The organism is Croceibacterium soli, assembly GCF_009828065.1.
In the GTDB taxonomy this organism is placed as follows: Bacteria; Pseudomonadota; Alphaproteobacteria; order Sphingomonadales; family Sphingomonadaceae; genus Croceibacterium_B; species Croceibacterium_B soli.
The window spans coordinates 112,350-169,045 of record NZ_WTYK01000007.1 but is presented as its reverse complement, the minus strand read 5'-3'; the positions used below and the strand labels follow the sequence as shown (position 1 = coordinate 169,045).

Here is a 56,696-nt window from a genome sequence, read left to right as displayed (position 1 = left end):
GCGATCCCCTTCATCCACCCGATACGGCGAACCGTCGAGCCGCGCCGCTTTGCCGCCGGCTTCGTTGAGCCATAGCGCGCCGGCGGCGTGGTCCCAGGCGAGCGTGCGTTCGAACAGCGACAGGTCGTTCACGCCCAGCGCAAGGCGCGGATACTGCTCGGCGGCGCACCAGGGCACGTCGACCAGGCGGTAGTGATCGCCGATTCCCGCCAGCACGCCATCGCGCTTGGCCATGTCCATGAACAGCAGCGAGACGGCCGCGACCGGCTTCTCCTCGCCGGTCGTGCGCGCGGTGACGCGCTCGCCGTTGACGAAGGCTCCCTTGCCGGCGTGCGCGACGCAGAAGCGTTCCGTCAGCACGTCGTAGATCCACCCGCTGTGCGCAACGCCGCCTTGCGCCATGGCGATGAGGATGCCGAACGGCGGCTGACCCCTGGCGAAATTGCGCGTCCCGTCGAGCGGATCGACGATCCAGCAGTCACCGGTCAGGCGGCCGAACACGGTGGCATCGGCGAAAGCCGCTTCTTCGCCGACAATCGGAACGTCGGCGATCTTCGCGAGACCTTCGGCGAGCATCGCTTCGGATTCATGGTCGGCTATCGTGACCACGTCGTCGGCGGCCTTGGCCTCGACTTCGTGCGTCGCCAGCTTCTGGTAGCGGGGCAGGATGACTGTCCGCGAAACCTCCCGCACGAGGTCGAGGATCGCCTGATGGAGAGCGTCCGGCGTCACGAGCGGTAGTCCGCGTTGATGGCGATGTAGCCGTGGGTCAGGTCGCAGGTCCATACGGTCGCGTGTCCGTCGCCGAGACCGAGATCGACTTCGATGTCGATCTCGCGGCCTTTGAGGTGCGCGGCGACCGGCGCCTCGTCGTAGTCGGCGAGCGGCTGCCCGTCGCGGGCGGCCCAGGTGCCGCCGAAACCGATCGAGAGCTTGTCGCGGTCGGCCGGTTCGCCCGCTTTGCCGACGGCCATGACCACGCGGCCCCAGTTGGCGTCCTCCCCGGCGATGGCTGTCTTGACCAGGGGCGAATTGGCGATGGCGAGCCCGACCCGGCGAGCGCTCTCGTCGCTGACCGCTCCGGTGACCCGCACTTCGATGAACTTCTGCGCGCCTTCGCCGTCGCGCACGACGAGGTGAGCGAGTTGGCGGCAGACGTCCTGTAGCGCGGCGGCGAAAGCGTCGGCGCCCGGGTCGTCGATCGAGGCGAGCGAAGCGTTGCCCGCCTGCCCGGTGGCGAAGGCGAGCACGGTGTCGCTGGTGGAGGTGTCGCTGTCGACCGTGATGCAGTTGAAGGTATCGTCCGACGCGCTGGACAGCAGGCGCTGCAGGAACGCGGCATCGACGGCCGCATCGGTGACGATGTAGCCGAGCATCGTCGCCATGTCGGGCGCGATCATGCCGCTGCCCTTTACGATCCCCGCCAGGGTGATCGTCCTGCCACCGATCACGGCAGTCGCCAGCGCGCCCTTCGCGAACGTATCGGTCGTGGCGATCGTCTCCGCCGCCTGCTCCCAGGTGCAGGGCTCGGCCTCGAGCGCGGCGGCGATGCCGGCCTGGGCCTTGTCCTTCGGCAGCGGCACGCCGATCACGCCGGTCGAGGAGACGAACACGTCGCTCGGCTCGCAGCCGAGGTGCTGGGCGACCTGGGCCATGATCTGCTCGACCGCCTCGCGCCCGCGGTATCCGGTGAAGGCGTTGGAGTTGCCGGCGTTGACCACCAGCGCCCGCGCGCGGCCAAGCCGGACCTGCTCGCGCCCGAGTTCCACTTCCGAGGAACAGCAGACGTTGCGCGTGAACACCCCGGCCACGCTCGTCCCCTCGGCGAACTCGACGTAAGTCAGGTCGCAGCGGTCCCATTCCTTGTACCGGGCGCGCGAGATGCGCGGAACGGCGCCGGCGATCGGCGGAATTGCTGGGAAGGGCAGGGCGAGCGGGGAGCGTTCGAGGTCCATGCGCCGCGCATAAGCAATCCGGCGGGGGGCGACAATCAGCGGCGGGCTGAGCCGGGACGAATTCTTCCCCTCCTTGGCAGCTGAACCGCTCCTCGTCACCCGAACCCTCCTGGTCACCCGGACCCTCCTCGTCACCCGACTCCCTCCTCGTCACCCTGAACTTGTTTCAGGGTCCATTCTGCCCCTCGGGCGGAGTCTTTGGGTGTTCGGGGCGAAGCCGTCCGCCCCCCCACGGCCCTGCTCGGGCGGCGAGATGGATGCTGAGACAAGTTCAGCATGACGAGGGTGGAGAGCGGAGGAGGAGCGGGACGGTGAGTGAACGGCGAGCGAATGGCCGCCGCGCATGGACAAATCGCGCCGGCGCGCTATCTAGCGGGCACATGCTGCGACAACTGCTCACGCTCCTTGCGCTTATCAGCGGACTCGCCGCCACCGGCGCCCCGGCGCAGACGCATGTGGCGGACGTGCAGAACGTGCGGCTCGTCGCCGCGGCGGAACTGGCTGCCAAGTGCACGACCACTGTCGGCACCCTGGCGCTGAGGCCGGCTCCCGAGATGGACGGCCGGGCGAAGTCGCCCTGTCCCAAGCCGCGTCCGCCGATCGTGCTGCCGCCGGTCATGCTGGGTGTCGACCGCGCGCACGAATAGCGCCGGCGCTTCCATTTCTTCGCACTTACCCGCGCCGCGCCATGCCGTGTGGCCGCACACCCATTGAAAAGTCAGGATAACGCCCATGTTCGGCGCGCTCGCAAAGGCCATTTTCGGCTCCGCTAACGATCGTTACGTAAAGTCCCTCGACCGCATCGTCGCCACCATCAACGCCCTCGAACCGCAGATCGAAGCGCTCAGCGACGAGGAGCTGCAAGCCCAGACGCAGAAGTTCCGCGAGCAGCTCGAAGGCGGCAAGACGCTCGACGACATCCTGCCCGAAGCCTTCGCCACCGTGCGCGAAGCGTCGAAGCGCGTGCTCGGCATGCGCCATTTCGACGTGCAGATGGTCGGCGGCATCGTGCTCCACCGCGGCGAGATCGCCGAGATGAAGACCGGCGAGGGCAAGACCCTCGTCGCCACGCTCGCGACCTACCTCAACGCCATCGAGGGCAAGGGCGTGCACGTCGTCACCGTGAACGACTACCTCGCCCGCCGCGACGCCGACTGGATGGGCCAGTTGCACACGTTCCTCGGCCTCACCGTCGGCGTGATCGTGCCGAACCTCCCGGAACGCGCCCGGCGCGAGGCATATGCCTGCGACATCACTTACGGCACGAACAACGAGTTCGGCTTCGACTACCTGCGTGACAACATGAAGCACGAGCGCAGCCAGCAAGTGCAGCGGCCGTTCAACTTCGCCATCGTGGACGAGGTCGACTCGATCCTGATCGACGAAGCCCGCACCCCGCTGATCATCTCCGGCCCGACCGAGGACAAGAGCGACCTCTACGTCTCGCTCGACGCGCTCGTGAAGGCGCTCGAGCCCGAGTATTACGAGGCCGACGAGAAAACCAAGAACATCACCCTGACCGAGGACGGCAACGTCGAGATCGAGCGCCGCCTGGCCGAGAGCGGCCTGCTCGAAACCGACAACCTCTACGACGTCGAGAACACGCTGGTGGTCCACCACCTGGACCAGGCCCTCAAGGCCAACATCATGTTCAAGCGCGACATCGACTACATCGTGAAGGACGGCAAAGTCGTCATCATCGACGAGTTCACCGGCCGCATGATGGAAGGGCGCCGCTGGTCCAACGGCCTGCACCAGGCGGTCGAGGCCAAGGAAGGCGTGAAGATCGAGCCCGAGAACCAGACGATGGCCTCGATCACCTTCCAGAACTACTTCCGCATGTATCCCAAGCTCTCCGGCATGACCGGCACGGCCGCCACCGAGGCGTCGGAATTCTGGGACATCTACAAGCTCAACGTCGTCGAAATCCCGACCAACGTTCCGGTCCAGCGGATCGACGAGGAGGACGAGTTCTACAAGAACACGGTCGACAAGTTCCAGGCCATCGCCAAGTCGATCAGGGAGAAGAACCAGATCGGCCAGCCGGTCCTGGTCGGCACGGTCTCGATCGAGAAATCCGAACTGCTTTCGCAGTTCCTCGACAGGGAAGGCGTCAAGCACGCGGTGCTCAACGCCCGCTTCCACGAACAGGAAGCGCACATCGTCGCCCAGGCGGGCCGCCTCGGGGCGGTAACCATCGCCACTAACATGGCCGGCCGCGGCACCGACATCCAACTCGGCGGCAATGCCGAGTTCCGCATCGACGACGAGCTCAAGGACCTCGAGGAAGGCCCCGAGCGCGACAAGGAGATCGCGCGGATCAAGGCCGAAGTCGCCGCCGAGCGCCAGAAGGTGCTCGAAGCCGGCGGCCTGTTCGTGCTGGGCACGGAACGGCACGAAAGCCGCCGCATCGACAACCAGCTCCGCGGCCGCTCGGGCCGCCAGGGCGACCCTGGCCTGAGCCGGTTCTACCTCTGCCTGGAGGACGACCTGCTGCGCATCTTCGGCCCGGATACGCTGTTCTCCAAGATGATGAACTCGAACCTGGAGGATGGCGAGGCGATCGGATCGAAGTGGCTGTCCAAGGCCATCGAGACGGCGCAGAAGAAGGTCGAGGCGCGCAACTACGAAGTCCGCAAGCAGGTCGTCGAATACGACAACGTGATGAACGACCAGCGCAAGGTCGTGTACGAACAGCGGGCCGAGATCATGGACAGCGAGCGGGTCGACGACGTGGTCGTGGCCATGCGCCACGACGCGATCAACGCGATGGTCGGCGCCGCCTGTCCTCCGGGTTCCTACCCCGAGCAGTGGGACATCGAAGGCCTGCGGGCGAAGGTGAAGGACATCCTCGGCCTCGAGCCGCCGTTCGAGGCGTGGCTGCAGGAAGACTCAGTCGAACCGGACATGATCGAGCAGCGCCTGCTGGAGCAGACCGACCAGATCATGGCCGAGAAGTTCGGCGAGGCCGACGAGAGCATCTGGCGGCAAGTGGAGAAGCAGGTCCTGCTCGACCGGCTCGATCACCACTGGAAGGAACACCTCGCCACGCTCGACGCGCTGCGCCAGGTCGTGTTCCTGCGCGCCTATGCCCAGAAGCAGCCGATCAACGAATACAAGCAGGAAGCCTTCGGGCTGTTCGAGAACATGCTCGAGACGATCCGCGAGGACGTGACCAAGATCCTGCTGACCAGCCAGCTCCGCATCGCGCCCCCGCCGATGATGGACCTGCCGGACCTGCCGGACTTCCTGACCGGTCACATCGATCCGTTCACCGGCCTCGACAACTCGGACGACAACGACGGCTCGGCCCGCAACCCGGCGCTGTTCGGCTCGCTCGCCGGCTCGGCGCTCGCCGCTGCCGGTCCGGGCGGGGCCGAGAGCGAGAACCCCTTCGCCGGCCAGGAAATCAGCCGCAACGCGCCGTGCCCCTGCGGTTCGGGCAACAAGTACAAGCACTGCCACGGGGTGGCGGCTTAACGGTACGCTCGCACATCGCCGCCGCGCCTGATCGCAGGAGCGGCGGCCGATGTGACTTGCGATGATCCTAACGCCCGTTACAGTTGCAGCGTGAGAGGGGACGCTGCGATGGAGATAACGAGGCTCGACCTGCCCAGATGCCAGGTGGGTGAAGGACCGGTTTGGGACGAGGCCGAGCAGGCGCTCTACTACATCGACATCCTCGCCCGGAAGGTGTTCCGCTGGCATCCGGAGAGCGGCGCCCTGCGAAGCTGGGACGTGCCGGATATCGTCGGGTCGATGGCGCTGCGCGAGAACGGCGGCGCGATCGTTGCTCTCGGCAGCGGCATTCATGCGCTCGACTTCGAGAGCGGAGCGGTCGAGCCGCTCGCCCTGCTCGATCCTGCCGATCCGGAAGTGCAGCTGGCCGACGGCAAAGTCGACCGGGCTGGGCGCTTCGTCTTCGGCACCAGCCACCGGGCCATGAAGGAGCCGCGCGGCGGGCTCTGGTCGCTCGGCGCCGATGGCAAGCTCGCGCAGATCGACGGCGATGTCTTCCTGGGCAACGGGCCCTGCTGGTCGCCCGACGACAGGACCTTCTACCACGCCGACAGTCTGCGACACACGATCTACGCCTACGATTACGACATCGCGACAGGTGCAGCCTCGAACCGGCGGGCGTTCTTCGACAGCTCATCCTGGGGACCGATCCCCGACGGGGCGACCGTGGACGCGGAAGGCAATCTCTGGACCGCGATCTGCGAGGGCGGGGTGGTGCTGTGCCTCAGCCCGCGAGGCGAGGTGCTGCGGGAGATCGCATTCCCGACCCGCATCCCGGCCAGCGTGATGTTCTTCGGTGCAGGCCTCGACCGGCTGTTCGTGCCGACGATCGATCCTACCTTCCTCGGCCGCGAGGCCGCGCCTGACGACGGTTGCTGCTTCGTGATCGATGGGCTGGGCGTGAAGGGCCTGCCGGAGCCGCGTTATGCAGGGTGATCCGCTGATGTACCGGCGGATGCTGCCGCTGATGTTCGCAGTGTTCATCAACATCGCCGGCTTCAGCCTGATCCTTCCGCTGCTGCCGTTCTACGGCCCGCTGTTCGGCGCCGGGGCGTTCGAGGTCGGGCTGCTGTTCGCGGCCTACAGCCTGGGCAACGTGTTCGGGGAGATCTTCTGGGGCCGCCAGTCGGACCGGCTGGGCCGGCGCAACGTGCTGGTCGTGACCACGGCCTGCGCCGCTTTGACATACGTCGCTTTCGCCTTCGCACCCGTGCTGTGGCTGGCGATCGCGATCCGCATCGTCAGCGGCTTCTTCGGCGGTACTCTCAGCGTCGCGCAAGGCTTCCTCGCCGACGCATCGCCGCCGGAAAAGCGGGCCAAGGCCATGGGGCTGTTCGGGGCGAGCTTCTCGCTGGGCTTCGTGTTCGGCCCCGTGCTCGGCGGCTTGCTGGCCGGAGCGGGCACGAGCCTGGCCGACTTTCGCCCGCCGATCCTCGCCGCGGCCGCGCTTTGCGCCGTCACCGCGCTGTGGTCGCTGCTGGTGCTGCGGGATGTGAAGCCCCCGGCCGGCAGGTCGGCGCCACTGCCGCGTTACGGCGAAGCGGTAAGCTATGTCGGCACGCATCCTCTGCTGCTGCGCCTGTTCGTCGTGTCCTTCGCCGGCATCGCCGCTTTCGCTTCGATGGAGGCGGTCTACGGCCTGTGGAGCGAAGCCAACTTCGGGTGGAACGCGCGCGATCTCGGCTTCGCCTTCATCGCCATAGGGGTCGGCGGGCTGGTGGTGCAGTTGTTCTTCCTGCACCCGCTCGTCTCGCGCTTCGGGGAGGGGAGGGTGATCACCGGCGGCTTGCTGGTCCTCGCTGCCTCGATGCTGCTGCAGCCGATCTTGCGAGAGCCCTACGTCGCGGTGGCGTTAATGGGACTGCTGATGGTGGGCCACAGCCTCGCTTTCCCGACTGCCGGTGCGCTCATGTCGCGCACGGCGCCGGTTGAGCGCCAAGGCAGCGTGATGGGCCTGATGATGGCCTCGAACGCCTTGTCGCGGATCGTGGCGCCGCCGGCGTTCGGGCTCATCTACGAAGCGGGGCACGACCTGCCGTGGTACACCGGAGCAGCGATGATCGCCCTGTTCGTGCCTCTGGCGCTGCAGCTCATTGCGCTGACCCGCAAGCCGCGGGAGCCTGCGTTGACTTGATCCGCCGCTTTGTCGGGAAACGAAACTGCGTTACTATCCCGGTAAAAGGGAGAGAATGATGCGCAAGTCCGTCCTCACTGCCAGCTTCGTCGCGCTAGCGGTTGCCACCTGCAATCCCGTGAACGCCCAGACCGCGGCGACGGAAACGATCGCCGCGGCCGTCGCCGATGGCCAGCGCCCCGCTCAGGACAAGGCCCGCGACGGCGAGCGCAAGCCGGCGGAGATCGTCGCCTTCGCGGGGGTCGAGCCCGGCGACGTGATCGCCGAGATCGCGCCGGGCGGCGGATACTATACGCGCATCCTGGCGAAGGCCGTGGGCCCGACCGGCAAAGTCTATGCCCTGGTGCCGCCGTTCTTCGCCAATCGGCCGGGCGGGCTGGACGGTATCAATGCGCTCGCCGCGCAATATCCCAACGTGAAGGTCGTCGTGGCCGATTACGCGGCGCTCGACCTGCCGGAGCCCGCCGACCTGGTCTGGACCACGGAAAACTACCACGACATCGCCAACGGCGACATCGCCGCGATCAACCGCGAGGTCTTCGAGGCGCTCAAGCCCGGCGGCATCTATTTCGTCGAGGACCACTCCGCCCCGGGTACGGGCATGGCCGCGACGTCGACCCTGCACCGGATCGATCCCGCGGCGGTGAAGCAGCAAGTCGCCGCGGCCGGCTTCACGCTGGAAGCGGAATCGGACCTGCTCCACAACCCCGCGGACCCGCACGACGTGTCCCCGCGCGAGGTGGAGCCCACGAGCGACAAGTTCGCCTTGCGCTTCCGCAAGCCGGGCTGAAAACGAAAGTCGCTGCTTGTTCGCGCCTATCGGGCTTGCAAAACGAAATCGGCCCACATATAGGCGCAACCCTGCCCGCAAGGGCTGCTCCCCGATAGCTCAGCGGTAGAGCATTCGACTGTTAATCGAATGGCCGTAGGTTCGAATCCTACTCGGGGAGCCACTTACTACAGCGGACCGCCCGCTCCGCGGTCACCCTCAGCCATCTGCTTGTTTTTCACGGCGTTCACGGTTCATCGCACCCCAGGCGCCATTCGTCTGCTGTCGAGGAACGGTTCGCCTGGGCGGCGGCTTAGGGTGCTGCGTTCCACGCACAGTATGGAGAATTGTATGAAGCCGATCAGAACTGCCCTTGCCAGCCTGGCTGCCGCCGGACTCGTGATCGCTCAGCCGGCTCTCGCGGCCGCGGACGTTCGCGCAGGATCGGCTGTCGAGGAAAGCGAAGGCCTCGCAGGGGGCATCGCCAGCGCCGCATGGCCGGCGGTCATCGCCATTCTCCTGGTCGGCATCGTGGCCCTCGTTTCGGCCGAGAGCGACGACGACGATTTCGAACCCGTCAGCCCGTAACGGCCCTCTGGCCTAGGCGGCGAATTGTTCGCTGACGATTCGCTCGTCCAGGCTGTGACCCGGATCGAACAGCAGTGTCAGCTCGCGGTCGTGATCGATCTCGAGCTGCACTTGCGCAATATCCCGCACTTCCTTCTGATCGGCCACCGCCGCCACCGGGCGCTTGGCCGGTTCCAGCACGCGGAAGCTGACCTTGCTCCGGTCCGGCAGGATTGCCCCACGCCAGCGGCGCGGGCGGAAGGGGCTGATCGGCGTCAGCGCCAGCATCGACGAATCGAGCGGCAGGATCGGCCCGTTGGCCGAAAGGTTGTAGGCGGTTGAGCCGGCCGGCGTGGCCAGCAGCACCCCGTCGCAGGCCAGTTCGTCGATCCGCACTTTGCCGTTTACCGACACTTCGATCTTCGCCGTCTGGCGCGTCTCGCGCAGCAGCGAGATCTCGTTGATCGCGTTGTGCACATGCTCCGCGCCATCCTGAGTGGTGGCGGTCATCCGCAGCGGCGCGACCGCGATCCGCCGCGCTTTGGCGATCCGGTCCGCCAGCTTGCCACGTTCGCGATAGCGGTTCATCAGGAAGCCGACCGTACCGAGGTTGAGGCCGTAGGCGGGGATCACGCGCTCGTCGTCGAGCATCTGGTGCAGCGTGTGCAGCATGAAGCCGTCGCCGCCGAGCACCACGACCGCTTCCGCCTCTTCCAGCGGCACCCAGGCGGCGGCATCGGCCAGTTGCCGGGCGGCGTCCTGCGCGCGCGCCGCTTCCGACGCGACGAGGGCGAGCCGTTCGAAACTGTTCTTCTCGCCCATTACGCAGCCCCTCCTCGGACCGGGGTAATACCTATGGACCGCCGTCCCGATTTGCAACGCGGCCGCGCAAAGCGCAGACGAAGTCCACGCAATCCGCCACTTCGCAAGGATGACAGCTCTGGCACCCGTACCCGACCGCCGCCGCATGACCGCCGACCGCCGCAAGGGCGGGGGCCGGCGCGAGGGTGAGCTGCGCGCCGCCCTGGGCGGGGACCAGGTCGAGATCCTGTTCCAGCCGCAGTTCGCCTGCGACGACGGGCGGCTGCTCGGCGCCGAAGCCCTGTCGCGGTGGAATCATCCGCGGCTCGGGCGGATCGGCGTGGAATCGCTGTTCGACATCGCCGAACGCTCGGGCGAGGCGGCCCGGCTGACCCGCCACATCGCCGGCCGTGCGCTGGCGACCGCCGCCGCCTGGCCGGAGCGGCTGCATCTCTCGCTCAACGTCACCGCGACGGACGTCACTGCCGAGGACTTCGCGGAGAATATCGCCGCCGCCGTGGCCGAGGCCGGCTTCGCGCCCGGGCGGCTGACGCTGGAGATCACCGAACGCGCGCTCGTCGCTGAAGTTGATCGCAGCGCAGCGCAGCTCGAAAGGCTGGCAGGGCAGGGCGTCCGCATCGCGCTGGACGATTTCGGCGCGGGGTTCTGTAACTTCCGCTACCTCAAGCGCCTGCCGCTCCACTCGCTGAAGCTCGACAAGAGCATGATCGAAGGCATCGCGGAGAACGAGCGCGACCTCGCCGTGCTGCGCGCGATCGTCGCCATGGCCAGGGCCCTGGACCTCGCCGTGGTGGCGGAGGGCGTCGAAACGGAAGCCCAACGCGCCGCAGCAGCCCGCGAAGGCTGCGCCGCCTGGCAGGGCTTCCTCGGCGCCGAACCGATGACCGCGGAAGCTTTCGCGGAACTCGCCGCCCGCTCCTAGGCGGCGACCTTCTCCCGCTTCTTGGCCTTGTTGACCACGCCGCTGAGCCCCTTGGTCAGCTGGATGAGCCCGTTCAGCCTGCTCTGCGGGTCGGCCCAGGCGCGGTTGATCACCAGCTTCATGTCGGGCCGCAGCTTGGCCGTGCCCTTCAGCCGCTCGACATAGGCCACCAGGCCCGCCGGGTCGGGGAACTCGTCGTTCCGGAACGTCACCAGCGTACCGCGCGCGCCGACATCGATCTTGGCGATATTGGCGGCGATCGCCTGATGCTTGATCTCGATCAGCTTGATCAGGTTGCCGGTTGCCTCCGGCAGCGGGCCGAAGCGGTCGATCATCTCGGCGGCGAGCGATTCGATCTCGGCCTGGCCGACGGCATCGTTGAGCCGGCGATAGAGCGCCATGCGCACGGCGAGATCGGGGACATAGTCCTCCGGGATCATGATCGGCGCATCGACGGTGATCTGCGGGCTCAGGTTCTCCTGGTCGCGCTCGAGCCCGGCTTCGCCGGCCTTGGCGGCCAGGATCGCGTCCTCCAGCATCGACTGGTAGAGTTCGAAGCCGACCTCGCGGATGTGCCCCGACTGCTCGTCGCCCAGCAGGTTGCCGGCCCCGCGAATGTCGAGGTCGTGGCTGGCGAGCTGGAAGCCCGCGCCGAGGCTGTCGAGATCGCCGAGCACCTTGAGGCGCTTCTCCGCCACTTCCGACAAGGCGGTGTCCTTCGCCGTCGTCAGGTAGGCATAGGCCCGCAGCTTCGCGCGCCCGACGCGGCCGCGGAGCTGGTAGAGCTGGGCCAGCCCGAAGCGGTCGGCCCGGTGGATGATGATCGTGTTGGCGCTCGGGATATCGAGCCCGCTTTCGACGATCGTGGTCGAAAGCAGCACGTCATACTTCCCGTCGTAGAACGCACTCATCCGCTCCTCGACCTCGGTCGGGCTCATCTGCCCGTGGGCGGTGACGACCTTGGCCTCCGGCACGAACTGGCGCAGCCACTTCTCGACCTCTTCCATGTCGGCGATGCGCGGCACGACGATGAAGCTGCGCCCGCCGCGGTGATGCTCGCGCAGCACCGCCTCGCGCATGACCATGTCGTCCCACTCCATCACGTAAGTGCGTACGGCCAGCCGGTCGATCGGCGGCGTCTGGATCGTGGAAAGCTCGCGCATCCCGCTCATCGCCATCTGCAGCGTGCGCGGGATCGGCGTAGCGGTCAGCGTGAGCACGTGGACGTCGGCGCGGAGCTGCTTGAGCATCTCCTTGTGGTTGACGCCGAAGCGCTGCTCCTCGTCCACGATCACCAGCCCCAGGCGGTTGAACTTGGTCGTCTTGGACAGGATCGCGTGCGTGCCGATGACGATGTCGACCTTGCCCTCGGCCAGTCCGTCGCGCGTCTCCTTCGCCTCCTTCGGCGGAACCAGCCGGCTGAGCCGGCCGATCTCGATCGGAAACCCGGCGAAGCGCGCGGTGAAGTTCTGGTGGTGCTGGCGCGCGAGCAGCGTCGTCGGCGCGACCACCGCCACCTGCTGCCCGTTCATCGCTGCGACGAAGGCCGCGCGCAGCGCCACCTCGGTCTTGCCGAAGCCGACGTCGCCGCAGACCAGCCGGTCCATCGGCCGGCCTTCGGAAAGGTCCTTCAGCACGTCCTCGATCGCCCGCTCCTGGTCGTCGGTCTCCTCCCATGGGAAGCGGTCGACGAACTGGAGATAGCTGCTTTCCTCCACCGGCAGCACCGGCGCCTTGCGCAAGGCGCGGGCGGCGGCGGTGCGCAGCAGCTCGCTGGCGATCTCGCGGATCCGCTCCTTCAGGCGGGCGCGGCGCTTCTGCCATGCTTCGCCGCCGAGCCGGTCGAGCGCGACCGCTTCCTCGGACGATCCGTAGCGGCTCAGCACGTCGATGTTCTCGACCGGGATGTAGAGCTTGTCCCCGCCGTGGTACTCCAGCATCACGCAGTCGTGCTGGCTCTTGCCGACGGTGATCGGCTCCAGCCCCAGGTACTTGCCGATGCCGTGGTCCATGTGGACCACCAGGTCGCCGCGGTTGAGCGCCGACAGCTCCGCCAGGAAGGCGTCCGAATCCTTGCGCTTCTTGCGCCGGCGGACGAGCCGGTCGCCGAGCAGGTCCTGTTCGGTGAACAGGTCCAGCTCCTCGCTGCCGAAGCCGGTGTCCAGCGGCAGCACCATCGCCACCGGGCCTTTCGTGGCCAGTCCGAGCGCTTCCTGCCAGCTGTCCGCGAGCTTGAGCTTGACCCCCGCTTCCTCGAGGATCGAGACGATGCGGCTGCGCGATCCCGCCGAGTAGGCGGCGAACAAGGGCTTGCGCCCTTCCTTGGCCACGATCTTGAGGTGCGCCGCCGCCGCTTCGTAGACGTTGTCGCCGCGTGACCGCTCCGGCGCGAAATCGCGGGCGGAGCGGAAGCCGAAGTCCATGACCGTCGCGCTCTCCGGTTGCGCGAAGATATCCGCCCGGTGGACCGGCCAGGTCGCAAGCTTCTCCGCGAACTCGTCCGGCGCAAGGTAAAGCGCATCGGTGTCGAGCGGCCGGTAGCTGCCCACCGCCTGCCCGGTGATCTCGCCGCGCTGGCGGTGGTAGTCCTCGATGTCGTTCAGCCGCTCCTCGGCGGCGGACATCGCGGCGGAATCGATCACGATCAGGTCGTCTGCCGCAAGATGGTCGAACAGGGTCGCCATCTTGTCCTCGAACAGCGGCAGCCAGTGCTCCATGCCCGCCAGGCGCCGGCCTTCGCTGACCGCCTGATAGAGCGGGTCTTGCGTCGCATTGGCGCCGAACCGCTCGCGATAACGGCTGCGGAAGCGCTTGATGCTGTCCTCGTCGAGCAGCGCCTCGCTGGCCGGCAGCAGCAGGTGCCCGTCGATCACTTCGGTCGTGCGCTGGGTGCTCGGGTCGAACAGCCGCAGGCTCTCCAGCTCGTCGCCGAAGAAGTCGAGCCGCAGCCCCTGGTCGAGGCCGGAGGGGAAAATGTCGAAGATCGATCCGCGCACGGCGAACTCGCCATGGTCGATCGCCGTGTCGGTGCGCGAATAGCCCTGGCGCTGGAGCAGGGCGGAGAGGCTCTCATGGCCAATCTCGACGCCGGGCTTGAGCTCGCGAACCGACTCGCGGATGCGGAACGGCGTGAGGACGCGCTGCAGCAGCGCGTTGACCGTGGTGACCAACAGCTGCGAACCGATCTTGCCCGCCTGGATCTGGTGCAGCGCCGAAAGCCGCCGCGCGCTGACTGCGAGCGCCGGGCTGGCGCGGTCATAAGGCAGGCAGTCCCATGCCGGGAACTCGATGACCTGCAGCTCCGGCGCGAACCAGCGCGCGGCATCGGTGACCGCGCGCATCGTCTGCTCATCCGGGGCCACGAACACCGCGCGGCCTTTGGCGGCGCGTGCCAAATCGCCCAGCACCAGCGGCTGCGCCCCGCGCGCGAGCGAGGCGAGGGTGAGCGGCGTGCGGGCGGCGAGGATGCGGGAGATATCAGGCATTTGGGAGGTCAAGCTTCCAGTCGGTCAGGCGTTCCGGGCACACGAAAATACCCGCTTGCGCTTGCCGGAAGGCAGCGCTCGCGAGCCATTTACGAAGGCCGTGGCTTAGACCCGGCCCCGCCGCGCGCAAGCTATATGGTGACGTAATCCAGCTTTTTGAGCGCCTCGATCAGCGGTCCGGCATATTTCTCCGGCGCCTCCGCCGTGCCCAGCGCCCAGGCCATGATGTCGACGTCGTCTTCGTCGATCAGCTCCTCGAACAAGGCCAGCTCGGCCTCCGACCAGGATTGATGCCGGGCATCGAAGAACCCGCCGATCATATAATCCGCCTCGCGCGTGCCGCGGTGCCAGGCACGGTATTTCGCACGGGCAAGGCGTTGCTGGAGATCGGGGAGTGTCATGGGACCGGGCACATACCTAGCAAACTGGCGTCCGTCATCCCCGTTGATTTTTGCACGCGGAGACGCGGAGACGCGGAGACGCGGAGTTTTGGCACGCAAAGGCGCAAAGGTGTGGAGGCGCGAAGAGGGGGGTGCGCCCGGAGGGCGCTGTACTTCAAAGATCGTCGATGGCGGCTTCGCCGCGGGGGTCTTTGCGCCTTTGCAGTCTTCGCGCCTTTGCGTGAGAATCTTCTTCTTCTCCGCGTCTCCGCGTGAACAACACTGTGCCTCCACCACCCCCAACCCCCTCCTCTAAAGAGGAGGGGGCTTTGCCGCGCCTCGCCCCTCCTCTTCAGAGGAGGGGCAGCGAGACTTGGTGAGCCGCAGGCGAACCTAGTCGCAGCGGGGTGGTGCTGCGGCAGGGGAAACAGGTCCTGCCCTCAAGCAGGCATCGGCGAAAGCGCCCGCATCTCGGCCGGCGGCAGGCCGCCGTTCTCGAGCTGCTGCATGAGCTCTTCCTTCCGGGCCAGCATCTCGTCGCGCAGGGCCTTGAGGTCGACGTCGGTATCGCGGGCCTGGGCGAAGAAGCCGTCCTTGGACTTCTCCTCCTCCTTCACGTGGTGATCGACTTCCTCGCACAGCACGGTGACCTTGGCCTCGAAGAACTCGCCTTCGCCGCCGCTCGCCAGGATGTCGTTGACCAGCACTTTGGCGCCGTCATGCTCGACATAGGCTTCGTGGTAGAGGTCGTCGTCCACTTTGCCTTCGAATGCCGGGTAGAAGATCTCTTCCTCGATCATCGTGTGGATCTTCAGTTCGTTGCAGATCTGCTGCGCGAGCTGCCACTTCTTGTCCTGGCTGCTCGCCTTCTGGAATTTGCTGAACAGGTCCTCCACTTCGCGGTGGTCATGCTTCAGCAGCATAATAGCGTCGGTGAACTCTTCTTTCTTGGCCATGTAAATCGCTCCTGGTGTGTCCCTGTCCGTCCGTTGAATCCGCAAAGCGCCATGAGCCCGGATGGTTCCTCGGCTTTCGTCGTCCCGGACCTGATCCGGGACCGCTGGCCTCCAGGTCCGACCGAGCGGCCAGCGATCCCGGGTCAAGCCTGGGATGACGGTCGGCCGGCGATCGCCGCTTCCGCCGGGATGGCGATAATGCTTTAGAGCTTTGATGCGCCCCGAGACGCTCAACCCGCTGTTCACCGACACCGAAAGCCTGGAGGGCGTCGGCCCGAAGCTGCGCAAGCCGCTGGAAAAGCTCGGCCTGACCCGGGTGCGCGATCTCGCCTATCATCTGCCGGATCGTTTCGTGCAGCGCCGCGCGGTGACCGATCTCGACGACGTGAGCGAAGGCGAGCAGATCGTCGTCGCGCTCACGCCGATCGAGCACAAGGCCAGCCGCAACGGCCGCGGCCCTTACCGGGTGCTGGCGCAGGACGCGAAGGGCAACGTCCTGGCGGTGACCTATTTCGGCCGCGCCTCCTACACCGCGAAGAAGCTGCTGCCGGTCGGCGAACAGCGCTGGGTCGCCGGCCGGCTCGACCGCTACGGCGACATGCTGCAGATCGTCCATCCCGATCACGTGGCGGAAGACAGCGCGGGGCTGATGGGCCACCTGGTGGAGCCGGTCTATGCTCTGGCCGAAGGGCTGACCCAGCCGAAAGTCGCGAGGCTCGTGGCGCAGGCAATGGAGCGGGCGCCGGAACTGCCGGAATGGATCGAACCCGGCGTGCTGGAAAAGCACAAGTGGCCTGTCTGGCGCGATGCGCTGGTGCTGGCGCACAAGGGCGAGCACCCCGCCGCGCGCGACCGGCTCGCCTATGACGAGCTGCTGGCCAACAGCCTGGCGCTGCTCCTGGTCAAGCAGGCCAACCGCGCCCGCCGAGGCCAGCCACTGAAGGGTGATGGCAGCTTGCGCGGCAAGCTGGCCTTGCCGTTCCCGCTCACCGGTGCGCAGCAGCGCTCGATCGCCGAGATCGAGGGCGATCTAGCGCAGACTTCGCCGATGCTGCGGCTGCTGCAGGGCGACGTCGGCTCGGGCAAGACGGTGGTGGCGCTCGAATCGATGCTGCTGGCGGTCGAGGGCGGGGCCCAGGCGGCGCTGCTCGCCCCGACCGAGATCCTTGCCCGCCAGCACTTCGAGACGCTGCGGCGAATGGCCGCGCCGACCGGCGTGCAGATCGCGCTGCTCACCGGGCGCGACAAGGGCCGGGCGCGCGAAAGCATCCTCATGGGCCTGCTCGACGGCAGTATCGACATTATCATCGGCACCCATGCGATCTTCCAGGAAGCCGTCGCCTACCGGAACCTCGGCCTGGTGGTGATCGACGAGCAGCACCGCTTCGGCGTCTCCCAGCGGCTGATGCTGACGCAGAAGGGCAAAGTCACGCCGCACTGCCTGTCGATGACCGCCACCCCGATCCCGCGCACGCTGACGCTGGCGCAATACGGCGAGATGGATGTCAGCCGGCTGGACGAGATGCCGCCCGGCCGGCAGCCGATCGACACGCGGGTGATCTCGGCCGAGCGGATTGCGGAAATCGCCGATGGTCTCGCGCGGCACCTCGAAAGCGGCCAGCAGGCCTACTGGGTCTGCCCAATGGTGCGCGACAGCGAGACCGAGGACATCGCCGCCGCCGAGGCGCGATACGCGGCGCTGCAGGCGCGCTTCGGGGACGATGCCGTGCTGGTCCACGGCCAGCTCCGCCCTGAGCTCAAGGACGCCGCGATGGAGCGGTTCGCTTCCGGGGAAGCGAAGCTGCTCGTTGCCACCACGGTCATCGAGGTCGGCGTCGACGTGCCCAACGCCACGCTGATGGTGATCGAGCAGGCGGAGCGTTTCGGCTTGGCCCAGCTTCACCAGCTCCGTGGCCGCGTGGGGCGGGGCAGCGCCAAGTCGGTCTGCCTGCTCCTGCGCGGATCGGAGCTGAGCGAGACCGGCAAGCAGCGCCTCGCCCTGATGCGCGAGACGCAGGACGGTTTCCGCCTGGCGGAGGAGGACCTCAAGCTTCGCGGCGGCGGCGAGCTGCTCGGCACCCGGCAATCGGGCGACACGCCGTTCCGCGTCGCCGATCTCGAACAGATCCAGCGCCTGCTCCCGCTCGCGCACGACGACGCCCGCCTGCTGATCGACCGCGACGGCGGCCTGACCGGCCCGCGCGGGGAAGCGGCGCGGCTGCTGCTCTACTTGTTCGAACGCGACTGGGGCGTGCAACTGCTGCGCGGCGGGTGAGCGCGTGGCGGGCCTTTTTCATTGCAGCGCAAGGTGGCGCTGCTAAACGCTCACCCACCATGAGCCACGCAAGGCCTGCCGCTTGATCCTCTCCCCGTTCGAATGGACCATCGCCAAGCGCTACATGCTGCCTGGGCGCGGCGAGGCGTTCATTGCGCTGGTCGCCGGGATCAGCCTCGCAGCGGTCATGCTCGGCGTCGCCGCTCTCCTGATCGTCATGAGCGTGATGAACGGCTTCCGCGCCGAACTGCTGGACAAGATCGTCGGGCTCAACGGCCACGCGATCATCCAGGCTTACGGCGGCCGCCTCGACAACTGGGAAGAAGTGCTCGAGGAAGTCCGCGAGACGCCCGGCGTCGTTCGCGCCAGCCCGCTGATCGAGCAGCCCCTGTTTGCCACCCTCGGCGGCCGCGCCGACTTCGTGCTGGTGCGCGGCAACACGCCCGAGGATATCGCCCGCATCCAATCCAACGTGGTGCAAGGCGACATCTCCAGCCTCAGGCCGGGCGAGAACAACGTCGCCATCGGCTCGCGCCTCGCCATGAACCTCGGCGCGCGGCTCGGCGACACCATCACGATCGTCAATCCTCAGGGCCGCGCGACCCCGTTCGGCACGGTGCCGCGCCAGGTCGGCTACACGATCACCGCGATCTTCGAGATCGGCATCTACGATTACGACAAGGCGTTCGTCGTCATGCCGATCCCCAACGCGCAGACCCTGCTGCTCACCGGCGACACGATCGGGATGATCGAAGTCACTACGGAGGACCCGGACACCGTCCGCGAGACCCTCGCTCCGCTCGAACAGAAGCTCGGCGGGCAGGCTGTCGTGTCGGACTGGAAGACCATCAACGCCAGCCTGTTCGAAGCGCTGGAGATCGAGCGGGTGGCGATGTTCTTCGTCCTCTCGATCATCGTGCTCGTGGCGGTCTTCAATATCCTTTCTTCACTAATAATGTTGGTCCGCTCCAAGACCCGCGACATCGCTATCTTACGTACAATGGGCGCAACACGCCGAAGTTTGCTAAAGATATTCGTCACCGTCGGCTTCACCATCGGCGCCATCGGCACCGGAGCGGGGCTGGTGCTCGGCGCGCTGGTGCTGTTCTTCCGCCAGTCGATCGTGCGGACGATCGAGTTCTTCACCGGCCAGAGCCTATGGGACCCGGAGATCCGCTTCCTGACGGAGCTGCCCTCGAAGACCGATCCCGGCGAAGTGATCGCGATTACCGGCCTGGCGCTGGTGCTCAGCTTCCTGGCCACGCTCTATCCTGCCCGCAAGGCCGCGAGCACCGATCCGGTACAGGTCCTGCGCTATGAGTGAAGCCGTCGTCCGCCTGATCGACCTGACCCGCAGCTTCGAGCAGGGCGGGGTGCGCATCGACGTGCTGCGCGGCGTGAACCTCACCGTCGCGCCGGGAGAGATCGTCGCGCTGCTCGGCCCGTCCGGCTCGGGCAAGTCGACGATGCTCCAGGCCGTCGGCCTGCTCGAAGGGGGCTTCGGCGGCACGATCGAGATCTGCGGCGTGGACGCCAGCAAAGTCCCGAGCGACCGGCGGACGGCCCTGCGCCGCAGCCACCTCGGCTTCGTCTACCAGTTCCACCACCTCCTGCAGGACTTCAATGCCGAGGAGAACGTGATCCTCCCGCAACTCGTCGCCGGCGTGGACCGTGAAGCCGCGAGCGTTCGCGCCCGGGAGCTGCTCGGTGCGCTCGGCCTGGGCCAGCGGACAACGCACCGGCCGAGCCAGCTTTCGGGCGGCGAGCAGCAGCGCGTCGCCGTGGCCCGCGCGCTGGCGAACAAGCCGCAACTCGTCCTCGCCGACGAGCCGACCGGCAATCTCGACGAGATCACCGCCGACCGCGTGCTCGACCAGTTCCTCCAGCTCGTCCGCGGCCAGGGCAGCTCCGCGCTGATCGCCACGCACAACGAGCGCCTGGCCCTGCGGATGGACCGCGTCGTCCGCCTGCACGAAGGCGTTCTGGAGTAGAAACCTTCCGGCCCGCTCGGGTGTTTGGTCTGCGAAGGAGATTTGCATGACAGACCATCCGAGCACCTTTCGCGGCGGCACCACCGATACCGGCGGTGTTCACTGGGACGACCGCGCCGCGATCCACCGGCGCGGCGACGGCCAGGGCCTGCTCGACGGGATGAAGGCACTCAATCGCGGCACTCTGGCCGAGATGGTGCAGATGATCGCCGATATGCCGGAGAGCGACCGCGGCGATTACGTGATCCAGAAGGCGGGCGACCACAAGCTCGAGACCGCCGAGATTATGGCCCTGGCGGAGCGCGAAGATTTCCCCGGCCGAGGCACTTGAGAGACGGGATAACCCGCCCTCGGGCTCTTTCGTAATCCGCTGCAATCCCTAATCTGGGGCGATGGCTTTCGCTCCGTTCGTCCCCCTTCGCGTGTTCTCGAGCTATTCGATGCTCGAGGGGGCAATCGATCCGAAGACGATCGCCAAGACCGCGAAGCAGCGCGGCTTTCCGGCGATCGCGATCTGCGACCGCAACGGGCTTTACGGCACGGTGGCCTTCGCCGGCGCCTGCAAGGGCGAAGGCGTGCAGCCGATCGTCGGCGCGCTGCTGGGGGTCGCGCGTGGGGACGGGGAGCCGATCGATTTCCTGCCGCTCTTCGCCCAGGATGAGGACGGCTGGAACAACCTCTGCCACCTGGTCAGCCGCGCGCATCTCGATCGCCCGCTGGATCTCGATCCGCATGTCCGGTTGAGTGACCTCGAGGGCCGCACCCAGGGGCTGATCGCCCTGACCGGCGCTGCCGAAGGCGCGGTCACCCGGCTGTTCGCCGACGGCAAGCCAGGGCGCGCGCGGGAAATGGCCGACCGGCTCTCGGCGCTGTTCCCCGACAGGCTCTACGTCGAACTCGTCCGGCGCGGCGACCCGATCGAGGAGGCGGCCGAGGAAGGCCTGCTCGATCTCGCCTACGACACCGGCCTGCCGCTGGTCGCCAGCAACCCGGCGAACTTCGCCGAGCCGCACATGCATTCGGCGCACGACGCAATGCTGTGCATCGCCCATTCGACCCACATCGACAATGGGGAGCGGCCCCGCTCCAATCCGGAGGCCTTCGTCAAGTCGGCGCCGATGATGGAAGAGCTGTTCGCGGACCTCCCGGAAGCGACTCAAAACACCGTCGTGATCGCCCAGCGCTGCGCCTTCGCGCCGCCGAAGCGCAAGCCGATCCTGCCGAGCCTTGCCGGCGATCTGACAGGCGAAGTGCGTCTGCTGGCGGAAGACGCCCGCAGGGGACTGGCGGCGCGGCTGCAGCCTTACGAGGGGCTCACCGCGGAAGAGCGCAAGGTCTACGAGGACCGGCTCGAGTTCGAGATCGACGTCATCACGGGGATGGGCTTTCCCGGCTACTTCCTGATCGTCGCCGACTTCATCAAGTGGGCCAAGTCCCAGGGGATCCCCGTCGGCCCGGGCCGCGGTTCAGGCGCGGGCTCGCTGGTCGCCTGGGCGCTGACGATCACCGATCTCGACCCGATCCGCCTTGGCCTGCTGTTCGAGCGCTTCCTCAATCCCGAGCGCGTCTCGATGCCGGACTTCGATATCGACTTCTGCGAAACGCGGCGCGGCGAAGTGATCCGTTACGTCCAGGAGCGCTACGGTCAGGACAAAGTCGCGCAGATCATCACCTTCGGCAAGATGAAGGCCCGCGCCGTGCTGCGCGACACCGGCCGCATCCTGCAGATGAGCTACGGCCACGTCGATCGCCTGTGCAAGATGGTGCCCAACCATCCGACCGATCCGTGGACCCTGCCCCGCGCGCTCAACGGCGTAAGCGAGTTCAAGCGCGAGTACGACAACGACAACGAAGTGAAACGCCTGATCGACCTGGCGATGCAGCTCGAAGGCTTCCCGCGCAACAGCTCGACCCACGCCGCCGGCGTCGTGATCGGCGATCGGCCGCTCAGCCAGCTCGTGCCGCTCTACCGCGATCCGCGTTCGGACATGCCGGTCACCCAGTTCGACATGAAGCATGTCGAGGATTCCGGCCTGGTGAAGTTCGACTTCCTCGGGCTCAAGACCCTGTCCGTCCTGCGCAAGGCGGTCGACCTGCTGGCCCGGCGCGACATATCGATCGAGCTGGACCGGCTCGAGTGGGACGATCCGCAAGTCTACAAGCTGCTCCAGCGCGGCGACACGGTCGGCGTGTTCCAGCTCGAATCCGAAGGCATGCGGCGGACGCTCAGCGCGGTAAAGCCGACCAACTTCGGCGACATCATCGCGCTCGTCTCGCTCTATCGGCCGGGTCCGATGGACAACATCCCGCTGTTCGGGAAGCGCAAGAACGGCGAAGCGCCGATCGAATACCCGCACCCGAAGCTCGAAGGCATCCTGGCCGAGACCTACGGCATCTTCGTCTACCAGGAACAGGTCATGCAGGCGGCGCAGATCCTCGCCGGCTATTCGCTCGGCGACGCCGACCTGCTGCGCCGCGCGATGGGCAAGAAAGTACAGGCGGAGATGGACGCCCAGCGCCAGCGCTTCGTCGACGGGTGCAAGGCCGTTTCGGGCATCGACAAGGCCAAGGCCAACGAGCTGTTCGACTTGATCGACAAGTTCGCCGGCTACGGCTTCAACAAGTCGCACGCCGCCGCTTATGCGCTGCTGTCCTACCAGACCGCCTGGCTCAAGACGCACTATCCCGAGGAATTCTACGCCGCATCGATGTGCTTCGACATGCACCAGTCGGAAAAGCTGGCGGTGTTCGTCGACGACCTCCGCCGCAACGGACGGGTGCTGCTGGGGCCGGACATCAACCACAGCGAAGCCGAGTTCGCCGTCGAGCAGACCGACGAAGGCTATGCGGTGCGCTACGCGCTCGCCGGGATTCGCAACGTCGGCGAGAAGGCGATGGAGCAGGTTGTCGAGGAGCGGCAAAAGGGCGGGGCGTTCGAGACGCTGGAGGACGTGTTCCGCCGGATGCCGCCGGGCGCCATGAACCGCCGGCAGCTCGAAAGCCTCGCCGCGGCGGGTGCCTTCGACGGGCTCGAATCCAATCGGGCCAAAGTGCTAGCCAACGCCGACATGCTCCTGGCCGTGGCCGAGGCGGCAACCCGTGAGCGGCAGAGCGGCCAGCACGGCCTGTTCGGCGGGGAAGATCATGACGAGCCTTCGCTGCGCCTCGTCGATGCGCCGGCCTGGACCCGCGCCGAACAGATGGCTGCCGAGCGGGAGAACTTCGGCTTCTACTTCGCCGCCCATCCGGTCGAGCAGTACCGCGCCATCGCCAGCGCAAACGGCGCGCGCTCCTACGCTTCGCTGATGGAATCGGGCGTGGCCGGCGGGCGGCAGCCGGCGGTGATGGCGGCGATGATCGAAAGCGTCAGCAAAGGCCGCACCCGCCGCGGCGGCGAATTCGTGCGCGCCGACTTCTCCGACAACTCCGGCCAGTTCAGCGCCGCCTGCTTCGAGGAATCGCTGGTCGAAAGCTTCCAGCGCTGGGCGGCCGACGGAACGTGCGTGCTGCTCAATGTCGAACTCGATGCGCCGAGCCCTGACGAGCCGCCGCGCATCACCGTGCGCGGCGCGCGCCCGCTTTCGGAAGTGCGCAATAGCGCGCGTATGGTCCTGACGCTCGACGTGGCAACGCCGGAAGCGCTGCAGGAACTGCGCCTGGCGCTCAGCGAAGGCGCGGAAGGGCGCGGCGAAGTCCTTGCCCGCCTGCGCATTGGCGAGGGCAACGACCCGCTGGTCCGCCTCGGCCGCGACTTCGACCTCGACGGCGAACTGGCGGAGCGGCTGGCGCTGATCGACGGCCTGGCCAACGTGTCGCTCACCACCCGCCGCGGCCCGACCCACCTGAAGCTGGTCGCGTGATGCTGGCGGCGCCGTGGGTTCCCCGCAAAGAAGGGTAAGCGAATGTTCGCCTTCCTGAAGTCGATCGTCCTGGGGGCCGCGCTGGCCTTCATCCTCAGCCTGTTCATCGGCTCGGGCGGCGGCACGGGCGGGCCGCTGAACGTGCGCAGCTACACGATCGAGGAGGTCCAGTTCTTCTGGTCCTGGCCGTTGTTCGTCATCGGCACCGGCCTGTCGTTCGGCATTCTCCTGCTGATGGACTAGGATCGCGGAAGCGGCCGGGTTAGCCTAGCGCCAGGCTGAAAAGAAGAACGACCCCGCCTGCGTAGCAGAGCAGCACAAGTATTGAATCGTAGCCCATCCTGAACAATGTCAGATCACGCCGCTCGATGATCCCGATCAGGTAGATGGTCGACAGGACGATGCCGAGCAGGGCTGCAAAGCTGGCGAAGCGGCTCACCTCACCCAGCACCGCGGGCCCGGCGTAGAGGGCGTCCACGAAGAAGATCAGCACCAGATCGAACAGGTTGCCCCCGAAGACGTCACCGATCGCAAGGTCGTTCCGGCCCAGCTTCACTGCCGCAATCGCCGTGCTCAACTCCGGAAGCGAAGTGGCTATGGCGAGCAGCGTCAAGCCGGCGAGTTCGGTGCTCAGGCCTGTGTGGCCCGCAATCGCTTCCGCCGAGCGCGTGAGCAGGAAACCGGCGACGAGGATAACGGCGCCGACCGCCGCGGTCCGCAGGATGAGCGCGGCGCCCACGCCCTTGCGTTCCGCTGCCGCACCTTGAGGGGAGTTGCCTTGCTGCTCCTGCGGGTCGAGCGGGGCGCCATCGTCTTGTGGTAGCCAGCCGGCCTCGCGTTCCTGGTCGCGAACGAACAGGATGCACACCACGTATGCAACGACCATCCCGGTGGACCATGCGCCGACGCCCAGGATGCTGAAGTCGCCGACGATCGTCGCGGCCGCCGCCAGCCCAAGCAAAAGCACGCAGGCCACGATCTGGAGCAGGATGCTCGGGTTCATTATTTTCGTGGTCACCGCATCTCGGCCGATGAGAACATCCACGATCGCCAGCACAACGACCTGAAAGGCGACTCCCCCGAGAAGGTTGCTCACGGCCATGTCCGCGTTGCCGGCCAGCGCCGCGCTCGCCGAGGTACCGATTTCGGGCAGCGAGGTCATCGCTCCGAGCAGGACCATGCCCACGATGGCGCCGCCGATGCCGGTGCGCCGCGAGATCGAATCTGCGTACAGCGAAGCCTTCTTGCCGGCCATCCAAACGGCGGCGGCCGCGAGGGTGTATACCGCCACCCCCACCCACAGTGGCTGGGCCGTCAGATCGAGAAGGTCCATGGCCCCTAAGCGTGCTCACGGATCAAAGTTTCCGCGGCCGCCTTACAGCAGGCGCAGTTGTCCGCCGGTTTCGGGCGGACGGAACTGGCTGCAATCGAGCTCGAACCGCTCCTTGGTCATGCCCGCCCGCCGGCAGGCAAGGCGGAAGCGGGCGCGGAAAAGCTCGGCCCAGACGCCGCTCGGCTTCATCCGGGTGAAGAAGTTCGGATCGTTGTCCTTGCCGCCGCGGATCGAGCGAACGATCGACATGACCTTGTCGCCGCGTTCCGGGAAGTGGACCGAAAGCCATTCGCGGAACAGCGGCGCCACTTCGTACGGCAGGCGCAGGGGGATCCACCCGGCCGAGCGGACACCGAGCGCGGCAGCACGGGCGACGATCGCTTCCATGAACTCGTCGGTGATCGCCGGGATGACCGGGGAGACCGAGCAATGCGCCGGCACCCCGGCTTCCACCAGCTTGCCCAGCGCCGCCAGCCGCTTGGCCGGCGCCGAAGCGCGCGGTTCGAGCTTGCCCGAGAGCTTGGGATCGAGCGACGTCACGGAAATCGCCACCGCCGCCAGCCCGAGGCCGGCCAGTTCCGACAGCAAGTCCAGATCGCGCAGCACCCGGTCGGACTTCGTCGTGATCGTCACCGGATGGCGCGTCTCCAGGCAGACCTCGAGAACCTGCCGCGTGATCCCGTAGCGCCCCTCGATCGGCTGGTAGGGATCGGTGTTGGTGCCCATCGCGATCGGACGGGGCTTGTACTTCGGCCGCGCCAGCGTTGCCCTCAGCAGCTCGGCGGCGTTGGGCTTCGCGAACAGCTTCGTCTCGAAATCGAGCCCAGGCGAGAGGTCGTGGAACGCATGGGTCGGCCGGGCGAAGCAGTAGATGCAGCCGTGCTCGCAACCGCGATAAGCGTTGATCGAACGGTCGAAGCCGATGTCCGGCGACTGGTTGAATGCGAGAATCGTCCTGGGATGTTCTTCGATCACCGTCGTGCGCAGCTTGGGCGGATCGCCATCGAGCGCCGCGACATGGTCGCGCCAGTCTCCGTCCGCTTCGCGCCCGGCCAGCCCGAAGCGCGCCGGCACCAGGCCAGACTGCGCCCCCCGCCCATGCACCGAAGGTTCCTTGCGTTGCTCCATGCCTGGAACATAGCAGGAACATGAGGGACCCTCAATTCAGGCCTACTACCTATATCGTTGGATCTCGCTGGAGATCCGAGCCGCATTCTCGCGCGCCTGCTGCTCCAGGACTTCGTGGTTCGTCAGATAGACGCGGGCGAAGTCGGCGAGGCCCAGCTTCTCGTACTGCAGCGCATGCGTCAGCTCGTGCGCCCAGAGGGTGCGGTTCTGCGCCATCTCCGGACGCGAATAGACGACGACGTCCTGCAGCGTCACGGCGCCGCCCTCGCGCCGGTACCACGCCGCCACCAGCGACCCGAGATCCAGCTCGGGCCCGACCTGCGTCCACCTCACGCGCTCCAGCAGGTCCTTGGAGAAGTAGTACTGCAGGTCCGCCTTGACCTCCGGCGGGATCGGCTGGAGGCCAGAGCGCTTGGCGTTGGCCCGCGAGTGCCGGATCGCCCGCTGCAAGGTGTTCGCCGCCATTTGCGAAGCCCGCTCACCGATCGCCGTGGCTGCGGGCCGGGCGGCATCATCGGCCAGTTCCAGCGTCCGCTCGATCGCGTCGTAGTTCCCGCGCTCGGGGTCTTGCTCGAGCAGACCGAGGGCCATCGCCCCTACGACCCCGGTGATTCCCGCTAGCAGGACGTAAGGCACGGCTCTGCGGGTGCGGGACTTGAAACGATCGGCTGGCATTGTGCCGCCAAACTCCGTGCTGTCCGGCTTCGTTCCCTTCGCCTGGCGGCTACTTCTCGCGCAGGCGCGGCATCAGCTCGACGAAGTTGCAGGGCCGGTTTCGGCTATCGAGCTGCTCGGCCAGGATCCGGTCCCAGCCGTCCTTCACCGCGCCGTTGGAGCCGGGCAGGGCGAAGATGTAAGTCCCGCGCGCCAGCACCGCCAGGGCGCGGCTTTGCACGGTGCTGGTGCCGATCGTCTGGTAGCTGACCCAGCGAAACAGCTCGCCGAAACCGGGGATGTCCTTGTCCTTGATCCGGTCGAGCGCCTCGGGCGTGACGTCTCGTCCGGTCAGCCCGGTGCCGCCGGTCGAGACGATCGCATCGATGCCGTCGTCGTCGATCCAGGTGTGCAGGAGGTGGACGATCGCATCGGCATCGTCCCGCTCGAGCGCTCGCGCTGCCAGGGTGTGCCCGGCGCTCGTGATCCGCTCCGCCAGGATGTCGCCCGAGGTGTCCTCGTCCGGGCCGCGGGTGTCGGACACGGTGAGCAGGGCGATGTTGATCGGCTTGAACTCGCGCTCCAGGTCGATCGCCATGTCAGTTGCTTTCCGCCGATAGGTACACGCGCCCGCTGCTTTCCTGCCCGGTGGGGAAGCCCGGCCAGGCGTTCTGGGCCAGGGCGATGCGGCTCATCGAAGGGGCCTTCGCCTGCCGCTCGTACATCCAGTAGTTGCGCGTCACGATGGCGACGTAGCTGCGCGTTTCCCAATAGGGAATGGATTCCATGTACAGCAGCGGATCGCCCATATCGCGGACTTCGTAGTTCCAGCGCGTCACCGGCGTGAGCCCGGCGTTGTAGGCGGCCATGATCTTCGGGAGATGGCCCTGCGTCGCGCCATGGTCGCGCAGCATCTGCAGGTTGCGCTGGCCGAACGCCAGGTTGGTGCCGGGATCGAAGATGTTCACCTGGCTGGCGTTCATCCCCAGCCGCGGGGCGTGCTCGCGAACGGTGATCGGGGTGATCTGCATCACGCCCTTGGCGTCGGCCGGGCTGACCGCCTCGGCGCGGAAGTTCGATTCCTGCAGCGCGTGGGCATAGGCGAGCGCCGGATCGACCTGCCAGCCGGTCACCGGAACCCATTTCGGCGTGGGATAGGCCGAGGCCGGATCGGGCGCGGCGCCGCTCGGCGCATTGTGGGCCATGTACAGCTGGGTCTGCGGCAGACCGATTTCGCGGGCGAGGCGGGTGAGCGCGGCATAGTTGCCAGGATCGCCGATCCGCGCCTCGTGCAGCAGGACCTGGCTCGACAGCACGTCGCGGCCAATCTCGGCCAGGGCGATGGCGATGCGCACGTTCTCGCTGCCCTGCAGGCGGCGCCAGTCGGCGTCGCTAAGGTCGGCGGTCGCAAGGCGCTCCGGCAGCTTGCGGCCGAGCTGCTCGGCGGCGAGCATGCCGTAGAGCGTCTCGTCGCTGACCGCCGCCGCACGCAGCAACTGCGCGCTCCGCTCCGGCTGGCGGCAACGCAGCGCGGCCCGGCTTGCCCAGTAGTACGAGGCGCCGCGCAGTTCCGCATTGCCTGCGCCGGCGCCCGCGCGTTCGAAATGGAAGCTGGCGCTCGCGCAGTCGTTCAGCCGCCATGCGGCAAGCCCGGCCGCCCACTCGCCCTCGGCGACCCAAGGACCGCGCCCATCGGCGACCGTGCGGGCCATCGCCAGCGCCTGCGGGTCCATGTTCTCGATGTAGTAGCTCCAGGCCACCCGCTGGCGCCATTCGGCGCGCGCCTCGGGGCTGAGCAGGGCGTCCACCCCATCGAGCAGCTGCCGCGCGCCGTGAGGATCGTCGTTGCTGATCCGGTCGAGGATCTGCTGGCGCACTTCCGCGGGCATCGTGCCGTCTTCGACGGAGCGCGGGCGCACCCGTTTGGGCGCGGAGCTCTGCGGGTAGAAGGTTCGTTCCTGCGGCAGCATCGGCATGCTCAGCGCGCCGCGGGTCATCGCCAGGCGGGCCATCTGCGCCGCCATCGGCAGGCGGTGGCCCCTGGCCAGCCATGCTTCGATCTGCGGCAGCTCGACGCGCGGGGAATTGGCCGCGAGGTAGTACTGCGCCCGCGCCACGGTGTGGAGCAGCCCGTCCGGCCGCTGCGCCAGCAGGGTCTCGACCGCCAGCCAGTCGCCGCGATCGATTGCCGCGAAAACCTCGTGGTAATAGGTTCGGTCCGCCTGACCGAGCTGCTGCGGCGGGCCCGCCTGCAGCCGGGCGGTGAAATACTCGCGTGTCGATGCCGCCTCCGCCGGGGCGGTGCTGACCAGTAACATTGCGGCCGCCAGGGCCGATCCGAAAATCCTCACACGCTACCTTCCGTCCATTCGAGCCAGCCCCGCCAGAGCGCCGCCCTGAAGCGCGGCGTCGCCAGCAGGGGCTCCGGGCCATAGCTCGCCAGAGCCGGTACGTCGCAGCCTTCAAGCGCGATCCCGCGCACCGCGGCAGCCCCTTGCGCCGGGTCGTGCCCGAAAAGCGGCAACATCGCCCTGCCAAGTACCAGCAGCCGTTTGGGCCGGGCAAGCCGGACATGATGCGCGACGATCTCGCCGAGTTGGCGTGCGGCGAGCGCCTGCCAGTCCGGATGCTTGGCGTGGCGGGGCAGGGCGGCGGCGAGGTACGCCGCGTCCTCCGCGATACCCATTGCCGACAGCATGTTGCCGATCAGCCTGCCCTGGGGCCCGGCCAGCAGAGCCTCGCTGTCGCTCTCCTCCGGCATCGGCACCAGCACCATCAGCGCCGCCCCTTCGCTGCCGCGCGGCGCGACACGCGGCGCGGTGCCACCGGTCTCAAGCCCCTCTTCGGCAAGCCACCAGGGAGCGAAATCCGTCAATGCCTGCGGCCAGCCGGAACTGTCGCCACCGAGCGGCGGGATCTCGGGCTCGAGCGGTTTGATGGGCCGGGTCGGCGTCGCGAACTGTGCTTCATCAGGAGCCTGGACAATCTCCGGCTTCGCGAGCCAGTCGTGCGGTTCGTCCGCGAACTCGCAATCGACGCCGGCTTCCCGCCACCAGGCGTGCGCCGCGGCGAGTTGTTCGGCGAGAGTGGGCTGGGGCCTTGCGTCGATCATGCTGTCCTGCTGCAGGTCTTGACCTGCTGCCGTGCAGGTATCAAGCCCCGGCCATGCAATCATGCCGCTTGAGGGGTAACCGGTGAGCACACGGGAATCGATGCCGGTCGACGTTGTCATCGTCGGCGCGGGGCCTGCGGGCCTCGCGGCGGCGATCCGGCTCAAGCAGCTCAACGACGCGCTCGAAGTCGTCGTGCTTGAGAAAGGCTCCGAAGTCGGCGCGCATATCCTGTCCGGTGCGGTGATCGATCCGCGGGCGCTGGACGAGCTGCTGCCGGACTGGCGCGAGACATGCCCGCTCGCCGAAGTGCCCGTGACCTCAAACCACCACTGGGTGCTGACGCGCAGCGGCAAGTGGGCGATGCCGCATGTGCTGATGCCGCCGCTGATGTCCAACAAGGGCAACTACACCGGGTCGCTCGGCAACTTGTGCCGCTGGCTGGCCGAGCGGGCCGAGGAGCTCGGCGTCCAGATCTTCCCCGGTTTCCCGGCATCGGAAGTGCTGTTCGACGAAAGCGGCGCAGTCATGGGCGTGGCGACGCAGGACATGGGCATCGCGGCCGACGGATCGCACAAGCCCGATTACCAGCCGGGCATGGAACTGCATGCGAAGTATACGCTGTTCGCCGAAGGCGCGCGTGGCCACCTGACGAAGCGGATGAAGAAGCATTTCGCCCTCGATGCCGAAAGCGAACCGCAAATTTATGGCCTCGGCATCAAAGAGTTGTGGGACATTCCTGCCGACCGGCACGAGCCTGGCAAAGTGGTTCACACCCAGGGCTGGCCCCTGTCTGAGAGCGATACGTGGGGCGGCGGTTTCCTCTACCACCAGGCCAATGGCCAGGTGGCGCTCGGCTTCGTGACCTCGCTCGATTACGCGAACCCTTACGTCTACCCGTTCGAGGAATTCCAGCGCTGGAAGCAGCACCCGGCGATCCGCGCGGTGATCGAGGGCGGTAAGCGCGTCGCTTATGGCGCACGGGTGATCAACGAGGGCGGATGGCAGAGCGTACCCAAGCTCGCCTTTCCGGGCGGGGCGCTGATCGGCTGCTCGGCCGGCTTCGTCAACGTGCCGCGGATCAAAGGCACGCACACGGCGATGAAGAGCGGCATGCTCACCGCCGAGGCGGTGGCTGCTGCGATCGCTGCGGGGCAGGAGAAAACAGAGCTGAACCAATACGATAGCGCGGTTCGTTCAAGCTGGATCGCAGACGAGCTGCAACTGGTGAAGAACGCCCAGCCGCTCGTGGCGAAGTTCGGTGGCGCCATCGGCACCGTCCTCGCCGGGGCCGACATGTGGCTGCGGACGTTGCGCCTGCGCCTGCCGTTCACGATGAAGCACCACACCGATGCCGAGGCGACCCGGCGGGCCGATCTCTACCGTCCGATCGCATATCCCAAGCCCGACGGGAGGATCAGCTTCGACCGGCTCTCCTCGGTGTTCCTCTCCGGCACCAACCACGAGGAGGACCAGCCCTGCCATCTCGTGCTCAAGGATCCTACGCTGCCGCAGCGGGTCAACTGGCCGGTCTACGCCGGGCCGGAGACGCGCTACTGCCCGGCGGGCGTTTACGAATACGTCGGCGTCGAGGAAGGCGAGCCCAGGCTGGTGATCAACGCGCAGAACTGCGTCCACTGCAAGACCTGCGACATCAAGGACCCGCCGCAGAACATCGAATGGGTCACGCCCGAAGGCGGCGGCGGCCCCAACTATCCGAACATGTGATGGGAGGCCTGCGCAAATCCTCCCCGGTACGGGGAGGGGGACCATGCGAAGCATGGTGGAGGGGGCCCGCCGCAGGCGAAGCGCTGGTGGCGGGCCCCCTCCACCACGCCGCTGCGCGTCGCGGACCTCCTCCCCGTGCTGGGGAGGATTGAGTGCGCGAAACGGCCTACGCCAAGATCAACCTCGCGCTGCATGTGCGCTCGCGACGCGAGGATGGGTATCACGAACTTGAGACGCTGTTCGCTTTCGTGGACGCGGGTGACGAACTGACGGCAAGATCGGCAAGCATCGACACGCTGACAGTCACTGGCGAGTTCGCCTCGCAACTTTCTGATCCTTTTGGAAATCTCGTCGCGCAGGCGCTGTCCAGGCTGCCCCGGCCGAACGGCCTCGCGATTACACTCGAGAAGAAACTGCCCGTCGCCGCTGGCCTCGGTGGAGGATCGGCCGATGCCGGCGCGGTCTTCCGCCTGGTGCGCGAGGCGCATGGCTTGCCCGACGACTGGCGGGAGCGCGCCGCTCGGCTAGGCGCCGACGTTCCGGCCTGCGTCGAGAGCGTGGCCTGCATTGGGCGCGGGACCGGCACTGACCTCGAGCCGGTGGAGAACGACCTCGCGGGTACCGCGGTGCTGCTGGTCAACCCGCGGGTTCCTCTCGCCACGGGCCCGGTCTTCGCGGCGTGGGACGGTCAGGATCGCGGGCCGCTGCCGGAGGGGGCCGCTTCGGGCGTCGCCGGCGAGGGGCGCAACGATCTCGAAGCAGCAGCCATCTCCTTGTGCCCGCCCGTCGCCGAAGTTCTCTCTACGCTCGCCGGAACCGGCGCCGATCTCGTCAGAATGAGCGGCTCGGGCGCGACCTGTTTCGCGACGTATCGGCGGCATGGCGTCATGCACGAAGCTGCGGAAAAGCTGGCTTCCGATCATCCGAGATGGTGGCAGATGCAAGGAAAGCTCAGGTGACGGGCAACGTAATCGAAGAGGCATTCGCCATCATCGGCGAACCCCGCGCCGGCGACATCTTGGTCGTGGTCGACCATGCCTCCAACCGCGTGCCGCACGACGTCGACCTCGGCATCGCGCCCGAGCTGCTGAACGAGCATGTCGCGGTCGACATCGGCGTGGCCGAAGTGGCGCGGCTAATGGCGCAGGAGTCCGGTACCGCGGCGTTCCTGGGCAACGTCAGCCGCCTGGTCTGCGACTTCAACCGGGATGAGGATGCGGCCGCACTGGTGCCGCATTCCAGCGACGGCCACACGATCCCGGGCAATATGTTCGACATGGCTGGGCGGGAGGAGCGGCTCGAACGCTTCCACCGGCCCTATCACGACGCACTGGCCAGCTTGCTGGAGCAGGCGCCGCCGCGGCTGATCGTCTCGCTCCACAGCTTCACCCCTTCGCTGGCTAGCCGGCCGGAGGAGGAGCGGCCGTGGCATTGCGGCGTGCTCTACAACGATGACGAGCGCGCCTCCCGCCTCGCCATTCCGCTGCTCGCATCCGATGGCCTCATCGTCGGCGACCAGAAGCCCTATTCGGGCAAGCTGCTCAACGCGACGATGAACCGCCACGCGGAGGATCATGGCCGGCCCTATTTCGGCATCGAGGTCCGCCAGGACCTGATCGCCGCTGCCGCCGGGCAGGCCGAATGGGCCGAAAGGCTCTTGCGCGTCGCCAACAGGGTTGCGCTGGCCTTTGAGTGAGGGCAGGGCGCATTGCGTGGATCGTCCCAATCAGGAAAGAAAATGACAGCCCGTTTCGACAAGTCGCGCCTGCCCAGCCGCCACGTCTCGGTCGGCCCCGAGCGCGCGCCGCACCGCAGCTATTACTACGCGATGGGCCTGACCGAGGAAGAAATCGCGCGGCCTTTCGTCGGGATCGCCTCCGCCGGTAACGACAGTGCCCCCTGCAACACCACGCTCAACGCCCAGGCCGACATCTGCCGCGCCGGTGTGGAGCAGGGCGGCGGCATGCCGCGCCGCTTCAACACCATCACGGTAACCGACGGCATCGCCATGGGCCACCAAGGTATGAAGAGCTCGCTCGTCAGCCGTGAGGTGATCGCGGATTCGGTCGAGCTTTCGGTCCGCGGCCATTGCTACGACGCGCTGGTGACCTTTGCCGGCTGCGACAAGAGCCTGCCCGGCATGATGATGGCGATGCTGAGGCTCAATGTGCCGTCGATCTTCGTCTACGGTGGCTCTATTCTCCCCGGACGTTTCCACGATCGTGACGTCACGGTGGTCGACGTGTTCGAGGCCGTCGGGCGCTATGCCGCCAAGGACGACTCCTGCCCGCTTTCGGAGCTGATCGCGCTCGAGAAAGTGGCCTGCCCGGGCCATGGCGCCTGCGGTGGCCAGTTCACCGCCAACACCATGGCATGCGTCGGCGAGGCAATCGGATTGTCTTTGCCGAACAGCAATATGGCTCCGGCTCCTTACAAGAGCCGCGAAGATATCGCCGTGGCTGCCGGGCGCCAGGTCATGAACCTGCTCGAACTCAACTTGCGCCCGCGCGACATCTGCACCCGCGCCGCGTTCGAGAACGCCGCGCGCGTCGTGGCCGCGACTGGCGGCTCCACCAACGCGGCGCTGCACCTGCCGGCGATGGCCAGCGAATGCGGCATCGAATTCGACCTGTTCGACGTCGCCGAGATATTCAAATCAACGCCTTACATCGCCGATCTCAAGCCGGGCGGCAGGTACGTCGCGAAGGACATGCACGAGGCCGGCGGCGTCTACATGCTGATGAAGACCCTGCTCGACGGCGGCTTCCTCGATCCCGAACCGCTGACCGTCACCGGCAAGTCGCTGGGCGAGAACATCGAGCAGATCACCTGGAACCCCGACCAGAAGGTGATCTACGACGTCAAGACCCCGATCACCCCCACCGGCGGCGTGGTCGGCCTGAAAGGCTCGCTCGCGCCCGAGGGTGCGATCGTCAAGGTCGCAGGCATGAAGCGCCTGCAGTTCAGCGGCCCGGCGCGGGTGTTCGACTGCGAGGAGGACGCCTTCCAGGCGGTCGAGAACCGCCAGATCGAGGAAGGCTGCGTCATCGTGATCCGCTACGAGGGTCCCAAGGGCGGCCCCGGCATGCGCGAGATGCTCTCCACGACCGCCGCGCTCTACGGCCTCGGCATGGGCGAGAAGGTTGCGCTGATCACCGACGGCCGCTTCTCCGGCGGCACCCGCGGCTTCTGCATCGGCCATGTCGGACCCGAGGCAGCGGACGGTGGGCCGATCGCCCTGGTCGAGGACGGCGACATCATCTCGATCGACGCCGAAGCCGGCACGATCGACCTGGAAGTCACTGCCGAAGTGCTCGACGAGCGCCGCGCGCGCTGGCAGCCGCGCCGCAACGACTACCAGTCCGGCGCCCTGTGGCGGTTCGCCCAGAATGTCGGTCCCGCGGCGAAGGGGGCTGTGACCCACCCCGGCGCGGCCGCCGAGACGCATGTCTTCGCGGACATCTAGCGCGGCTGCGTTCCTGCTGGCGCTGGCCGCCTGTTCCGCCGACGCCGACGCCGGCGCGGGGGAACAGGGCGGCACGCTCGTCGATTGCGCCCTCGATGGCGAAACGACATTCACGCGCGCCTGCGCGGTCGAGCGGAGCGAGCACGAGGGAACGCTGTTCCTGGTCGTCCGGCACCCCGACGGCGCGTTCCGCCGCTTCGAGGTCCTGCGCGATGGCCGCGGCCTCGCGGCGGCCGACGGGGCGCAGGCGGCCGTCACGAATATGAGCGACGGCGATCTCGTGGTCGGCGTCGGCGCCGACCGCTACCGCTTCCCGGCAACGATCCGCGGCGATGGCGCAGGCGAGTGAGCAGGTCCTCACGGTCGCGCAGATGCGCGCGGCCGAAGAGGCGCTGATCGCCGCCGGGGAGACGATCGACAGCCTGATGCAACGCGCCGGCGAGCGCGCGGCCGAGTGGATCTGGCGGATCGCCGCAGGGCGTCCGGTGACGGTGCTGTGCGGGCCGGGCAACAACGGCGGCGACGGCTACGTCATCGCCGAGACTCTGCGCCGGCGCGGCCTCCTCGTGACCATCGTCGCGCCTCTGGAGCCCAGAACCGGTGCGGCGCGGCGCGCGCGCGCTGCCTACGGCGGCGAGATTGCGGCGCGCGGAAAAGGCGGCGTGTTCGTGGATTGCCTGTTCGGCAGCGGCCTTGCACGTCCGCTCGGTGCCGAGCTGGCGAGTATGGTCGGCGAACTCGCCCGGACCCATTCCTACCGCATCGCCATCGACCTGCCGAGCGGGGTCGCAAGCGACGACGGCGCCCTCCTGAACGAGGATATCCCTCGCTACGACGTCACCCTCGCACTCGGAGCCTGGAAGTTCGCGCACTGGTCGATGCCCGCCATGGCGATCATGGGGCAGCGCCGTCTCGTGCCGATCGGCCTCGGCGAGGCGGGCGCCGATGCGCGCCTGCTCGCCCGTCCGCGCTTCGCTGCGCCGGCCATCGATGCTCACAAGTACACGCGCGGCCTGGTGACTGTGGTCGGCGGGCCGATCTCCGGCGCGTCGCAGCTCGCCTGCGAAGGTGCGATCCGGGCAGGGGCGGGCACCGTCAGGCTGGCCGCGGACAAGCTTCATCCGGCGGCGAGCGCCGACATCGTGCTCAAGGACATGGCGCTGCCCGAAGTGCTGGCCGACGAGCGAACGGGTGCGGTCCTGGTCGGCCCCGGCCTCGGCCTCGACGAACGGGCGCGCGCCCGCCTTCGCGACGTACTGCACGCGGGGCGCCCGACGGTGGTCGACGCCGATGCGTTGCGCCTCATCGACCCCGCGGGGCTGGAAGCTTTCTCCGCGCCGCTGGTGCTCACCCCGCACGAAGGGGAACTGGCGCAGCTCGCGAAGTGCTTCGCGATAGAGCCTGAGGGCAAGTTCGATCGCGCGCGTACCCTGGCCCGCGCGACCGGTGCCGTCATCATCGCCAAGGGGCCCGACACGGTAATCGCCGCGCCGGACGGGCACGCGGTCCTCGCTCCTTCGGCGTCCAGCTGGCTGGCGGTCGCCGGCAGCGGCGACGTGCTGGCGGGCATCGTTGCCAGCCGGCTCGCTGCTACTGGCGATCCGCTCCGCGCCGCTTGCGAGGGGCACTGGCTGCACGGCGAGGCCGCTCGCCGCTGCGGCGCGATGTTCACCGCCAGCGAGCTTGCCCGCGCCGTCGGAGACGCCTACGCGGCTGCCCTGTGAACGAGGGCGAAGAGATCATCAGGGTCGCGGCCAAGGGCGACGGCATCACCGCGTCGGGCCGCCATGCGCCGCTTGCCGCCCCGGGCGACCTGCTGCGCGACGACGGCAGCCTGGTGCCGGGACCGCATCATGCGCGGCCGCCCTGCCGGCATTTCCCGGAATGCGGTGGCTGCCAACTCCAGCACCTCGATGAGGAAACCCTGGCAGGGTTCGTCCGCGATCGCGTGGTCCATGCGGCTGAGGGACAAGGCCTGGCTCCGGAAATCCTGGCCCCGGTGCACCTTTCCCCGCCGCGCACCCGCCGGCGGGCGACCCTGCGCGCCATCAACGGCGGAGGACGTCCGCTGATCGGCTTCCACGCCGAAAAGTCCCACCGCGTGATCGACATGCGCGAATGCCACGTGCTGGCGCCGGAGCTGTTCGCGTTGGTCGAACCGCTCCGCCGCATGCTCGGCCACCGGCGCGGCAAGTACGCCATGTCGATCGAATTGGCGCTGACCGACCAGGGCGTCGACTGCGCGATCTCCGGGCTGGAGCTCGACGGCCTGCAGCAGACCGAAGCGATGCTCGAGTTCTGCCGCGAGCAGAAGCTCGCGCGGCTCATGCTCGACCAGGGCTTCGGCCCGGAAGCGTTTTGGGAGCCGGAACCGGTGACGGTGACGCTCTCCGGCGTGGCGGTGGGTTTCCCGTCCGGAGCCTTCCTCCAGGCGACCCGCGACGGCGAGGCCGCACTGGCCCATGCCGCGCGCGAATGGCTCGCCGGGGCGGAGAAGGTCGCCGACTTGTTCTCCGGACTCGGGACGTTCGCCTTCGCCTTGTCGGACGCCACTTCGGTGCTCGCTGCGGAAGCTGCCCGCGACGCCCACCTTGCCTGCAAGATGGCGGCGGTCCGCACCGGCAAGCCGGTAGAAGCGGCGCATCGGGACTTGTTCCGCAATCCGGTGCGAACCGAGGAACTGCGCGGCTTCGATGGCGTCGTGCTCGATCCGCCGCGTGCCGGCGCCCGCGACCAGATCGAGCAGATCGCCGGGAGCGGAGTAAGCCGCGTCGTCTACATCAGCTGCAACCCTTCGAGCTGGGCGCGCGATGCGGTGGTGCTGAAGGACGCCGGGTACCGCCTCGCGGAACTGCGCCCGGTCGGTCAGTTCCGCTGGTCAACCCACGTCGAGCTGGCGAGCCTGTTCGTCCGCTAACGCAGCCATGAGCTGCCTGAAAAGCCACTCGCTTGCGTGGGTCTCGACATATGCATGGCTGGCCGCTGGGCAGAGCTGCACTCGCGGATCGCCGGCATTCCAGCCGGCGAGGAACGCCTGGCCCGTCCTGTCGCGCTCGGCGATGAGGATGCGGGTGGGGCCGGTAAACCGGTCGACTCCGCCCGCCATGGCTCCGGCGAGCCCGCTGGGTGCGGCGGGAGGCGCGACGGCGCCAGCGAGGCCGCGGAGCAGCTTGGCGTAGTCCACTTGTCCCCTGAGCAGCCGCAGCAGCTCGCGCGGGTTCTTCAGCTTCTCGGCATAGCGCGCGCGGATCGCGGCCGGCGGCGGCGGTGCGTCGGACTGGTCGTCCTCGAAAGTCCAGGGGTTGGACAGCACGAGCCCGTCGCAGCCCGCGCCGCCGGCCAGCATCAACGCGCTGGCGGCGTCGCAATTGCCGAACGCGACAATCCGCGAGAGCGCCGGGCACTCACCGCGAAAAGCCGCAAGCGCGGCGCCGATGTCCTCGGCAGAGCGGCGAAACCCGCCGTTATCGCCCTCGCTGTCGCCCACGCCGCGCCGGTCGAAGCGAAACACCGGATAGCCCGCCGAGGCGATCCGCGCCGCGAGATGAGCGTTGCCGGAGAAGGCGCCGGCGCGGGTCTCATTGCCGCCGCTGACGATGAGCAGGCCGACGCCGCCCGATGCCCGGTCGAGCGTGCCGACCAGAGCGCTGCCCTCGCAAGCGAAAGTCACATGTCGGCGGCTCATGCGAGCAGTTCCGCGGCAACGATTGCCGCAAGCCGATCGGCCTGCGCGGGATCGTGATCGGGCTCCGCCCGTAGCCACAGCGCCGGGCCGCCGAGTTCGCCCTGAGCGATGTCGCGCAGGCTCGCCGCCTCGGGCAGATCGGCCCCGGCCAGATCGCTCACCATCCTCGCGCCGAGGCGATACCCGGCCAGGTCCAGCCCGCTCTGCCGGCCTCGCGCGAGCAGTTCCTCCCGGTCTTCCGAACGGCCCGCCTCACGCGAGGACAGCACGCGCGCCCTCACCAGCGAGCGGAGCTGCGCGCTGCCAGCCACGGCGGCAGAGCGCCATCCGGGCAGGCCTTGCGGGGCGATAAGCGCCGCCGCACGAATGGCCAGGACGTGAGTGGCGGCGAAGTGCCGCGCCGCTGTTTCGGTCGCGGCGCGCCAGCCCGCCAGCGTCTGCTGCTCCAGCGGAGCGAGGCTCTCGTTGCAGCCCGGCAGGTCGGGCAGGAAGCTGTCGATGCCCGCGGCGTCGAGGCGGCGCATCGTCTCGGCGGTGAACCGGCGCAGCTTGTTGCTCTCGTCGAACCAGGCCGGCAGGACCAGGACGCGGTGCCGGCGCCCGCGATCCAGCGCCAGGGCATATTCCTCGCCGCCGGCAGGGCAGGGCCAGGCGGCGATCACGCGGGCCGGTCAGGCTCCGGCGCGCTTGGCCTGGACGAAAGCCAGCAGCGCGCCGTAGGTTTCGAGCATCTCGCCGTCGACCTCGTCATCCTCGATAACGATGCCGAGTTGGTCCTCGATCTCCGTCAGGAGGCCGGCGACGGCCATCGAATCGAGTTCCGGCATATGGCCGAACAGGCCGGTCGCGGGCGTGAGTGCCTCGGCCCGCTCACTGCTCAGGCCGAGCACGTCCTGCAGCACCCGGCGCAGGACCAAGTCGACCTCGCCGGAAGTCGGACGGCTGACGCCCGGTTGACTGCTCATTCGCGGGTTCCCTCTCGAAAGCGCCGCCGGGTTAGCCGCGCTCGCCGCGCGAGACAAGCGCGCGCAGGCGGGACCTGGCTATGGCCGGCCAATTGCGCGGATCGCCCTTGCGCCAGCACTGCAACCGGTAGCGCGGCCGCGCCTGCTCCATCCAGTCGCGCTTGTAGGGGTCGTCCCCCGTGCCGAAGTCGACGAGCGTCACGCCGTCGCCATCGATGACGCGTTCCAGCAGGGCTGCGGTGAGTGTCGTGCCCGCGGAGAGCGCCTTGGCGCTTTCGCGGTAAGCCAGCTTGTGGATGTAGGCCGTGCCGCCTTCGACGGTCCAGAACTGCGCCGCGACGGGTTCGCCTTCGTGCCGTGCGATCGCCAGCCGGATGCGGCCGGCAGTGCCTTCGGCTTCGGCGAATGCCCGCAGCATGTCCGGATCGCCTTCCTCGGGCTTCCAGCTTTCGGCGTAGATGGCTTCGTAAGCACCCCAGGCGTCGCTGTCGAATGCGGTCAGGATCGCGACGTCGACTTTCTTTGCCTTGCGCTTCAGCGTGGTGCGCAAGGACCCCGGCCGGTCGGCCAGGTACTCGGAATAGCTGCGTCCCTCGACGGCAAGGAAGCTGTTGGTGTCGCACGTCTCGCGGGCGACCACCCAGCCGGCGCGGCGGAAGGCCCGCTCGAGCTGGCGGGCGCTGCCGTCCTCGTCGGGCACGCGGTCGAGCACGATATGGGAGGCCTTGCGCCGCAGGTCGCGGGCGAGGGCGATCGTCAGGCTGTCCAGCGAGGCGTAAGCCGTCGCCAGGGGCCGCCAGGTGAAGGCGTACCAGTTGAGCAGCGACTCGAGCCGCCGGCCCTTGCGGCGAAGCGGCAGGATCACCGCGCCCGAAGCGTCTTGGGCAACGGCGTGGATCGGCTCGGCCTCACGCCCCTCGAGCAGGGCGAACCACTCGAGCCGCGCGAAAGGCCCCAGCGCCGGCGAAGGCCGTGCTTGGACATCCTTAACACTGGCGTGATAGCTGGTCGCCGTCACAGAACCTTGTTCCCTCCTCTGGAGCCCCGATGCCGATCTCGCCCGACCCCGTTCCCCGGCCGCTCGATCATCTCGCCGAATGCGGCCGCGATGCCGACCCGGCCCTGGTCTTGCGCGAGGCGGTGCTTAGCTACCGAGACTTAAGAAGCCGTATCGCCAAGCTCGCTTCGTGGCTTGCCGCCAAAGCGCCTGTGAAGGGCGCGCGGGTGGCCAGCTGGGCGGCAAAAGGGGAGCTGACCTGTCTGCTGCCGCTGGCGGCGGCGCGGGCAGGGCTGGTCCACGTGCCGATCAACCCCCTGCTCAAGCGAGCGCAAGTGGCGCATATCCTGGCCGATAGCAGCGCGAGCCTTCTGCTGGGGACCGAGGCAAGGCTCGCCACGCTTAAGGACGGCGACGTTCCGGGGGACTGCTCCGTCATCCCTGAGGACGCGGCCGTTGCGGACGCGCACGCGCATGGCGGGGAGTTGGCTCCGTCCGCGGCCGATGTCGATGGCCTGGCAGCGCTGCTCTACACCAGCGGCTCCACCGGCAGGCCCAAAGGGGTCATGCTCAGCCATGCCAACATGTGGCTCGGCGCGGTGAGCGTGGCGCACTACCTCGGGCTGGCAAGCGATGACGTGACCCTGGCCGTTCTGCCGCTGAGCTTCGATTACGGGCAGAACCAGTTGTTCTCCACCTGGTATGCCGGGGGTTCGGTGGTGCCACTCGACTATCTCACCCCACGTGACGTCACGAAGGCATGCAGCCGGCACCGGGTCACGACGCTGGCGGCGGTTCCCCCGCTCTGGGTGCAACTTGTGGAGCAGGAATGGCCGCGGGACGCTTTGACGGCAATGCGGCGGCTGACCAACAGCGGCGGAGCCCTGAGCGCAGAACTGGTGCGAAACCTGCGAGGTAAGTTCCCGGACGCTAGGCTTTTTCCGATGTACGGACTGACCGAGGCATTCCGTTCGACTTATCTCGATCCGGCGCTCGTCGACAGCCATCCCACCTCCATGGGCACGGCGATCCCGTTCGCCGAGATCCTCGTGGTGCGGGACGATGGCCTTATCGCCGAACCCGGGGAGGAAGGCGAACTGGTCCATTGCGGTCCGCTCGTGGCGCAAGGGTACTGGCGCGATCCGGTCCGCACGGCGGAGCGGTTCCGCCCGGCGCCGGAGCAGTCGGAATATGGCGGTACCGCCGTTTGGTCGGGCGACCGTGTAGTGCGCGATGAAGCCGGATTGCTCTATTTCGTCGGACGCCGAGACGCCATGATCAAGAGCGCCGGCAACCGCATCAGCCCGCAAGAGATCGAGGAGGCGGCGCTTGCTACCGGCCTCGTGGTCGAAGCCGCGGCGGTGGGCGTGGCGGACGAACGGCTCGGGCAAGCCGTGCTGCTGGTCGTGCGAGGGAGCGGGGACGAGCAAGCGCTGCGCCTCGCCTTGCGCCGCGACCTGCCCAACTTCATGCAGCCGCGCGAGATCCGCTGGGTGGAAACGATGCCGCTCAACCCCAACGGCAAGATCGACCGCGCGGCGCTGCAGGCGGAAATGGCAGGATGAAGCCGCTAGGTCCGATCCCGCCCGGTTTCGAGGCGATCGACGGAGAACTGGCCGTCGGCGGGCGCAAGGCGAGCGCGCTGGTGGCAGAGGCGGGGGGTACGCCGCTGTTCGTCTATTCCGGCGAACTGATCCGCCGCCGCGTCGCCGCGCTTCGCAGAGCGATGCCGGAGCGGTTGCGGATACATTATGCGGTTAAAGCAAACCCTTACCTTTCTCTGCTCGAATTGATGGGAGAACTGGTCGACGGGTTCGACATCGCGTCCGGCGGCGAACTGGGGTTTGCCCTGGCCGCGGGGCTCCCGGCCGGCAGGATCAGCTTCGCGGGCCCGGGCAAGCGCGACGAGGAACTGACCCGAGCGATCCTGGAAGGGGTCACGCTGAACCTCGAGTCGGAGGCCGAGGCTCGGCGCGCGCTGGCGATCGGAGAGCGCGAGGGCGTGACGCCGCGCCTGGCGATCCGGGTCAATCCCGACTTCGAGCTGCGCGGATCGGGAATGAAGATGGGCGGCGGCGCGAAGCCTTTCGGCATCGATGCCGAGCGCGTGCCGGCGCTGGCCCGCGAGATCGTGGCCGCCGGGGCCGAATGGCGCGGGCTGCACATCTTCACCGGCAGCCAGGCGCTCGATGCCGCGGCCATCGCGGAAACACAGTCCAACGTGCTCGATCTGGCGGCGGAGCTGAGCCGCGCGATCGGCCATCCGCTGCCGCACCTCAACATGGGCGGTGGTTTCGGCATTCCATACTTCAGCGGCGACCGGCCGGTCGACATAGCGACCGTCGGCGCGGCGCTGGCGGAACGGTTCGAGGCGCTGCCGGACGTGCTGGCCGGCACCGAGTTCGCCGTCGAACTCGGCCGCTACCTCGTCGGCGAGGCGGGGGTCTACCTGACCCGGATCGTCGACCGGAAGGTCAGCCATGGCACAACCTACCTGATCACTGACGGCGGCCTACATCACCAGCTTGCCGCCTCGGGCAATTTCGGCACCGTCGTGCGCCGCAACTATCCGGCGGCGATCGCCAGCAGGTTCGATGCCGAACCGACCGAGGAAGCGAACATCGTCGGCTGCCTGTGCACCCCGCTCGACCGGCTCGCCGATCAGGCGATGCTGCCGCGCGCCGATGCAGGCGACCTCGTCGCGGTGTTCTGTGCCGGGGCTTACGGCGCATCGGCCAGCCCGGCCGCGTTCCTCGGCCAGGGCCCGGCACGCGAAATCCTCGTTTAGCTTTCCCGCACCACCCGTCCCGTCGCGGGACAGGGTCCGAGAAGCCCGCAGAAATCGGGCCGGTTGTGCGTTCAAGGCTAACGCAATGTTCACCCTTCGCCGCGAGAAGGTCAGCCGCAGACTGCGGAAAGTGGCGCGTCCATCGCGCGCCGCACGGCTTCCCGCGGGCTCGGCAACTTCGAGGATGCATGAGATGCAGAATGTCCCCGCGCCCCGCTTCCTGGCTGCCCTCGCGCTGGCGGTCCTGGCCCTTGCCGGCTGTGCTGCGCCGACCGACGGCCAGTTACCCCCGGCCAGCTTCGTTTCGATGCAGGAAGGTCCAGGCGAGGAATACATCATCGGCCCGCTCGACGAACTGACCGTCCACGTCTGGCGCAACGACGAGCTCGGCGCCCAGGTGCAGGTCCGCCCCGACGGCCGCATCACCACGCCGCTGATCACCGACATGCCGGCCGTGGGCAAGACGCCGACGATGCTGGCGGAGGATATCCGCCTGCAGCTTTCGCAGTACATCGCCGAGCCGCTGGTGACGGTGATCGTCAACAAGTTTGCCGGTACGTTCGGCCAGCAAATTCGGGTCGTCGGCGCCACGGAGAAGCCTGCGTCGATACCTTATCGCGCCAACATGACCGTGCTCGACGCGATGATCGCGGTCGGCGGCCTCAGCGAGTTCGCAAGCGGCAACCGCGCCAAGCTGATCCGCTTCGACAAGCAGGCCGGCCGCCAGCGCGAGTACGGGCTGCGGCTCGCGGACCTGCTGCGAAAGGGCGACAGCCAGGCGAACGTCATGCTGCAGCCGGGCGACGTCATCATCATCCCCGAGAGTATGTTCTAGGCCATGAACGAGCTGTTCGAGGAAGCGCGCGCCGCGCTCTGGACGGTTTGGAACCGTCGCTGGCTGGCGCTTGGGGTCGCCTGGGGCGTGTGCCTGCTCGGCTGGCTGGCGGTCGCGCTGATCCCGAACACGTATGAATCCAAGGCGCGGATCTTCGTGCAGCTCGACGATGCGCTCGCCCAGCAGATCGGCATCGGGTCGGGCGCGCGCGAGAAGGATATCGAGCGGGTGCGCCAGACGCTGACCGGCGCCGTCAACCTGGAGAAGGTCATTCGCTCCACCCGCCTCGGCGAAACGATCACGACGCCGACCGAAATGGAGCGCGAGATCGATCGCCTGGCCAAGGACGTCCTCGTGCTCGGGCAAGGCGACAACCTGTTCGAGATCACCGCCTCCAGCGGCCGGGGCGACCTGTCGGACGCCGAGAACGCTCAGCTCGCGCAGGACATCGCCCAGCGCATGATCGACATCTTCCGCGAGCAGAACCTCGGCGGCTCGCGCGGCGAAATGCGCGAGACGATCGAATTCCTCGACCAGCAGCTCGCCCAGCGCAGCCGCGAGCTCGAAGAAGCCGAACAGCGCCGCCTGGCGTTCGAAGCACAGTATCCTGAGCTGGCCGGCGGATCGGCGAGTATCCTGTCGCAGCTCAACAACAGCCGCTCCGAACTGCGCGGGGTGGAGGCGGACCTCGCTGCGGCGCAGAGCGCGCTGGCGGCCATCAACGGGCAGATCGCCAGCACTCCGCGCACCCTGGTGACGGCGAACTCCGGCGGTCCCCGCGCGGCGCTCGCCCAAGCGGAAGCCAACCTGGCCGCCCTGCAGGGAAGGGGGCTGACCGCCAGCCACCCCGACGTCATCGCCACCAACAAGCAGATCGCCGCCTTGCGCGCCCAAGCACAGGGCGCCGGCGGCGACTACGGCACGCCCAACCCGGCATACAGCTCGCTGCTGTCGATCCGCGGAGAGCGCGAGGCGAACGCCCAGGCCCTGGCTTCGCGCGCCGCCGCGCTTCGTTCGGAAATCGCCTCGGTCACCGCCAGCCAGGCGCAGGAGCCGGGGGTCGCGGCGGAAGCGCAGCGGATCAGCCGCGATTACGAGGTGCTGCGCCAGCAATACGACAAGCTGCTGCAGGACCGCGAGGAACTGCGCCTGCGAGGGCAGGTCGAAACCGAGCGCAGCGGGATCAAGTTCGAAGTGGTCGATCCGCCGAGCACGCCGCGCGTGCCTTCGGCGCCGCCCCGGCCGCTGCTGCTGCTCGCGGTGCTGTGTCTCGGCATCGGCGCAGGCTGCGGCGCGGCCTGGCTGCAAGGCCGGCTGCGCTCGACGTTCGCGACGGCGGGCAAGCTGGAGGCGGCTCTGGACCTGCCTGTGATCGGGGCGATCTCGCTGGCGATGACCGACAAGGCGCGCGCAATGCAAGCCAAGCGGCGCAAGCTGTTCCTGGCGGCGGCGGGCGGGCTCGGCGGCCTGTTCGCCGTTCTGCTGGCGGCCGAGTTCGTCCAGCGCGGCATGGTCGCTTGAGGAGGCGCGCGTGACCGAACAAGGCAAGATCCCACTGCCCGCCGCTACCCGTCCCAACGGCCGTTCGCTGTTCGAACGCGCCGAAGCCCTGTTCGGCTCGGACGGCCTGGCGCCCCCGCCGGTGCCGCAAGGCCTGGTGGAGCCCGCCGCCAAGCGAGCATCGCGCAAGGGTCCGTCGGCGGTGGCCGCGAAACCGCAGGCGCCGCTGCCGACGATCGAACCGGCTGCACCGGTCGCTGTCGCACCGGTGCAGGCGAAGCCTCCGGTCGTCGAAGCTCGGCCGGCCGTCACGCCCGAACCGGGGCCGGTCGTATTCCGCGGCCCGCGCCACGCCATCGATCGCGCGCACTTGCGCAAGCAGGGCATGATCCAGCCGGAAGGCAAGACCACCGCTCTGCTCGAGGAGTTCCGCATCGTGAAGCGGCAGCTCCTGCTGGCGGCCCGCGAGGCGCTGCGCAGCGGCGGCGGGCCGCGCGCACAGCGCGTGCTCGTCTGTTCCCCGCTGCCGGGCGAGGGCAAGACTTTCTGCGCCACCAACCTGGCGCTCGCCATGGCGGCGGAGAAGGACAGCGAGGTGCTGCTGGTCGATGCCGACTTCGCCAAGCCTTCGATCCTCGCTGCCCTGGGCCTGCCGCCGGGCCCTGGGCTGATGGATGCGCTGGCCGATCCGGGGATTCGCATCGAGGACTGCGTCCTCGCAACCGACATCGGCGGGCTCTACGTGCTGCCGGCGGGCACCCAGACCAGTTCGGACAGCGAGTACCTTGGCAGCAGCCGAACCGCAGAACTGCTCGACCGCCTGACGCAAGGCGCGCCGAACCGGATGGTGATCTTCGATTCGCCGCCGGCGCTGGCGGCCTCGCCCGCGGCGGACCTCGCCAAGCATGTCGGCCAGGCGCTCGTCGTCGCCCGGGCGGACAGCACCGGGCAATCGGCGCTGGAGGACGCGCTGACGCTGCTCGCGACCTGCCCCGACATCAAGCTGCTGCTCAACGGCGCGCAGTTCAGCCCGAGCGGCCGCCGCTTCGGCTCTTACTACGGTTACGGAGGGTGACGGTCGTGCGCTCCCTGATCGCGATGTTGGCGATGCTTGCGCTGCCGGCCGTCGCCGCCGCCCAGGACTCCCCACAAAGCCGCGGCTCCGGCTCGCGGACCCAGGTGACGCCGTACATCGAGGCGGCGCAGGTGCTCACGGCCGAGATCGAGCCCGAGAGCGACCTCGTCACTTACACCACCGTCGCCGCGGGCGTGGATGCGACGGTTGTCGGGCGCAACTCCGCCGGATCCGCCTCCCTGCGCTACGAGCGGCACATCGGTTATGGCGACGAGGTTGCCGACAGCGACACCGTCAGCGGCATCGCCCGCGCTTCGGTCGCGCTGGTGCCGCGGGCGGTGACGATCGAAGCCGGTGCGCTCGCTTCGCGCACCCGTGTCGACGAGAGCGGCGGCACTTTCGCAGGCGCTTTCGCACAGGATGACGGCAGCACGAGCCAGGTCTACTCCGGCTATGTCGGCCCTTCGGTACAGACCCGTTCCGGCGACGTGCAGGCCGAAGGGCATTACCGCTTCGGCTACACGCGCGTGGAATCGCCCGACGCGGTGACCGTCGGCGCCGGCGGCGCGCGGCCGATCGACCTGGCGGACGAGAGCACGACCCACGCGGCGCAGGCGCGCGTCGGCCTCGCGCCGTATGGCGTGCTGCCGATCGGCGTCGGCATCGGCGGGGGATGGAACGAGCAGAACGTCTCCAACCTCGACCAGCGGATCCGCGACCGCCATGTTCGCGGCGACGTGATCGTGCCGGTCAGCCCAGTGCTCGCCGTGGTTGGCGGCGTGGGTTACGAGGACGTGCAGGTATCTAGCCGCGATGCCGTGCGCGACGCGAGCGGCAACCCGGTGATCGGCGACGACGGCCGCTTCGTCACGGACAAGAGCGCCCCCCGCGTCATCGCCTACGAGACGGACGGGCTGATCTGGGACGTGGGCGTCATGTGGCGCCCGAGCCGGCGCACCTCGCTCGAGGCGTTCGTCGGCCGGCGCTACGACTCCACGACCTACTACGGCAGCTTCGCCTATGCGCCGACCTCGCGGCAGAGCATCAATGTCTCGGTCTATGACGGGATCACCAGCTTCGGCGGAGTGATCGCCGATCGCCTGGCTGGCCTGCCGACCCAGTTCCAGGCAGTGCGCAACGCGTTCAGCGGGGAGATCGGCGGCTGCGTCGCCAGCGTCGAAGGCGCGAACTGCCTCTCCGGCGCGCTGGGATCGCTCAACTCCGCGGTCTTCAGGGGCAGGGGCGCTTCGCTCAGCTATGCGATCGACCTCGGCCGCACTCAGGCTGGTATCGGCGCCGGATATGACCGCCGCCGGTTCATCGCCGCGCCGGGCACCGTGCTCGCCGCCGCGAACAGCGTGGTCGACGAGAGCTACTGGGCCATGGCCTATGCCAGCACGCAACTGGACCAGCGATCGAGCCTGTCCGGCAACGCGACCGTCAACTGGTTCGAAAGCGGTTTCGACGGCGGCCAGGCAGCGATCGGTTACAGCGCGTCGCTGGCCTACTACCGGCAGATCATCGCCGGGCTGAGCGGCACGGCCGCCATCGGGCTCGACGGGATTACCCAGGACAGCCTGCCCGATCTCATGTCCGCATCGGCCCTGCTGGGCCTGCGATACTCATTCTGATGCCCGACGGAGGCACTTGACCATGTTCGACGATTTCTATGGATTGACGGGCAAGCCCTTCCAGATCACGCCGGATCCGGCGTTCTACTTCCGCAGCGTCACGCATCGGAAGGCGCTGTCCTACCTCGGCTACGGACTGGCTCAGGGTGAGGGCTTCATCGTCATCACCGGCGAAGTCGGCGCCGGCAAGTCGACGCTGGTGGCGCACCTGATGAGCACGATCGACCCGGAGCGGCTCACGGTCGGCCAGATCGTCACCAGCAAGCTCGACGAGGAGGAGATCATCCACGTCGTCGCGCAAAGCTTCGGGCTCGACATCGACGGGCACGACAAGGCGAGCGCGCTCGGTGCCATCGAGGGCTTCCTGCACGAGGAAGCGCGCGCCGGTCGCCGCTGTCTGCTGGTGGTCGACGAGTCGCAGAACCTGACCGTTCCGGCGCTCGAGGAACTGCGGATGCTGTCGAACTTCCAGCTCGGCAGCCACCCCCTGCTGCAGACCCTGCTGCTCGGCCAGCCGGAGTTCCGCGCTACGCTGCAGGCGAGCCAGAGCCTGGAGCAACTGCGCCAGCGGGTGATCGCCGCGCACCACCTCGATCCCATGGAGCGGGGCGAGGTCGAAGCTTATGTCGTTCACCGCCTGCGCAAGGTCGGCTGGAGCGGCAATCCGGCGTTCGACCAGGAGGTCTTCGGCGAGCTCTACGAGGCGAGCGGGGGCATCCCCCGCCGCGTCAACCAGATCGCCAGCCGCCTGTTACTGCTCGGCGCAGTGGAACAGCGCACGCGGATCGATTCGGCGATGCTGGGGGCAGTGCTGGAGGAGATGGCGGGCGAGAAGGCGCTTCCCGAAGCGGCGCTCCAGTTCCCACCGATGGCCGAAGTGAGGCAGGAGCGGGCGAACTCTCACGAGCAGAGCACCGGGCTCGCCCTTGAAACGGTGGAGCTGATGCTCGCCGAGCGCGATGCGAAGATCGCCGAACTGCAGCAGGCCGTTGTCGAGATGGCCAGCCGCCAGGACGAGGTCGCCGCTACCGCGCTGATGCCGGAGATTGCCACTTTGCAGGAACAGCTCGCGCGCCTGGAGGCGAAGACCGCCGAGCAGGAGCGCGCCGTCCGCCACACCCTGACGATGCTGATCGAGTGGATCGAAGGCGAGATGGGCGCAACGAAGGCCGCTTGAGGAGCCGCCGGTGAACGCCGCCACCCCCATTTCCCAGGCCGAGGCCGGTGGCGCGATCGTCAACGGGCTGTCGGTCGACGTCGAGGACTGGTTCCAGGTCGGCGCCTTCGAAGGCGTGATCGAGCGCGACGACTGGGGCTCGCTGACCGACCGGGTCGACCGCAACGTCCGCCAGATCCTGGACATGTTCGACGCCGCCGAAGCCAAGGCGACCTTCTTCGCACTCGGGTGGGTGGCCCAGCGCCACGGCGGGCTGATGCGCGAGATCGTGCTCCGCGGCCATGAACTCGCCAGCCACGGGTGGGATCACGGCCGCGTGTTCCGGATGGACCGCGAGACGTTCGCTGCCGACATCTCCCGCGCCCGCCAGGTGCTGGAGGACGCCGCCGGCGTGCGGGTGACCGGCTACCGCGCGCCGAGCTTCTCGATCGACCAGCGTACGCCCTGGGCGTTCGAGGTTCTGGCGGAGCAGGGTTATGCCTATTCGTCCAGCGTGGCCCCGGTCGCCCACGATCACTACGGCTGGGCCGAGGCGCCGCGCTTCGCCTTCAGGCCCCTCGCGGGATCGCCGCTGCTGGAGATCCCGGTGACGACCGCAATGTTCGCCGGCAAGCGCCTCGCAGCAGGCGGCGGCGGGTTCTTCCGCGTGATTCCCTACGGCTTTTCCCGCTGGGCGATCCGCCAGGTCAACTGCCGCGAGGGGCGGCCGGCGATATTCTACTTCCACCCCTGGGAGATCGACCCCGGTCAGCCGCGCGTGGCGGGCGCGCCGCTGCGGTCGCGGCTGCGGCACTACACCAATCTCGACAGGATGGCCGGCAAGCTGCGCCAACTGGTCCGCGAGTTCGCCTGGGGGCGGATGGACCTGCTCGCGGCCAGCGAGGCTGCGCGGATCGACGGCGAAGCGGCGGCATGAACGCCCCGTTCGTCATCGGCGAGCAGGTGCGCGCGGTGGACTTGCGCCAGCCCGGCGAGGCCGCGCGGATCGAAGGCTTCGTGGCGGAGATCGGCGGCAGCCTGTTCCACCGGCCCAGGTGGCTGCAGGCGGTCGAGCGGGGCACCGGGCAGCGCGCCCGCGGGCTCCTGGCGGAGAAAGGCGGCACGATCGTGGGCTGGCTGCCCCTGAGCGAAGTTCATTCGCCGATCTTCGGGCGCGTGCTGGCATCGAGCGGCTTTGCCGTCGAGGGCGGGGCGCTGGCGGAGCGAGACACCATCGCTGAGGCATTGTGCCGGGCGGCGGAGGAATATGCCCGCCGCCTGGCGTGTCCTACGATCGAACTGCGCGGCGGGGTCGCTCCGCCGGACTGGCGCGTCCGGACCGACAGCCATTGCGGCTTCGTGCGGGAGCTGGCGGAGAATGGCGAAGCGCAACTGCTCGCCATCCCCCGCAAGCAGCGGGCGGAAGTGCGCAAGGGGCTCGATGCGGACCTGACCGTCCACGTCGGGACCGGCGCGGCGGATCGGGCCGCCCACTATGCGGTCTACGCCGAAAGCGTGCGCAATCTCGGCACGCCGGTGTTCCCGCGCAGCCTGTTCGATGCCGCGATGGACGCGCTGGAAGGCGATATCCTGACGGTCCGCCATCATGGGGAGCCGGTCGCCAGCGTACTGTCGCTCTACCACGCCGGCGCTGTGCTGCCCTATTGGGGCGGCGGCACCTGGGCGGCGCGGCGCCTGCGGGCGAACGAGCGGATGTATTACGACCTCATGCTCCACGCCCGCCGGCGGGGCTGCACGCGCTTCGACTTCGGGCGGTCTAAGACGGGCAGCGGTGCCTGGGCGTTCAAGAAGAACTGGGGCTTCGAGCCCGAGCCGCTGTGCTATGCCAGCTGGACCGCTCCGGGAGCGGAAGCGCGCGATGCCGATCCGACCAGCGCCAGGCACGCAGCGCGGATCGCGCTGTGGCGGCGGCTGCCGCTGCGGCTCGCCAACCTGCTCGGGCCGCCGATCGCCAGGGGGCTGGGGTGAGCGGCGAGATCCTCTTCCTCGCCCACCGCATGCCGTTTCCGCCGGACCGGGGCGACAAGATCCGCTCGCACCACATCCTGAAGGCGCTGGCGGACCTGGCCCCGGTCCACGTGGCCTGCTTCGCCGAGAGCGGGGCCGACCGGGCGCATGAGGCCGAGCTCGCCGCCGTCGCGGCGAGCCACTGCCTGGCCGACCGCACGAAGCCGCTGATGCTGGCGGGGATCGAGAGCCTGCTGCGGCGTGAACCGGTCAGCTTGTCGGCCTTCCGCCATGCGGGGCTTGCGGGCTACGTCGAACGGCTCCTGCGCGAACGTCCGATCGATACGATCTACGTCTTTTCGGGGCAAATGGGCCAGTACGTGCCGCAGGGGTGGAGCGGGCGGCTCGTGGTCGACCTGGTCGATGTCGATTCCGCCAAGTTCGAAGCCTACGCGGCCGAGAAGGCCTGGCCGACGCGCTGGGTCGACGCGCGCGAAGGGCGACTGCTGCGAGCGGAGGAATCGCGCCTGGCTGGCATCGCCGACCGCACGCTGCTGGTCAGCGAAGCCGAGGCCGCGCTGTTCCGCTCCAGAGTGGATGCCTCCCATGCCGCGAAAGTCGTCGCGCTAGGCAACGGCGTGGACTTCTCCGCCTTCGATCCGGCGCAAACCGCGCCGCATCCGCAACTTGCCGCTGCGCCGGGCCCGCATCTCGTGTTCACTGGACAGATGGACTATCCTCCGAACGTCGCCGCCGCGCGGCGAGTGGCGCGATCGATCTTGCCCGCAGTGCGCCGGCACCACCCTCAGGCCCAGTTCCACATCGTTGGCCGCGCACCCGCTGCGGAGCTGCGCGCGCTCGACGGCCAGGGCGGCGTGCGCGTCTGGGGGGAAGTGCCTGCGGTGCAGCCATTCCTGCGCGCCGCCGACCTCGTCGTGGCTCCGCTCGCCATCGCACGCGGGGTGCAGAACAAAGTGCTCGAGGCAATGGCCATGGCCCGGCCGGTGCTGCTCAGCCCGGACGCGGCTGCGGGTATCGGCGCCACCGACGGCGAGCACCTGGCGGTCGAGGACGACGACGCAGCTTTCGCCCGGCGCGCGCTGGAGCTCCTGTCCCGGCCCGAGCAAGGCTCCGCCATGGGCGCGGCCGCGCGGCGGTTCGTGGTCGAACGGATGAGCTGGCCGGCGATGCTGGCGCCGCTCCCCGCCCTGGTGGGACGTGGCGCCGAGCGGCCTGGGCATCGCGATGCCGCTTGAGATCGCTTCGACAGCCCGCCTGGCAGGCGCACTCGATCGCCTGCCCGCTGCCTGGCGCATGCCGTTGCTGCACCTGGCGCTCGGCTGGGCGGTGCTGTTCCTGCTCACCGCCGGCGACTGGGCCGATATGGCGGACCAGTGGTGGAACAGCTCGACCTACAACCACATCGTGCTGGTCCCCGCCATCCTCGCCTGGCTGCTGGCGCTGCGAGTGCCGGCTCTGGCGGGCCTGACGCCGCAAGCCTGGTGGCCGGGGCTCCTGGGCGTCGCCGGCTCGCTGTTCCTGTGGCTGCTGGGTGACATCTCGGGGGTCAACGTAGCGGCCCAGCTGGGCGCAGTGCTCGCGCTGCAATTCGCGGTCGTGGCGCTTCTCGGCCTGCGCGTGGCGGCTGCGCTGCTGTTCCCGCTGGCCTACATGCTTTTCCTCGTCCCCATCGGCGACGAGCTCGTGCCGGCGCTGCAACTGGTCACCGCCAAGTTGACCATCGCGCTCACCATCTGGAGCGGCGTCCCCGCCGCCATCGACGGCGTGTTCATCGACACCCCCGCCGGCCTGTTCGAAGTGGCCGAGGCCTGTTCCGGAGTGAAGTTCCTCATCGCGATGATCGCCCTCGGCACGCTGGTGGCGCACCTTTGCTATCGCTCATGGACCCGCCGTGCCGCCTTCATGGCGGCGGCCATCGCCCTGCCGATCCTGGCCAACGGCGTGCGCGCCTGGGGAACGATCTACATCGCCCAGTCGCAAGGCGTCGAATTCGCCGCCGGTTTCGATCACATCTTCTATGGCTGGGTGTTCTTCGCGCTGGTCATGGCGGCGCTGCTCGGGCTCGGCTGGCGGTTCTTCGACCGCGCGCCGGACGATCCGATCGTCGATGCCGGGTGGATCGCTTCCTCGGCCGTTCTCGCCAGCCTGTCGCGCTACCGCATCTCGGGGACGGCGGCGCTGGCCGCTCTTACAGCGCTTGCCCTGGCGTTTGCTCTCTGGGGCGTAGCGGCGCGCGCTGTCGACGCGCCATTGCCGCAGCAGATCGCTTTGCCCGAGGTTCCCGGTTGGCAGCTGGCCGGCACGGCTTCCGCGGTCCCGTGGGAGCCGCGCGCCGCCGGCGCGGATCGCCGCCTGCTCGGCCGCTACCACGACGGCGCGGGCCGCGAGGTCGACGTGTTCATCGCCGTCTACGCCGCGCAAGCGGAAGGGCGCGAGGCAGGCGCCTCGGGCGAGGGGGCCCTGAGGCCAGGCACGCCCTGGCGCTGGCTTGCGCCGGAAGTTGCGAGTGCCGGTGCGCGCGGCGAATGGCTGCAGGCCGGGGGCCGCGTCCGCCGCCTGACGCTGACCTGGTACCGCAGCGGGGCGCTTCTCACCGGCAGCAACTCGCGCCTCAAGCTCGCCACGATGGCGAGCCGCCTGGCGATGCGGGAAGAGCCCACGACCATGCTGATCCTCTCTGCCGAGGAACGCCCGGCCGTCTCCGCACGGGAGAGCCTCACAACCTTCCTCGATGCCGCCGGCCCGCTCGGTGCGTGGATGGACGGCATGGTCCGAGTGCCCTAACGGGCAAGCCGATGTGCGGGATCGCGGGAATATTCCATTGCGGCACGATCAAGCCGGTCGATCCGGCGCGGGTCGAGCGGATGAGCAACGCGCTCGCCCATCGCGGGCCTGACGGCTCGGGCGTGTGGACCGCCCCCGGTGTCGGACTGGGGCACCGTCGGCTGTCGATCATCGATCTCGAAGGTTCGCCGCAGCCGATGCACTCGGCCGACCAGCGCGCGGTGATCGTGTTCAACGGCGAGATCTACAACTACCGCGAACTGCGCCGGGAGCTGGCCGGGCTCGGCGCGCAGTTCCGCACCGACGGGGACACCGAAGTGATCCTCGCGGCCTGGCAGCAATGGGGCGTGGAGTGCCTCGGCCGCCTGCACGGTATGTTCGCCTTCGCGCTTTACGATCGCCACAAGCGCGAGCTGTTCCTGGCGCGCGATCGGCTTGGGGTGAAGCCGCTGTTCATGGCTCCGCTCAGCGACGGGAGCATGGCTTTCGCCTCCGAGCTGAAGGGCCTGCTGGCCCATCCGCTGCTGCGGCGGGAGGCCGATCCGCTAGCTGTCGAGGATTACCTCGCCTGGGGCTACGTGCCCGACCACCGATCGATCCTCAAAGGTGTAGAGAAGCTGCCGGCGGGGACTTACCGCCTGCTCCGCCACGACACGCCGCCTGCGGCGCCTGTGCGCTGGTGGGACGTCTCCTTTGCCGATCGGCGCAAGGGGCGCACCGCCGATCTCGAAGCCGAGCTGTTGCACCATCTTCGCGAGGCGGTGACCAGCCGAATAGTCGCCGACGTGCCGCTGGGCGCGTTCTTGTCCGGCGGCGTCGATTCCTCCAGCGTCGTCGCCCTCATGTCCGAAGCGAGCCGCGATCCGGTGAGGACTTGCTCGATCGGCTTCGATGTCGCGGCGCTCGACGAGACGTCGTACGCCGACCAAGTCGCGCAACTGTTCGCGACAGATCACCGGGCGCGCACCGTCAGTTCCGATCAGTTCGGCGAGATCGGCACCCTGGCCGCGATGTTCGACGAGCCTTTCGCCGATGCCTCGGCCCTGCCGACCTGGCGCGTGTGCCAGCTGGCACGCGAGACGGTGACCGTCGCGCTGTCGGGCGACGGGGCGGACGAGGCGCTCGCCGGTTATCGGCGGCATGTGTTCCATGCGCATGAGGAGCAGGCACGGCTGCTGCTGCCGCGGACATTCCGCGAAGGCGTGCTGGGCCGCATCGGATCGGTCTACCCGAAGGCGGACTGGGCGCCGCGTCCGCTGCGCCTGAAGACGACGCTGCTCTCGCTTGCGGGGAGTGGGGAGGAGGGTTACGCGAATGCGCTGTCCGTTACGCCGACGGACCTGCGCCGCTCGCTCTATGCACCCGGCTTCCGCCGCGAGATCGGCGACTACCGCGCGGAGGACCGGCTCGTCGCCCTTATGGCGGGCGCCCCTGCACGCAGCAGTCTCGACCGGGCGCAATACGCCGATCTCAAGTTCTGGCTGCCCGGCGACATCCTTACCAAAGTCGACCGCACGAGCATGGCAGTCGGCCTGGAGGCGCGCGAGCCGCTGCTCGACCATCGGCTTGTGGAGTTCGCCGCCGGCCTGCCCGAAGGGCTGCGCGTGCGTGGGCTGCAGGGCAAGCACCTGCTGAAGAAGGCGATGCGCCGCTATCTTCCCGCGCACATCCTCTACCGGCCGAAGCAAGGCTTCGTCACGCCCATCGCCCAGTGGCTGCGCGGTCCCCTCGCGGCAGAGGCGCGGGCGATCTCGACCAGCGCGGCGCTGGCTCGCACGGGCTGGTTCGACGCCGCGCGCATGTCGGCCGTCGCCGAAGCGCACATCTCCGGCCGTTCGGATCACTCGCGCCTGCTCTGGCAGATGCTGATGCTCGATCGTTCGCTGCGTCATCTGGGTGTCGCATCCTGAGGGCAAAGCGTCTGTAATCAGCGGGATGGTCTGTCCCAATCCGGCACCTGTGAAGTTCAGCGACAGACCAGGGTAAATAAACCGTTGCCAGATCGGATGTAGCCAGCGTAGATTCCTGAAAGGGCGCGAAAACACGCAAACGGTGGGCGCAGGGTTGCAAGCGGGGAAACCATGGACCGGTTGGCGGGGCACATCGACAATACTGACTCCAGAGCAAGCGGAGCAAATGATTCCGCTTTTGCTTTCGGAGAAGGAGAAGAGCACCTTCTTCAAGAGAGTGCTCTGCATAGTGCCATCGATCCCGGCCTGTTCGAACTCGATGAACTC

General features: G+C 68.2%; 49 protein-coding genes and 1 tRNA gene (2 of these 50 cut by a window edge). 34 read left to right on the top strand and 16 right to left on the bottom strand.

Features of this window, described 5'->3' with window-relative positions; translation table 11 throughout:
- Nucleotides 1-732, bottom strand: partial view of an inositol monophosphatase family protein gene (locus GRI75_RS12385; RefSeq protein ID WP_328597980.1) — the 5' portion only. Its footprint begins 75 nt before the window's first position; 732 of the gene's 807 nt are visible here — the first part of the coding sequence; the start codon lies at nucleotides 730-732; its stop codon lies beyond the left edge, outside the window.
- The gene (argJ, locus tag GRI75_RS12380) at nucleotides 729-1,955 is read right to left on the bottom strand and encodes a bifunctional glutamate N-acetyltransferase/amino-acid acetyltransferase ArgJ (RefSeq protein WP_160747304.1); all 1,227 of its coding nucleotides are present in this window, start codon (nucleotides 1,953-1,955) and stop codon (nucleotides 729-731) included. Before argJ ends, GRI75_RS12385 begins: the two co-directional genes overlap by 4 nt.
- Before the next feature lie 380 nt (nucleotides 1,956-2,335).
- Between argJ and GRI75_RS12375 the strand changes: the two genes are divergently transcribed.
- The 7 genes from GRI75_RS12375 to GRI75_RS12345 all read left to right on the top strand — a co-directional run bounded on the left by GRI75_RS12375 (nucleotide 2,336) and on the right by GRI75_RS12345 (nucleotide 8,965).
- Nucleotides 2,336-2,602 carry a hypothetical protein gene (locus GRI75_RS12375; RefSeq protein WP_160747303.1) on the top strand — a complete coding sequence of 89 codons (267 nt, stop codon included), beginning with the start codon at nucleotides 2,336-2,338 and terminating at the stop codon, nucleotides 2,600-2,602.
- Nucleotides 2,603-2,687: 85 nt separating this feature from the next.
- Nucleotides 2,688-5,435 (top strand): preprotein translocase subunit SecA, encoded by a 2,748-nt coding sequence (gene secA, locus GRI75_RS12370; protein ID WP_160747302.1) that lies wholly within the window; start codon nucleotides 2,688-2,690, stop codon nucleotides 5,433-5,435.
- A 108-nt stretch (nucleotides 5,436-5,543) separates the two neighbouring features.
- Complete coding sequence (locus GRI75_RS12365; RefSeq protein ID WP_160747301.1) at nucleotides 5,544-6,410, top strand: SMP-30/gluconolactonase/LRE family protein; 867 nt, start codon at nucleotides 5,544-5,546, stop codon at nucleotides 6,408-6,410.
- A complete protein-coding gene (locus GRI75_RS12360) occupies nucleotides 6,400-7,608 on the top strand; it encodes an MFS transporter (RefSeq protein WP_160747300.1) in 1,209 nt (402 codons plus the stop codon). The genes GRI75_RS12365 and GRI75_RS12360 overlap by 11 nt, the downstream gene beginning before the upstream one ends.
- A gap of 55 nt (nucleotides 7,609-7,663) precedes the next feature.
- The gene (locus GRI75_RS12355; protein WP_160747299.1) at nucleotides 7,664-8,398 is read left to right on the top strand and encodes a class I SAM-dependent methyltransferase; all 735 of its coding nucleotides are present in this window, start codon (nucleotides 7,664-7,666) and stop codon (nucleotides 8,396-8,398) included.
- Between the two features lie 88 nt (nucleotides 8,399-8,486).
- A tRNA-Asn gene (locus GRI75_RS12350) sits at nucleotides 8,487-8,561 on the top strand.
- Between the two features lie 167 nt (nucleotides 8,562-8,728).
- Nucleotides 8,729-8,965 carry a hypothetical protein gene (locus GRI75_RS12345; RefSeq protein WP_160747298.1) on the top strand — a complete coding sequence of 79 codons (237 nt, stop codon included), beginning with the start codon at nucleotides 8,729-8,731 and terminating at the stop codon, nucleotides 8,963-8,965.
- A 12-nt stretch (nucleotides 8,966-8,977) separates the two neighbouring features.
- Here the strand turns inward: GRI75_RS12345 and GRI75_RS12340 are convergent, their stop codons facing one another.
- On the bottom strand, nucleotides 8,978-9,766 hold the full coding sequence (locus tag GRI75_RS12340; RefSeq protein ID WP_160747297.1) for an NAD kinase: 789 nt from the start codon (nucleotides 9,764-9,766) through the stop codon (nucleotides 8,978-8,980).
- 145 nt (nucleotides 9,767-9,911) lie between these two features.
- Here GRI75_RS12340 and GRI75_RS12335 point away from each other — a divergent pair, with 145 nt between their 5' ends.
- Nucleotides 9,912-10,688 carry an EAL domain-containing protein gene (locus tag GRI75_RS12335; RefSeq protein ID WP_160747296.1) on the top strand — a complete coding sequence of 259 codons (777 nt, stop codon included), beginning with the start codon at nucleotides 9,912-9,914 and terminating at the stop codon, nucleotides 10,686-10,688.
- On the opposite strand, the gene mfd is transcribed toward GRI75_RS12335, so the two are convergent.
- The 3 genes from mfd to GRI75_RS12320 all read right to left on the bottom strand — a co-directional run bounded on the left by mfd (nucleotide 10,685) and on the right by GRI75_RS12320 (nucleotide 15,509).
- A complete protein-coding gene (gene mfd, locus GRI75_RS12330; RefSeq protein ID WP_160747295.1) occupies nucleotides 10,685-14,173 on the bottom strand; it encodes a transcription-repair coupling factor in 3,489 nt (1,162 codons plus the stop codon). The genes GRI75_RS12335 and mfd overlap by 4 nt on opposite strands.
- 131 nt (nucleotides 14,174-14,304) lie before the next feature.
- A complete protein-coding gene (locus GRI75_RS12325; RefSeq protein ID WP_160747294.1) occupies nucleotides 14,305-14,574 on the bottom strand; it encodes an FAD assembly factor SdhE in 270 nt (89 codons plus the stop codon).
- 419 nt (nucleotides 14,575-14,993) lie between these two features.
- Complete coding sequence (locus GRI75_RS12320; protein ID WP_160747293.1) at nucleotides 14,994-15,509, bottom strand: hemerythrin domain-containing protein; 516 nt, start codon at nucleotides 15,507-15,509, stop codon at nucleotides 14,994-14,996.
- A 214-nt stretch (nucleotides 15,510-15,723) separates the two neighbouring features.
- On the opposite strand from GRI75_RS12320, the gene recG reads away from it, so the two are divergent.
- The 6 genes from recG to GRI75_RS12290 all read left to right on the top strand — a co-directional run bounded on the left by recG (nucleotide 15,724) and on the right by GRI75_RS12290 (nucleotide 23,878).
- Nucleotides 15,724-17,784 (top strand): ATP-dependent DNA helicase RecG, encoded by a 2,061-nt coding sequence (gene recG / locus GRI75_RS12315; protein ID WP_160747292.1) that lies wholly within the window; start codon nucleotides 15,724-15,726, stop codon nucleotides 17,782-17,784.
- 82 nt (nucleotides 17,785-17,866) lie between these two features.
- Nucleotides 17,867-19,108 (top strand): lipoprotein-releasing ABC transporter permease subunit, encoded by a 1,242-nt coding sequence (locus GRI75_RS12310; protein ID WP_160747291.1) that lies wholly within the window; start codon nucleotides 17,867-17,869, stop codon nucleotides 19,106-19,108.
- Nucleotides 19,101-19,775, top strand: coding sequence for an ABC transporter ATP-binding protein (locus GRI75_RS12305; RefSeq protein ID WP_160747290.1), 675 nt, complete (start codon nucleotides 19,101-19,103; stop codon nucleotides 19,773-19,775). The genes GRI75_RS12310 and GRI75_RS12305 overlap by 8 nt, the downstream gene beginning before the upstream one ends.
- A 46-nt stretch (nucleotides 19,776-19,821) precedes the next feature.
- A complete protein-coding gene (locus GRI75_RS12300) occupies nucleotides 19,822-20,106 on the top strand; it encodes a hypothetical protein (RefSeq protein ID WP_160747289.1) in 285 nt (94 codons plus the stop codon).
- A gap of 61 nt (nucleotides 20,107-20,167) precedes the next feature.
- Nucleotides 20,168-23,635, top strand: coding sequence for a DNA polymerase III subunit alpha (gene dnaE, locus GRI75_RS12295; protein ID WP_160747288.1), 3,468 nt, complete (start codon nucleotides 20,168-20,170; stop codon nucleotides 23,633-23,635).
- 42 nt (nucleotides 23,636-23,677) lie between these two features.
- Nucleotides 23,678-23,878, top strand: a complete 201-nt coding sequence (locus GRI75_RS12290) for a hypothetical protein (RefSeq protein ID WP_160747287.1) — start codon at nucleotides 23,678-23,680, stop codon at nucleotides 23,876-23,878.
- 19 nt (nucleotides 23,879-23,897) lie between these two features.
- Here GRI75_RS12290 and GRI75_RS12285 read toward each other — a convergent pair whose 3' ends face one another.
- From GRI75_RS12285 to GRI75_RS12260, 6 genes are read right to left on the bottom strand one after another with little or no spacing between them, the layout of a single operon-like run.
- Nucleotides 23,898-24,968, bottom strand: a complete 1,071-nt coding sequence (locus GRI75_RS12285) for a sodium:calcium antiporter (protein ID WP_160747286.1) — start codon at nucleotides 24,966-24,968, stop codon at nucleotides 23,898-23,900.
- Nucleotides 24,969-25,010: 42 nt separating this feature from the next.
- On the bottom strand, nucleotides 25,011-26,096 hold the full coding sequence (locus GRI75_RS12280; protein WP_160747285.1) for a PA0069 family radical SAM protein: 1,086 nt from the start codon (nucleotides 26,094-26,096) through the stop codon (nucleotides 25,011-25,013).
- 45 nt (nucleotides 26,097-26,141) lie between these two features.
- Complete coding sequence (locus GRI75_RS12275) at nucleotides 26,142-26,771, bottom strand: eCIS core domain-containing protein (RefSeq protein ID WP_160747284.1); 630 nt, start codon at nucleotides 26,769-26,771, stop codon at nucleotides 26,142-26,144.
- Between the two features lie 49 nt (nucleotides 26,772-26,820).
- On the bottom strand, nucleotides 26,821-27,348 hold the full coding sequence (moaB, locus tag GRI75_RS12270; protein ID WP_160747283.1) for a molybdenum cofactor biosynthesis protein B: 528 nt from the start codon (nucleotides 27,346-27,348) through the stop codon (nucleotides 26,821-26,823).
- Between the two features lies 1 nt (nucleotide 27,349).
- Nucleotides 27,350-29,068, bottom strand: coding sequence for a lytic transglycosylase domain-containing protein (locus GRI75_RS12265; RefSeq protein WP_160747282.1), 1,719 nt, complete (start codon nucleotides 29,066-29,068; stop codon nucleotides 27,350-27,352).
- A 29-nt stretch (nucleotides 29,069-29,097) separates the two neighbouring features.
- Nucleotides 29,098-29,982 (bottom strand): uracil-DNA glycosylase family protein, encoded by an 885-nt coding sequence (locus tag GRI75_RS12260; RefSeq protein WP_160747281.1) that lies wholly within the window; start codon nucleotides 29,980-29,982, stop codon nucleotides 29,098-29,100.
- On the opposite strand from GRI75_RS12260, the gene GRI75_RS12255 reads away from it, so the two are divergent.
- The 7 genes from GRI75_RS12255 (at nucleotide 29,945) to GRI75_RS12225 (ending at nucleotide 37,971) form a co-directional block, all read left to right on the top strand.
- Nucleotides 29,945-31,588 (top strand): electron transfer flavoprotein-ubiquinone oxidoreductase, encoded by a 1,644-nt coding sequence (locus GRI75_RS12255; protein WP_160747280.1) that lies wholly within the window; start codon nucleotides 29,945-29,947, stop codon nucleotides 31,586-31,588. The two genes, GRI75_RS12260 and GRI75_RS12255, sit on opposite strands and share 38 nt — an antisense overlap.
- Nucleotides 31,589-31,740: 152 nt before the next feature.
- Nucleotides 31,741-32,547 carry a 4-(cytidine 5'-diphospho)-2-C-methyl-D-erythritol kinase gene (locus tag GRI75_RS12250; protein WP_160747279.1) on the top strand — a complete coding sequence of 269 codons (807 nt, stop codon included), beginning with the start codon at nucleotides 31,741-31,743 and terminating at the stop codon, nucleotides 32,545-32,547.
- Nucleotides 32,544-33,284: an N-formylglutamate amidohydrolase gene (locus GRI75_RS12245; protein WP_328597979.1), complete on the top strand. Its 741-nt coding sequence runs from the start codon at nucleotides 32,544-32,546 to the stop codon at nucleotides 33,282-33,284. Before GRI75_RS12250 ends, GRI75_RS12245 begins: the two co-directional genes overlap by 4 nt.
- Nucleotides 33,285-33,326: 42 nt before the next feature.
- Nucleotides 33,327-35,054, top strand: coding sequence for a dihydroxy-acid dehydratase (gene ilvD / locus GRI75_RS12240; protein WP_160747277.1), 1,728 nt, complete (start codon nucleotides 33,327-33,329; stop codon nucleotides 35,052-35,054).
- Entirely contained in the window at nucleotides 35,035-35,403 is a 369-nt protein-coding gene (locus tag GRI75_RS12235; RefSeq protein WP_160747276.1) for a hypothetical protein, read from the top strand. Before ilvD ends, GRI75_RS12235 begins: the two co-directional genes overlap by 20 nt.
- Nucleotides 35,387-36,778: an NAD(P)H-hydrate dehydratase gene (locus tag GRI75_RS12230; protein WP_160747275.1), complete on the top strand. Its 1,392-nt coding sequence runs from the start codon at nucleotides 35,387-35,389 to the stop codon at nucleotides 36,776-36,778. The genes GRI75_RS12235 and GRI75_RS12230 overlap by 17 nt, the downstream gene beginning before the upstream one ends.
- Entirely contained in the window at nucleotides 36,775-37,971 is a 1,197-nt protein-coding gene (locus GRI75_RS12225; protein WP_160747274.1) for a class I SAM-dependent RNA methyltransferase, read from the top strand. Before GRI75_RS12230 ends, GRI75_RS12225 begins: the two co-directional genes overlap by 4 nt.
- Here the strand turns inward: GRI75_RS12225 and GRI75_RS12220 are convergent.
- From GRI75_RS12220 to GRI75_RS12205, 4 genes are read right to left on the bottom strand one after another with little or no spacing between them, the layout of a single operon-like run.
- Complete coding sequence (locus GRI75_RS12220; protein ID WP_160747273.1) at nucleotides 37,933-38,739, bottom strand: hydrolase 1, exosortase A system-associated; 807 nt, start codon at nucleotides 38,737-38,739, stop codon at nucleotides 37,933-37,935. The two genes, GRI75_RS12225 and GRI75_RS12220, sit on opposite strands and share 39 nt — an antisense overlap.
- Nucleotides 38,736-39,401 (bottom strand): alpha/beta hydrolase family protein, encoded by a 666-nt coding sequence (locus tag GRI75_RS12215; RefSeq protein WP_160747272.1) that lies wholly within the window; start codon nucleotides 39,399-39,401, stop codon nucleotides 38,736-38,738. Before GRI75_RS12215 ends, GRI75_RS12220 begins: the two co-directional genes overlap by 4 nt.
- A gap of 9 nt (nucleotides 39,402-39,410) precedes the next feature.
- Nucleotides 39,411-39,704: an acyl carrier protein gene (locus GRI75_RS12210; RefSeq protein WP_160747271.1), complete on the bottom strand. Its 294-nt coding sequence runs from the start codon at nucleotides 39,702-39,704 to the stop codon at nucleotides 39,411-39,413.
- A 31-nt stretch (nucleotides 39,705-39,735) separates the two neighbouring features.
- Nucleotides 39,736-40,722 (bottom strand): GNAT family N-acetyltransferase, encoded by a 987-nt coding sequence (locus tag GRI75_RS12205; protein WP_160747270.1) that lies wholly within the window; start codon nucleotides 40,720-40,722, stop codon nucleotides 39,736-39,738.
- Between the two features lie 29 nt (nucleotides 40,723-40,751).
- Here GRI75_RS12205 and GRI75_RS12200 point away from each other — a divergent pair, with 29 nt between their 5' ends.
- The 13 genes from GRI75_RS12200 to GRI75_RS12140 form a co-directional block, all read left to right on the top strand.
- Nucleotides 40,752-42,266 carry an acyl-CoA ligase (AMP-forming), exosortase A system-associated gene (locus GRI75_RS12200; protein WP_160747269.1) on the top strand — a complete coding sequence of 505 codons (1,515 nt, stop codon included), beginning with the start codon at nucleotides 40,752-40,754 and terminating at the stop codon, nucleotides 42,264-42,266.
- Nucleotides 42,263-43,489 (top strand): pyridoxal-dependent decarboxylase, exosortase A system-associated, encoded by a 1,227-nt coding sequence (locus GRI75_RS12195; RefSeq protein ID WP_160747268.1) that lies wholly within the window; start codon nucleotides 42,263-42,265, stop codon nucleotides 43,487-43,489. The genes GRI75_RS12200 and GRI75_RS12195 overlap by 4 nt, the downstream gene beginning before the upstream one ends.
- Before the next feature lie 193 nt (nucleotides 43,490-43,682).
- Nucleotides 43,683-44,324 (top strand): XrtA/PEP-CTERM system exopolysaccharide export protein, encoded by a 642-nt coding sequence (locus GRI75_RS12190; RefSeq protein WP_160747267.1) that lies wholly within the window; start codon nucleotides 43,683-43,685, stop codon nucleotides 44,322-44,324.
- A gap of 3 nt (nucleotides 44,325-44,327) precedes the next feature.
- Complete coding sequence (locus GRI75_RS12185; protein ID WP_160747266.1) at nucleotides 44,328-45,845, top strand: XrtA system polysaccharide chain length determinant; 1,518 nt, start codon at nucleotides 44,328-44,330, stop codon at nucleotides 45,843-45,845.
- Nucleotides 45,846-45,855: 10 nt separating this feature from the next.
- On the top strand, nucleotides 45,856-46,899 hold the full coding sequence (locus GRI75_RS12180; RefSeq protein WP_160747265.1) for a P-loop NTPase family protein: 1,044 nt from the start codon (nucleotides 45,856-45,858) through the stop codon (nucleotides 46,897-46,899).
- Nucleotides 46,900-46,904: 5 nt separating this feature from the next.
- Complete coding sequence (locus GRI75_RS12175; RefSeq protein WP_328597978.1) at nucleotides 46,905-48,530, top strand: preprotein translocase subunit YajC; 1,626 nt, start codon at nucleotides 46,905-46,907, stop codon at nucleotides 48,528-48,530.
- A gap of 22 nt (nucleotides 48,531-48,552) precedes the next feature.
- Nucleotides 48,553-49,707 (top strand): XrtA/PEP-CTERM system-associated ATPase, encoded by a 1,155-nt coding sequence (locus GRI75_RS12170; protein ID WP_160747264.1) that lies wholly within the window; start codon nucleotides 48,553-48,555, stop codon nucleotides 49,705-49,707.
- A 10-nt stretch (nucleotides 49,708-49,717) separates the two neighbouring features.
- Nucleotides 49,718-50,623 carry an XrtA system polysaccharide deacetylase gene (locus tag GRI75_RS12165; protein WP_407925145.1) on the top strand — a complete coding sequence of 302 codons (906 nt, stop codon included), beginning with the start codon at nucleotides 49,718-49,720 and terminating at the stop codon, nucleotides 50,621-50,623.
- Nucleotides 50,620-51,675 (top strand): FemAB family XrtA/PEP-CTERM system-associated protein, encoded by a 1,056-nt coding sequence (locus GRI75_RS12160; RefSeq protein WP_160747263.1) that lies wholly within the window; start codon nucleotides 50,620-50,622, stop codon nucleotides 51,673-51,675. The genes GRI75_RS12165 and GRI75_RS12160 overlap by 4 nt, the downstream gene beginning before the upstream one ends.
- Entirely contained in the window at nucleotides 51,672-52,910 is a 1,239-nt protein-coding gene (locus GRI75_RS12155; RefSeq protein WP_160747262.1) for a TIGR03087 family PEP-CTERM/XrtA system glycosyltransferase, read from the top strand. Before GRI75_RS12160 ends, GRI75_RS12155 begins: the two co-directional genes overlap by 4 nt.
- Nucleotides 52,900-54,459: an exosortase A gene (xrtA, locus tag GRI75_RS12150; RefSeq protein ID WP_160747261.1), complete on the top strand. Its 1,560-nt coding sequence runs from the start codon at nucleotides 52,900-52,902 to the stop codon at nucleotides 54,457-54,459. Before GRI75_RS12155 ends, xrtA begins: the two co-directional genes overlap by 11 nt.
- An 11-nt stretch (nucleotides 54,460-54,470) precedes the next feature.
- Nucleotides 54,471-56,369, top strand: coding sequence for an XrtA/PEP-CTERM system amidotransferase (locus tag GRI75_RS12145; protein ID WP_160747260.1), 1,899 nt, complete (start codon nucleotides 54,471-54,473; stop codon nucleotides 56,367-56,369).
- A 171-nt stretch (nucleotides 56,370-56,540) separates the two neighbouring features.
- Nucleotides 56,541-56,696 carry the 5' portion of a crotonase/enoyl-CoA hydratase family protein gene (locus GRI75_RS12140; RefSeq protein WP_160747259.1) on the top strand. The gene runs 804 nt beyond the window's last position, so the window shows 156 of its 960 coding nt (coding positions 1-156); it begins with the start codon at nucleotides 56,541-56,543; the stop codon falls past the right edge of the window.

What these genes read in the sequence shown, in the direction of transcription:
- argJ (WP_160747304.1), bottom strand. Translation starts at nt 1,955, where the DNA reads ATGGACCTCGAACGCTCCCCGCTCGCCCTGCCCTTCCCAGCAATTCCG.
- GRI75_RS12375 (WP_160747303.1), top strand. Translation starts at nt 2,336, where the DNA reads ATGCTGCGACAACTGCTCACGCTCCTTGCGCTTATCAGCGGACTCGCC.
- secA (WP_160747302.1), top strand. Translation starts at nt 2,688, where the DNA reads ATGTTCGGCGCGCTCGCAAAGGCCATTTTCGGCTCCGCTAACGATCGT.
- GRI75_RS12365 (WP_160747301.1), top strand. Translation starts at nt 5,544, where the DNA reads ATGGAGATAACGAGGCTCGACCTGCCCAGATGCCAGGTGGGTGAAGGA.
- GRI75_RS12360 (WP_160747300.1), top strand. Translation starts at nt 6,400, where the DNA reads ATGCAGGGTGATCCGCTGATGTACCGGCGGATGCTGCCGCTGATGTTC.
- GRI75_RS12355 (WP_160747299.1), top strand. Translation starts at nt 7,664, where the DNA reads ATGATGCGCAAGTCCGTCCTCACTGCCAGCTTCGTCGCGCTAGCGGTT.
- GRI75_RS12345 (WP_160747298.1), top strand. Translation starts at nt 8,729, where the DNA reads ATGAAGCCGATCAGAACTGCCCTTGCCAGCCTGGCTGCCGCCGGACTC.
- GRI75_RS12340 (WP_160747297.1), bottom strand. Translation starts at nt 9,766, where the DNA reads ATGGGCGAGAAGAACAGTTTCGAACGGCTCGCCCTCGTCGCGTCGGAA.
- GRI75_RS12335 (WP_160747296.1), top strand. Translation starts at nt 9,912, where the DNA reads ATGACCGCCGACCGCCGCAAGGGCGGGGGCCGGCGCGAGGGTGAGCTG.
- mfd (WP_160747295.1), bottom strand. Translation starts at nt 14,173, where the DNA reads ATGCCTGATATCTCCCGCATCCTCGCCGCCCGCACGCCGCTCACCCTC.
- GRI75_RS12325 (WP_160747294.1), bottom strand. Translation starts at nt 14,574, where the DNA reads ATGACACTCCCCGATCTCCAGCAACGCCTTGCCCGTGCGAAATACCGT.
- GRI75_RS12320 (WP_160747293.1), bottom strand. Translation starts at nt 15,509, where the DNA reads ATGGCCAAGAAAGAAGAGTTCACCGACGCTATTATGCTGCTGAAGCAT.
- recG (WP_160747292.1), top strand. Translation starts at nt 15,724, where the DNA reads ATGCGCCCCGAGACGCTCAACCCGCTGTTCACCGACACCGAAAGCCTG.
- GRI75_RS12305 (WP_160747290.1), top strand. Translation starts at nt 19,101, where the DNA reads ATGAGTGAAGCCGTCGTCCGCCTGATCGACCTGACCCGCAGCTTCGAG.
- GRI75_RS12300 (WP_160747289.1), top strand. Translation starts at nt 19,822, where the DNA reads ATGACAGACCATCCGAGCACCTTTCGCGGCGGCACCACCGATACCGGC.
- dnaE (WP_160747288.1), top strand. Translation starts at nt 20,168, where the DNA reads ATGGCTTTCGCTCCGTTCGTCCCCCTTCGCGTGTTCTCGAGCTATTCG.
- GRI75_RS12290 (WP_160747287.1), top strand. Translation starts at nt 23,678, where the DNA reads ATGTTCGCCTTCCTGAAGTCGATCGTCCTGGGGGCCGCGCTGGCCTTC.
- GRI75_RS12285 (WP_160747286.1), bottom strand. Translation starts at nt 24,968, where the DNA reads ATGGACCTTCTCGATCTGACGGCCCAGCCACTGTGGGTGGGGGTGGCG.
- GRI75_RS12280 (WP_160747285.1), bottom strand. Translation starts at nt 26,096, where the DNA reads ATGGAGCAACGCAAGGAACCTTCGGTGCATGGGCGGGGGGCGCAGTCT.
- GRI75_RS12275 (WP_160747284.1), bottom strand. Translation starts at nt 26,771, where the DNA reads ATGCCAGCCGATCGTTTCAAGTCCCGCACCCGCAGAGCCGTGCCTTAC.
- moaB (WP_160747283.1), bottom strand. Translation starts at nt 27,348, where the DNA reads ATGGCGATCGACCTGGAGCGCGAGTTCAAGCCGATCAACATCGCCCTG.
- GRI75_RS12265 (WP_160747282.1), bottom strand. Translation starts at nt 29,068, where the DNA reads ATGTTACTGGTCAGCACCGCCCCGGCGGAGGCGGCATCGACACGCGAG.
- GRI75_RS12260 (WP_160747281.1), bottom strand. Translation starts at nt 29,982, where the DNA reads ATGACAACGTCGACCGGCATCGATTCCCGTGTGCTCACCGGTTACCCC.
- ilvD (WP_160747277.1), top strand. Translation starts at nt 33,327, where the DNA reads ATGACAGCCCGTTTCGACAAGTCGCGCCTGCCCAGCCGCCACGTCTCG.
- GRI75_RS12235 (WP_160747276.1), top strand. Translation starts at nt 35,035, where the DNA reads ATGTCTTCGCGGACATCTAGCGCGGCTGCGTTCCTGCTGGCGCTGGCC.
- GRI75_RS12230 (WP_160747275.1), top strand. Translation starts at nt 35,387, where the DNA reads ATGGCGCAGGCGAGTGAGCAGGTCCTCACGGTCGCGCAGATGCGCGCG.
- GRI75_RS12220 (WP_160747273.1), bottom strand. Translation starts at nt 38,739, where the DNA reads ATGAGCCGCCGACATGTGACTTTCGCTTGCGAGGGCAGCGCTCTGGTC.
- GRI75_RS12210 (WP_160747271.1), bottom strand. Translation starts at nt 39,704, where the DNA reads ATGAGCAGTCAACCGGGCGTCAGCCGTCCGACTTCCGGCGAGGTCGAC.
- GRI75_RS12200 (WP_160747269.1), top strand. Translation starts at nt 40,752, where the DNA reads ATGCCGATCTCGCCCGACCCCGTTCCCCGGCCGCTCGATCATCTCGCC.
- GRI75_RS12195 (WP_160747268.1), top strand. Translation starts at nt 42,263, where the DNA reads ATGAAGCCGCTAGGTCCGATCCCGCCCGGTTTCGAGGCGATCGACGGA.
- GRI75_RS12190 (WP_160747267.1), top strand. Translation starts at nt 43,683, where the DNA reads ATGCAGAATGTCCCCGCGCCCCGCTTCCTGGCTGCCCTCGCGCTGGCG.
- GRI75_RS12185 (WP_160747266.1), top strand. Translation starts at nt 44,328, where the DNA reads ATGAACGAGCTGTTCGAGGAAGCGCGCGCCGCGCTCTGGACGGTTTGG.
- GRI75_RS12170 (WP_160747264.1), top strand. Translation starts at nt 48,553, where the DNA reads ATGTTCGACGATTTCTATGGATTGACGGGCAAGCCCTTCCAGATCACG.
- GRI75_RS12160 (WP_160747263.1), top strand. Translation starts at nt 50,620, where the DNA reads ATGAACGCCCCGTTCGTCATCGGCGAGCAGGTGCGCGCGGTGGACTTG.
- xrtA (WP_160747261.1), top strand. Translation starts at nt 52,900, where the DNA reads ATGCCGCTTGAGATCGCTTCGACAGCCCGCCTGGCAGGCGCACTCGAT.
- GRI75_RS12145 (WP_160747260.1), top strand. Translation starts at nt 54,471, where the DNA reads ATGTGCGGGATCGCGGGAATATTCCATTGCGGCACGATCAAGCCGGTC.